This window comes from Clostridium psychrophilum, assembly GCF_018861705.1.
Taxonomy (GTDB): domain Bacteria; phylum Bacillota; class Clostridia; order Clostridiales; family Clostridiaceae; genus Clostridium_AD; species Clostridium_AD psychrophilum.
On the sequence record NZ_JAHLEC010000012.1, the window covers coordinates 1 to 57,671 of the forward strand.

The window sequence follows — 57,671 nt, forward strand, 5'->3', positions numbered from 1 at the left end:
AAGATGTGTTTGCTATACCCCAAAATAGGTTAAAAACGTAATAAAGCACCAGCTATTGCTGGTGCTAATAATTAAAACTTTTTGGGACATTTTCAAATTCAGTTGACAGTAGTTTTACTTAACAGGCAACATTTTTTATAAAACTTAGCAATCAATATTGGAGTTTTAAAATAAAGCTTCTACAAAATCTTTAGAATTAAACACTTGTAAATCGTTGATTCCTTCACCAATGCCTATATATTTAACAGGTATATTAAGTTGTTTTTTTATTGATATTACTACTCCGCCTTTAGCTGTGCCATCTAATTTAGTTAATATTATCCCATCAACCGGGCATGTCTCCATGAATTGTTTAGCCTGTTGCACCCCATTTTGACCTGTTGTAGCATCAATTACTAGTAACGTCTCCATAACTGCCTCACTATACTCACGCTTAATTACTCTACCGATTTTCGCTAACTCATCCATAAGATTTTTTTTATTATGAAGTCTGCCTGCCGTATCACATAGTAGAACGTCAACTTTTCTTGCTTTGGCTGCTTGAACAGCATCGAAGACTACAGCTGCAGGATCAGAACCCTCTTGATGCTTTATTAATGAAACATCAGCTCTTTTACACCAGACCTCCAATTGTTCTATTGCCGCCGCCCTGAATGTATCTGCTGCTGCAATAAGAACTTTATATTTTTCATTTTTTAAATTAAAAGCAATTTTGCCAATAGAAGTAGTTTTACCAACTCCATTAACACCAATAATTAAAATCACCTTCGGAAGTTTAAGAATTTTTTCTCCATTTTCATCATTGTCTAATATATCAATTATAACTTCTTTTAAACAAGGTATTACTTGTGCTGGTTCATTTATTTTATTGTCTTTAATATTTTTCTTAAGTTTTTCAATAATATAAATAGAAGTTTCTACACCAATATCCGCTGTAATTAATATTTCCTCTAGCTCCTCATATAATTCATCATCAATTACAATTGCCAAATTTAGTACTTCGCTAATTCTTTCAGTGATGCTATTTCTAGTCTTTGCTAATCCACCTTTTAATTTATCAAAAAATCCTCCAAACATGTATACTCCTCCTTATTTGCCTTTTATAACATAAACAATTGTTCTGAAGTATCTATTTGTTAAAATCAACAGATACTATTTTTGATACTCCTTTTTCCTCCATGGTAACGCCATATAAAACATCTCCAACTTCCATAGTTCCTTTTCTATGCGTTATTATGATGAACTGAACATTATCAGAAAATCTTTTTAAAAATTCCGCATATCTAACTACATTTGCATCGTCAAGTGCTGCCTCTATTTCATCCAAAATACAAAATGGTGTAGGTTTCATTTTTAATATAGCAAATAATAATGCAATTGCTGATAGAACTTTTTCCCCTCCAGACATTAAATTTATATTTTGGAGTTTCTTCCCTGGTGGTTCAACGTTAATATCAATCTTTGCTGTAAGTTCATCTCCTTCTGTAAGTATTAAATCTGCACTTCCACCTTTAAATAACTCTGTGAATGTATCATTAAAATTTTGTCTTAATATAACAAAACTATCTGCAAATAATTTTTTCATTTTTTCAGTCATTTCATGTATTACGGTTAATAATTCATTTTTAGCAAGTACTAAATCCTCTTTTTGACCATTCATAAAAGTGAATTTATCTTTAACTTCTTTATACTCTTCAATAGCACTTACATTTATCTTACCGAGCATGGATATTTCACTTTTTAGTTTTCCTATTTCATTTTTAAGTTTATCAATATCCTTAATCTCATGTTTAAATTGTAATGCTTCTGCAAAAGTTAGCTCAAAATCCTTATTCAATTTATCGTAGTAAGTTTCCTTCTCCATTTCCACTTTTGCAATAGATAGTTCACAATTATATGAATTTTTCTCGATTTTTTCAAGAGTTAGTGTAACATCTTCTAACTGTTGTCCATTTATTTTAATATGGTCTTTAATTTTAATCCTTTTAACTTCGTTATCTTCAAAACTTTTTTCCATACTTTTTAATCTATCGTTTGTCTCGCTTATTTTATTATGTTTACTTTTAATTGATAATTCACTTATGTTCTTATTTTTCATAGATTCTTTTATTTCATTAGAAAATACAATTATCTTATCATTGTATACAAGCATTTCATCATTTAATCTTTGAATTTCAGATTGTTTATTATTTATTGTTTCATCAATTTTAGCTTTTTTTATTTTAGTATTATTAATTAATTCCTTTATTTCTTCAATTTCTAATAATTTATCTTTTAATTTATAATTAACTTCATTGATACTTTGCTGTATATCATTTTTTGATAATGTATATTTAGCAACAGCTGTATTTTTATCTTCAATTTCTTTATTTTCTTTGTCAATTTTACTATTTTCCAATTTTTTTTCATTTTGTAAATTATTCATGTTGTCTTTTAATCTCTTAATTTCAGTGCCAATTGCTTTTAGTTTAGCTTCCATTTTAACAACTTCAATATTTTTCGAATGAACTTTATTCATTAAATTTACGTTTTCTTCATCTAATTTTATAATTGCCAACTTACTCTTTTTAGTTTTTTCTAAATCGTTAAGTAATTCATTTTTTAATACATCTAAATTCTTAGACAAATCTTTTATTTGTCTTTTTCTTCCAATTATACTTGTAGTTTTTGTATATATACTTCCTCCAGTTAATGAACCACCAACATTAATTATTTCTCCAGATAATGTAACAAGTCTAATATGGAAATTATTAATTTTAGCTATTTTCAATGCTGAGTCCATATCTTTACAAATAATTGTCCTTCCTAGTATAAATGCTATAACTTCACTAAACTTATCATCATAACCTATTAGTTCACTAGCAATTCCAACGTACCCTGAACTATTTTTAGTTCTATTATCCACTATAAGCTTTTTGCCTTTAATAATGTTTAAAGGTAAAAAGGTAGCTCTGCCAAGATTGTTTTTCTTCAAATAACTAATTAATAATTTCGCTACGATTTCATCTTTAGTTATTATATGTGATATATTACCACCCAAAGCAATTTCTACAGCTACCTCTAAGTTCTTTTCAACCTTTATAATTTCTCCAACTACAAAACACTCGTGAATATTGCCTACTCGCCCTTCATTAACATGTTGCATTAAATTTTTTACTGATCTATTATACCCCTCATGTTTCTTTTCTAAATTAGTTAAAATATTAAAATTAGCTTCAGTTTTATTGATTTCATAATTACAACTTTTCATTGAGATTTCATCATCATTTAAGAGATGTTGAAACTTCAAATTTTCATTTCTATTTTCATTAACATTTTTTTGATAATTAACTATCATGGTTTTAATTTCTTCCATCTGATTTTCAAACAATGTTTTTGAAGTTACATTAGTTTTTATTAGACTACAAAAATCTTTAATATCATTTTCCATTGTGTTTACTCTTGTTTTAGTTATATTTATATTATTATTTAGAATTAATAATCTATTTGTAGCTTCAATAGTTAATTTATAATTGTTTTGTCGCTCTTGTTCAAAGTTTGTTGCTTCAGAGCTTTCAATTGACATATTATCTTGAATATTTTTGATTTTTGTTTCCCTATTTTTAATTTTTTCTACTATTTCCATTTGGGTTTTCATTATAATATTTAAAGAGTTTTCTGACTCATCTATTTTATCTTTAAATTTCAACGCATTTTTATGAATAATGTCGCTTTCTTTAGATGTTTTATCAATTTCTTTTTCCAAATTTCCTATTCTTTCATTTAAAATGTCTATTTCAGAATTGTTGTTTTGATAAATTAATTTATTGTCATAATATACTTGCTTTTCTTCCTGATTCTTGGTTTCAAATCTTTCAAATTTGCTGTTCCAATCTAGGGCATCCTTTTTAAGCTGTTTTTTTACCTCAGTACTTTTTATAATTTCATCCTTTAATTTGTCACATTCTATATGTAATCTTTTATTTTTTTCTTCTACTTTATATATAGAATCAATTATTATGCTAACCTCTTTGCCTTTAAGTTCTTCAAAAAAAGCTATAAACTTTTTTGCCTTTTGGCTTTCATTCATTAATGGCTCTAATCTTTCCTCATAAGTACCTAAAATATCTTTTATTCTAATTAGATTTTGATCAGTGCTATCTAACCTCTTTTCTGCTTCCTCTTTTCTCGTCTTAAACTTTACGATTCCAGCAGCCTCTTCAAACAGTTTTCTTCTTTCTTCTGCTTTCCCACTCAAAATAGCATCAATTTTACCTTGACCAATAATTGAATACCCTTCTTTTCCAATACCAGTATCCATAAAAAGTTGTTGAACATCTTTTAACCTACAGCATGTATTATTTATTAAATATTCACTTTCCCCTGAACGATATAATCTTCTTGATATCGTGACATCAGAATAATCTATATCCAACTCACTTTCACTATTATCCAAAGTTAGTGAAACCTGAGCAAGACCCACTGGCTTTCTAAATTGTGTGCCTGCAAATATAACATCTTCCATTTTGTCGCCTCTTAAACTACGTGCACTCTGTTCACCAAGCACCCATCTAACAGCATCAGATATATTGCTTTTGCCACTACCATTAGGCCCCACAACAGCTGTGATTCCCTTTTTAAAGGTTAATTCCGTTTTATCTGCAAAGGATTTAAATCCTCTTATTTCAATAGATTTTAAAAACATTGAAACACTCTCCTATTTTACCTTAAAATAACATTGGTAAAGCAAACCCTATAACAAAAATCACAACTATGCCATAAATTAATACTCGTGTATATATATCTCTTTTTTTTCTATTCATAATTCACCTCATATTATTATTTTTTATACTCTTTTAAATAAATAAAGTATATATTACTTCAATTCGTACTACGTAATATATACTTTGTTTAACTTGTTAAATCTTAATATATTATTTATATAATATATTAACACATTTCTTTATACTTAATGTACACATAATCGTATATAGTCATTCTAATACATTTTTCTTCTATAAATATATTAATACTACCACGATTAATTGTGTCGTCTTGCAATATTTCTATTGAAACTGTTTTTATTTGTTTTTTCATATTATAAAAAAAGCTTTTACCATTTGCATAAAGTTTTGAAATGTCCTTTGGGTTTATTTTAACTAAAACTTTATTAAATGATATAGATTTTTTTAAATTTTCACTTATAACATCATATAATAATTCATTATATATACTGCCTTCAACTAATTCGCCAAATGCAGGATGAAATGGTCCTGCAACCAAATCATGACCTACTGAGATTTCCTCAGTAGGTTGTAACCCTACTCTAATAACATTTATTTGGTTGGCAACCATCATAATATAAATAATTTTACTTATGTTTACCGCTTCACTTAAAGAATATGGTTTGAATTTTCGCTGTTTATACATTTTTTCCATCTGTGTATCTTTTATTACAAGAGTCGGATATATTCGACAAATATCTGGTTTAAGATCAATTACTCTTTTAGATGTCTCAATATCTTTATCTATATTGTCTCCTGGAAGCCCTATCATAATTTGATGTCCTAAAACAAACCCATACTGCTTTATAAGTTTTGATGCTTTCTCCACATCAAGTGCCGTATGCCCTCTACCTGATTTTAGCAGTACCTCTTCATCCATTGATTGCACTCCAAGTTCTATAATATCTACAGAATATTTTTTTAGGTTTTGTAATATATTATCATCTATATAATCCGGTCTTGTAGATAATCTAATAAAATCTATTTTGTTATTATCTTTAAACATCTTGGCAACAGTTAAAAGTTCTATCTGCTTTTCCATTTTTATGGCAGTGAATGTTCCTCCAAAAAAAGATACCTCAATAACAGCATTTTCACTGTTTATTGTCTGTAAATATTCATTTACTGTTTTCTCAACATACATGGCATCAACCTTCATTGATGTACCTGTTATGCTATTTTGATTACAAAATACACACTCATGTGGACAACCTTCATGTGGAACAAAAATAGGAATAATATAATGCAAGTTACTCATGCACTCCCACCTGATTGTCTATAACTTCTTTGGCCGCATTTTGCTCTGCTTCTTTTTTACTAAAGCCTTTTCCTGTTCCTTTTATAACATCATTTATTAACACATTAACAAAAAACTTTCTTTTATGAGGAGGTCCTTCAAATTTTACAAGTTCATAATGTATATTCACTTCTCCATTTTGCTGAAATATCTCTTGAAGTTTAGTCTTATAATCTAAAATCATCTCATTACTAATTGCTTTCTCTATAATTTCTTTAAAATTAGTAAGTATGAATGAATTAGAGTATTCTATTCCTTTGTCTAAATATACTGCAGCAAGAACTGCTTCAACACAATCAGCTAAAATTGAAACTCTATTTCTCCCACCAGTAATTTCTTCACCTTTGCTCATATTCATATACATTCCTAGTTCCCAACCATTTGCAATATCACACAGTGAATTTTCACAAACAATTAAAGATCTAATTTTAGTTAAATATCCTTCAGGCTTTTCAGTAAAACGGCTAAATAAATATTCTGATATCACAAGTTGTAACACAGAATCACCCAAAAACTCAAGTCTCTCATTAAAAACAACCTTTTTTTTCTGATTTGCATATGAGCTATGAGTAATTGCATTTTTTAATAGTTCTTTATTACTAAAATTTAATTTTAATTTTTTTTCAAGGTTCTGTAATTTTATATCATTATTCATAATCTAATCATTACTCCTTTTCGGAAGTTTATTTAAATATATCTCATCATCTATTATATTGTTTTAAATTTTTTTGTAATTATTTGAAATTTTCTTCAAGTTTATTATTCAATTTACTTTTATATTCTATATAAAGTTTATATTTCACATAAAATGATCTGCTTAGTAATTCTTTTATAAAATTTCAAAAAGTAAATTCAAAAAGTAAATTCAAAAATAAGTTTGAAAAATTAAATGCTCAACCCTTTTAAACTACCTGTATTATACCTCTGAACGTGCTTTAACATATTCTACTATATCTCCAACAGTAACAATTTTCTCAACTTCTTCATCAGGAATTTCTATATCATACTTCTCTTCAAGTGCCATAATTAATTCTACAATATCAAGAGAATCTGCTCCTAAATCATTAACAAAAGATGATTCCATTTTTATTTCTTCTTCATCTATACCTAGTTGTGATGCTATACATTCTCTAATTTTTTCAAACATAATACTTCACCTCCTTAATTTCATATGATTAATAAAAACAACTAATTTATGTTCTTTTCCTCAGCAGATAGTTTTTCAATTTCCTTTTTTAATTTATCTATAACCTTATTATCATAAAATATTTTAGCCTGTTTAATTGCATTTTTAAAAGCTTTGGCATCTGAACTTCCATGAGCTTTTATGCAAATACCATTTACTCCTAAAAATGCAGCCCCACCGTATTCTTTATAATCGAAATCCTTTTTAAACTTTCTAAATACTGGTTTTAATAAAATTCCTCCAAGTTTAGTTCTGAAAGATTCCATTATTCTAATTTTTAATAGCTCAAATATATTTGCAACTGCGCCCTCATATAATTTTAAAATTACATTCCCTGTAAATCCGTCACAAACTATAACATTAACGTCTCCTTTTGGTATATCTCTAGCTTCCACGTTCCCTACAAAATTTAAATTTGCTTCTTTTAGTAATTTATGAGTAGATTTTGAAAGTTCATTGCCCTTTTCTTCTTCAGCTCCTATATTTACAAGCCCTACAGATGGATTAGCAATTTTTAAAATATTTTCAAAATATATTTTTCCCATAATTCCAAATTGAAGTAAATAATGAGGTTTACATTCTGCATTTGCCCCACAATCAATTATCATAAAAGGATTTTTTTTACCTGGAACTACAGGTGCTAATGCAGGTCTATCAATTCCTTTTATTCTTCCTACTATAAGTGTACATCCAGCTAAAAAAGCGCCAGTGCTTCCAGCAGAAATTATAGCATCAGCCTCCCCATTTTTCACAAGGTTTAAAGCTTTTACTAAACTAGAATCCTTTTTTCGTTTAATAGCAATTACTGGATGTTCATTTGTAGAAATAACTTCTTTTGCGTCTACAATTTTTATTTTATTAGACTCATAATTATATTTTTTTAGTTCTTGTCTAATTAAATTCTCAGGTCCAGTTATTAATATGCTTATATCATATTCTTTTATAGCTGCAACACAACCTTCAACAACAGCACTTGGAGAAAAATCTCCACCCATTCCATCTACAACAACTACCATCTTAAGCCCTCACTTTGTATGTGCCTTATTTATTTGTTCATTTATATTATATACCATATTGTTTAAATCTCTAGTATTAATAATGGAAGAATACAAATATAATTATATCTTTACGATATAATTGCATTTAGAAATAAAAAAAAGAAAGTCTTTCGACTTTCCTTTTTATTTTTGTTCCATTGAAACAACTTCTCTATTTTTGTAATATCCACAACTTTTACATACTCTGTGAGCAAGTTTCATTTCGTGGCATTGAGGACACTCAACTATTCCTGGTAAACCAAGTTGAAAAGTTTGTGCTCTTCTTCTATCTCTTCTACCTTTAGAAAATTTTCTGGCAGGATTTCCCATTGTAACACCTCCTTAATCAGTTGAAAACAAATTTTTTAATTGTGCCAACCTTGGATCAACATCATCAACCTTACAATTACATGTATTTTGATTTAAATTGATTCCACACTGATGGCATAAGCCTTTACAATCTTTATTACAAAGTTTTTTTATAGGCAAAATAGAAATGATATTATTTTCCACAATTTCATTTAAATCTAATCTATCATTTTCAATAAAAATGGTATCCTCATCTTCACTCTTAAGAGTTTTAGACAATTTTTCATTTAAATTAACATTTATTGAATAAGAAAAGGTCTCAAGACACCTAGAACAAGTAAGTAATAGTTCTGTATCAATATTTCCAGTTAACTCAATATCATTCCCAATATGGTTAAAAATCAAATGCAATTTAACTGGTTTAGAAAATTGTATTAATTCATTGTCATAGCAAAACTTAGCTTTTTCTAAATTTAAATCAATTTCTTTTCTTGCTTTTTTATTAAACATCTCTGAAACATCTATTATCATACCATCCACTCTGAAAAACCAAATGTTATTTAGTTTTATCTCATATAAAGAAAATCTTTATATCTTGTATAAATAAATTATACAGCTCGAGCAAAGCCTCTGCGTCCCTCCCAACTAAATTGTTTTTTACTAACATCAAACACAGTTTATTATATAAATAATTCAGTAAAAAGTCAAGATTTATTTATCATAAAAATTAGCAATAATTTTTATTTATAAGTTTTATGGTGTCTCTTGCTATTACTAATTCTTCATTTGTTTGTATAACTAATATTTTAATTCTTGAATTATCTGTACTTATTTCTGCGTCTTTTCCTGTAACATTATTTTTAATATTATCTATAAAAGCCCCCAGAAATCCTAATCCATTGCATATCTTAGCTCTTGTTCGTGGAGAATTTTCACCAAGACCTGCCGTAAATATAATTCCATCTACTCCACCCATAGCCGCGCTATAAGCACCTATAAACGTTTTAACTTTATAGCAGAATATATCAATTGCAAGTTGAGCTCTTTTATTTTTATCTTTCATTGCAGCTACTTCTACATCTCTAAAATCACTGCTTACACCTGAAACTCCTAGAATACCTGATTTTCTATTCATTATATCACTTGCCTGCTCAATTGTTAAATTTAATTCTTTCATTATATAAGTTAATATCGCTGGATCTATACTTCCGCATCTAGTTCCCATAGCTACTCCTTCAAGTGGAGTAAAACCCATACTTGTTTCTACTGATTCACCATTTTTTATAGCACAAATACTTGCTCCATTTCCTAAATGACAAGTAATTAACTTTAATTTTTTTATGTCTTTGCCCATAATTTCCGCTGCTCTAGCTGACACAAATTCATGAGACATCCCATGAAATCCATATTTTCTAATTCCAAGTTCTGTGTAAAGTTTATATGGGAGTGGGTATATATACGCAAATTCTGGCATTGTTTGATGAAAAGCGGTATCAAATACAGCAGCCATTGTCGTATCTGGCATTAGTATGCTACAAGCATTAATTCCATCCATATTGGCAGGGTTATGAAGTGGTGCTAGTTTTACACATTCTTCTAACCCTTTCATTACTTCTTCATTAATTATAACTGATTTTGCATATTTTTCTCCACCATGAACTACTCTATGTCCCACTGCACTTATTTCTGATAAATCTTTAATAATACCATACTTCACATCTAAAAGTGCTTCAATTATTAATCTTATAGCATCTTTATGATCTTTTATTAACTCCTTGATAATATATTGTTTACCATTGACACTTTGAGTTAAGCTTGATCCATCTAATGCTATTCTTTCCACTAACCCTTGTGCTAACGATTCATCATTATCCATGTTTATTAACCTATACTTAAGTGATGAGCTCCCACAATTTATAACTAATACCTTCATTACATCCCTCCAAATCTATATATTTTTATTGTTTTTTGTTTTTTATTAAATATATATGCTTTTATTAGTTAACTCTATATTATATAATATATATAATATATGGTTAATTGGCACGTTTTAAAAAATTTATTAAACCATATTAATATAATCCTACACGAGGTGATTAAATGAATATAACTGGCATTATTGTTGAGTATAATCCACTACATAACGGTCATGTATATCATATTAATAAAACAAAAGAACTTACTAACTGTGATGTCTTAGTTGGTGTTATGAGTGGTAATTTTGCTCAAAGGGGAATTCCATCTAGTATAGACAAATGGACGAAAACTAAAATGGCACTAGACAATGGGGTAGATTTAGTAATTGAGTTACCCACTGTTTACAGTGTATCCTCTGCAGAATTTTTTTCATATGGTGCTGTGAGTCTTCTTAATAGCCTAGGAATAATTGATAATATATGTTTTGGTAGTGAACATGGAAATATCGATAACATATATAACATTGCTAATATATTACTTAAAGAACCAATTGATTTTAAAACAAAATTAAAGAACTATTTATCTCTTGGCATTGTTTACCCATTAGCAAGAGATAAAGCACTTAATGATTATATAAAAAATTCAAACATAAACATATCAGACCTTCCGTTAAGTGATTTTTTAAATTCCTCTAATAATATACTAGGTATAGAGTATTGTAAAAGTTTAATTAAATTAAATAGTTCTATTATGCCCTATACATTAAAAAGAAAAGGTGATTCTTATAACAATAATCTTTTAAATAATGAATTTTCAAGTTCTACAGCTATAAGAAAATTTATGAAAGAAAATGGTTCTTTAACTAAACTTACTGATTATATCCCCATATCAGTATTAACTAATATCCAAAGCTTATATTCGAAAAATTGTAAATTTACAACTGAGGATGGTATGTTTCCATACATCAAATATAAATCTGCTACCTCCAAAAACACTTTAGTAAATTTACCAGATGCATCTGAAGGGCTGGATAATAGGATCATTAAATGTTTACAAAACAATTTAAACTACAAAAACGCTTTAGATGATATAAAGAGCAAACGGTATACTTATACCCGAATCAGTAGAATATTATGTCAATATTTTATAGGCTTTGATAATTTTAACACTGAAAAATTAAGATCATTGCCTTGTCCTTATGCAAGAGTTCTAGGCTTTAACTCAAATGGTAAGTCTATTCTAAAATCAATAAAATCAAACAGTAACATTCCGCTTTATACTAAACTCCCCAAAGAATGCACCGAGACTCTACAATTAGATTTGCAGTCTACAAAGGCTTACAGCATAATAAATAGCAATACCTCTTATAATAGCGATTATTTAATTTCTCCTATAATCATAGATTAAAAATAAATGCTACTATCATTTTATGATAGTAGCATTTATTTATTTATTTATTTATTTATTTATTTATTTTATTGTTTCGAATACATAAGTTTATGAAAATTAAAATATATTTAATATAGTAATACTTTTTAAGGGGGATAACATTGAAATTGTTATTAACAATATCATTAATTTTTATAATATTATTATTGTTTAAACTATTTAAAACATTAAAAATCAATCTATCTATAACATTAATTTGTTCTCTTATTATCATTCAAATAATATTAACACCAAATGTGTGCATCAAATACACTATTTCAGGTACTAAATTATTTTCCAATGCAATATTCCCTTCACTTTTTCCGTTTTTAGTTATCATAAACATTATAATAAGCTATAATGGCATTCATATTTATTCTAAATTACTTGGGAATATAATTTGTAAGCCTTTAAAACTTACAAAAGAATGTAATTTTGCACTATTAGTTAGTGTCCTATGTGGTTATCCTTTAGGTGCACGCTACTCTTGTGATTTATATGAAAAAAACATAATTGATGTAAATACATGTGAAAGATTACTAAATATCGCATCTAATGCAAGCCCTTTATTTATTATAGGTTCAGTCGGCACATCCATGATGTTTAATAGCACAATTGGTTATATTCTATTACTATCTAATATTTTATCTTGTATAATTATGGGCTTTATTATTCCGTCAAAAAAATCTTCCTTTAAAATGAATTATAGAAGCAATAATATTGTTGATAAGAAACAAACAAATACAAACATCGGTAAAGTCTTAAAAATAAGCATTGAAGATGCAATAAAGAATTCCTTAAATATAGGTGGTTTTATCATTGTATTCTCTGTTATAACAGGAATGATTAAAGACAATGTCATATTTCACATTGTCCTTAGTAAATTAGCTTTAATTATAGGATGTTCTAGTAATTTTATAGAAGGTATATTACTCGGAATGCTTGAGATGACTAATGGATGTTATTTAATATCCTCTAGTAATTCTGATCTTTATGTAACACTTCCAGTTTTAAGTTTTCTAATTGCATTTAGCGGTTTATCTATTATTTCACAAGTTTATAGCTATACTTATAAATATAATTTTTCTTTAAAAAAATATATTGCCCGAAAGTTTATTCAAGCCATAATTTCTTCAATTATAACCATAATTTTATATTTTGTTTTTTTACATACCTCATCTGTTTTTGCTTTTAATAATATTAGTATATATAAAAGCAGTAATTTATACTTAATAATATTAATAATATTATTTATTCCATTTATTCCATTAATTTTAACAAATATAATTAAATTATTTCATACCTCTTAGTTCCTTAACATTTTCTCTAATTGAAGTTGTAGTATCCGTAACTTCCCCTTGCAAAGATATTAGGAAATCTTGTACATCGCCTTTAATTTTATGAATCATTTTTTGACCTTTTAGTTCAATTTCTTTATCTAATTGGGACAATATTTCATCTGCATAGTCTTTTGCCCCAAGTCTCATTATTTTAGCATCTCTTTGAGCTGAAGCAACGATTTCTTCAGAACGTGTTTGTGCCTCTTTAACTAAGTCTTGCTTTTCAACTCTTCTTCTTATTTTATCTATGGTTTCTTCTTCAAAATTTTTAGCTTGTCTTTTTGCGTCAACTAAAATTCTCTCTTTTTCATCGCAAATCCACTGTGCTTTCTTGAACTCATCTGGCAAGTGATTCATAATTTGATCAATTACATCTAATATTTCTTTTTTATTTATAACTATCTTGCCTGTAACAGGTATTTTAGATGAGCTCTCAACAATCCCTTGAAGGTATTCTAAAAGCTTTATAACATCCATATTTCACACCCCTATTTTGAATTAATTTTTCTAATAATATCTGGTATAATTTGTTCAGGTACCAATCCTTTAATACATCCGCCAAGCATTGCTACTTGTTTAACCGAAGAAGAACTTAGATAACAATATTTTGCCTTTGTCATCATAAATACAGTTTCCTTACTTGGATCCAACTTGTTATTTAGTGATGCCATTTGAAATTCATATTCAAAATCTGAAATACTTCTAAGTCCTTTTAAAATTACCCCCGCACCCTCTTTATTCATTAATTCAATAAGTAAGCCACTAAATTTTTTTACGCGTACATTGGGTAAATTTTTAACCACATTCTTTATTTGTTCTACTCTTTCATCTACAGTAAATAGAGATACCTTTTCTGGATTAACAAGTACTCCTACGATTAATTCCTCAAAAACTTTAGAGGTCCTCTTTATTATATCTAAATGTCCATTTGTTATTGGATCAAAACTTCCAGGGAAAATTGCCTTTTTCATGTTATTCCTCCATGTTTTTCTGTGGGGTAAATAACAACTATAATTGCTATTTACCATGTATTTTATTTGGTGTAGCTAATAATGTTTAATTATTAGCTACACCAAATTCATAAAACAATACAGTTGTATTACCATATTTCCTTGAATCTGAAAGATGAATAATACTATTTCCTTTATATATTTCTTCACTAGAATCTATTTTGCAAACAATAATTCCATCTTTGCTTAAAAGATTATTGCTGGCAATAATTTCAATAGCAGGTGGAATCATATCTTTAGCATATGGTGGGTCTATAAAAATTATATCAAACACAATTCCTTCATTCGCAAACTGCTCCATATATTTGTATGTATCACCTTTTAAGCATTTACATTTTTTATTAAATTTTAGATTATCTACATTTTTTTGTAGCATTTCAAAAGTAGTATCACCCATATCAATTAAATAGCACATAGAAGCACCCCTGCTTGCTGCCTCAAGGCCTAAGCTTCCAGTACCTGAGAACATATCTACTACTACTGCATTACGTGTTCTATTCTGAATTATATTAAATATTGATTCTTTAATTCTATCCAATGTAGGTCTTGTTCCCATACCTACAGGTGACAATATCTTTCTACCTCTTGCATTTCCTGCAATAATTCTCATATGTATATTCCTCCATTTAAGCAAGTTTCGATAATATTTTAACATAAATATATAATTTATACAAAGAAATTTTGCTCTTAATTAAAACAAATATAGCTAGAACTTTTCTCTATTTTTTCTATTATTTCATCCTTTAGTCTCATGTCTTCTATATTATCACTTTGTATTAATTGTTTTGCTTCTTTATTTGCAAGTTTTAAAATATCAATATCTTCAATTACATCTGCTAAAATTAGACCTGATTCACCATGCTGTTTTATGCCAAATAATTCTCCTGCACCTCTTGTTTTTAAATCTTCTTCAGCAATGTAAAACCCATCATTACTTTTTATAAGTACTTCTAATCTTCTTCTAACTATTTTATTTTTAATATTAGCTAGCAATATACAATAGGACTTATACTGTCCTCTTCCTACTCTTCCCCTAAGCTGATGTAGTTGCGCAAGTCCAAACCTTTCTGAGTTTTCTATTATCATAACAGTTGCATTTGGTACATTTACTCCAACTTCAATTACTGTAGTTGATATTAATGCTTTAATCTCACCAGATTTAAACTTATCCATAATTTCATTTTTAAGTTTGCTAGGCATCTTACCATATATCATTCCTATTTCAATAAATTTAAATTGTCCTTTTTTTAACTTCTCATAAAGCATCTCTACAGAACTTAACTTCATTTCTTCATTTTCAACAACAAGTGGACAAACAATGTATACCTGTCGTCCCTTCATAATTTCTTTTATTGCAAACTCATAAACCTTTGAGCTAGAACCCATGCTTTCGTATGATGTGTCAATTTTTTGCCTACCTGGTGGTAATTCATCTATTATAGATACATCTAAATCACCATACAAATATAAAGATAGTGTTCTTGGAATTGGAGTTGCTGTCATTACAAGAATATCAATGTTTTTGCCTTTATTAGAAAATCTATTTCTTTGTGATACTCCAAATCGATGTTGCTCATCAGTAACAATCATTCCTAGGTTATTAAATTCTACATTATCTTCAATAAGCGCATGGGTTCCAACAACAATATCAATAACTCCATTTTTTAACTCCTGTTTGATTAATTGTTTGTTCTTAGGTGTTGTACTCCCACTTAATATTTGTATATTTAATGAAAAATTTTTTAATACATTTTGAATTTCTTCGTAATGCTGCTTTGCTAAAATTTCAGTTGGTGCCATTAGCGCTGCTTGATACCCATTTTTAACAACATTAAACATAGTAATTATAGCGACTATAGTTTTACCGCTTCCAACATCACCTTGAAGCAATCGATTCATAGCTTTGTCTCTCTTTTGATCTATTAAAATTTCCCTTACAACTTTACTTTGTGCCTTTGTAAGCTCAAACGGAAGTTGCTGCTTTAATACTATAAGTTCCGGAGCTATTTTAAATTGGATACCAGCATTATGATCTTTCATAAACTCTTTTAGCATTAATATTTTCAATGAATACGTAAATAGCTCCTGAAATTTAAGTCTTTTTTTTGATTTATTAAGAAGCTCTATATTTTTAGGACTATGTATATTATGTGTAGCATCGCTTAAAGAACAAAAACAATATTTTTTCACAATCCATTCAGGTAAATTGTCTACTATTTCAATATTACAGAGGACATCCGAAATTATTTTATTAAAAAAATTATTTGTAACATTCTTTTTAATAGGGTACTTAGCAATAATTTTGTTAGTGTCCATTGATGTATTCTTTACTATTTTAGGATTCATAATTGTTATTTCGTTCTTAAATATATTAACCTTACCTGTAATAATATATTTACTCGATATTTTAAAACTATTTTTTGCATACATTTGATTAAACCATTTGCCTTTAAATTTATTATCACCTTGGCAAAAAACTATAGTAGAAAGTGTTTTATTATTTTTTAATCTAATATCTCTTAGTATATTTAAAACAGAGCATTCTACAATAACTTTTTCACCGTCCATGCACTCGAGAACGCTTTTGTGAACAGATATATTTTCATAATCTCGAGGAAAGTATAATAGTAAATCTAACACATTAAAAATACCACATTTATTCAAGTTCTCTGCCATTTTAGGCCCAACACCCTTTATATATTTAATATCACTATAAGTATTCACTAATACCACTCCAAGAAAAAAAATTTAACAATATTTATGCTCATTATTAAGATATAAGAAAAAAAGCCCTAAGGCTTTTATTCAACTGAAGCAATAAAATAATATAATGGTTGTTTTCCATTATAATGTTGAATGTCTATATCCGGATACTTCTGTTCTAAAGTAGAAATAAGCTCTTCTACCTTACTTGAAACACAATCTTCACCATAGAAAATTGTAATGAGTTCACTATCTTTTTTTACCATACTCTCAATAATGTTTTCACAAACTCTATAAATGTCTGTTCCAACTTCTTTAATTTCTTGTTCAACTAAACCTAGTATATTCCCCTCTTTTATTGCCTTACCATTAAATTCTGTATCTTTAACAGCAAAAGTAACAGAAGCAGTTGCAACATTCTTAATTGCCTCTGTTAATATATTCTGATTTTTTTCTACACTCACATCAGCATTAAACATTGTTACTGCAGTTATACCTTGTGGAATAGTTTTAGATGGTATAACAATTACATTTTTTTCTGACAACTCAACCGCTTGCTGTGCTGCCATAAGTATATTTTTATTATTAGGTAGTATAAATATGTTTTCAGCATTAATATTATTGATACTATCTAATATGTCTTGTGTACTTGGGTTCATGCTTTGACCACCCTCAATTACAACATCCACACCTAAATCCTCAAAAATATTTTTAATGCCTTCTCCAAGTGCAACAGATATAAATCCATATTTTTTACTTTCAATAATATCTTTTTTTACTGGCTTCTCAGTTTCTTCATCTGTTATACCTAATAAATTTTTATGTTGTTCTTTCATATTTTCGATTTTAACTTTAAACAGTTCACCTAGCGTTATTGCTTTTGAAAGAATTATTCCCGGATCATTTGTGTGTATATGAATTTTCAGGAACTCATCTTGCACAACTACAACCATTGAGTCTCCATACTTTTCTAAATATTTTTTTAATTTATTAATATCAACATTTCTAGCAACAACTAATAGTTCAGTACAATATGCAAATTTTATGTCTACAGGTGTATCTGAAATTGTAGATGATATCACATCTGATTTACTACCTTTATTCTCTGACTTATTAATTATAGCTTCCATGTTATTGTTTAAAGCTTCGTACATTCCCTTAAATAATATTACAAGTCCCATTCCACCGGCATCAACTACTTTAGCTTCTTTTAATGCTGGAAGCATATCAGGAGTCTTACTAAGCATAATTTCACTATACTTACAAACATCCTGCATAAGTTCAACTACATTTATCGCTTCACTTTTTACTGCACTATCACCAGCCACTTTAATAATAGTTAAAATAGTACCTTCAGTAGGTCTCATAACTGCCTTATATGCAAATTTTGCACCTTCTAAAATGCTTTTAGCAAATTCTTCGGATGTAGCTTCTGTTTTGCCTTCTAGTCCCTTTGCAATGCCTCTAAATATTTGTGATAGTATTACGCCCGAATTACCTCTTGCGCCCATTAGCGCGCCTCTAGCTAGTTTTTGTGCTATCTCAGCAATTGATTCTGTTTCCGTATTATCAATTTCTTGTACAGCTGCCTTAAATGTCATTGACATATTAGTTCCTGTATCTCCATCTGGAACAGGAAATACATTTAGTGAATTTACATATTCTTTTTTGTCCTCTAATCTATTTGATGCATTTATTACCATATTACGAAAATGTTTACCATTAATTTTTAAGTATTCCACTGCCTATGCCTCCTTAAACCCTTACCCCTTGGACGTTTACCGTTATTGTCGCAACTTTTAGTCCTGTGTAATTTTCAACATTATACCTTATTTTTTGAATTATATTATTTGCTATTATAGATATCTTTGTTCCATACTCAACAATAATATACAACTCAATATATAATTTATTTTCCTTTGAATTAATTCTAACCCCTTTATTTAATCCATCATTCTTAATTAATTGCCAAAATCCATCCTTAGCATCTTTTAATGCCATGCCCACAACCCCATAACACTCCGTTGTAGAAATGCCAACTATGTTGGCTAGTGCTTCCTCTGAATAATATATTGTACCATTCTCGGTTGTAATCTTACCCTTCATTATAATTCCTCCTTATAATGCTATATAGATTATTTTATATTATATCACTAATTTATTCAACAAAATTTAATATATATATTCAATAAATTTTAATATATAATTACTTTAGTTGCTAATAATCATGCAATTAACTTGCAAGAGTAGTCGTATGTATGTTACAATTATGCGTGTTTCAATTGAGAAGATTTTTTTCTTCATAGTATTAAGGAGGTGTTTTCATTGTCAAGAAAATGCGAAATATGCAATAAAGGTGTTATAGCTGGTAGTCAGTATAGTCACTCTCACCGTGAATCAAAAAGAAAATGGGCTCCAAATATTCAAAAAGTTAAAGCTATAGTTAACGGAACGCCTAAATCTATACATGTATGTACTAGATGTCTTCGTTCAGGTAAAGTACAACGTGCTATATAGTTAAGAAATAAAGATGCAGCTGTAACCAGCTGCATTTTTTATTTAAATCCACCTGTGAAAGCTATATTTTTTTAATATAAATTTCAAAAATGTATATCTTAAATAGTCTTCTTTCCTATATATCTTAATGTTTCTCGAAAGTATTATTACCAATAATAGCTTTTCTATGTTATTTTCTTAGAAAAAATCTAATTATTCGAGACATAAATCTCGGTAATTTAATAGCCATAATTTTCATCTCTCTTACCTCCCAAACAATAAATATTTAAACTTTTAAGTATTATTCCAATATAATCAAATAATTACTACTCTTACCCAACTTGCAAGCGACCTTATTTCAAAATGTTAATAAATTTATCATATCTGTTTCTAATCACTAACAATGATGGTTATGATTCATTATAGTAAACCCAAAATAAACAATACCCCCTCCCACAACAATTATCCACCAATAAAATGGAACTACAAAGACTGCTAAAATTCCTATGCCTAAACATGCAATGATTACTCCAAGTTGTCTTCCAAAAAACTTATAATACCTTTTCATAAGGTATTCTCCTCTCAAAGTATTCCAATATTATTATATGATTTAATATCTATAATGTTTCCAAAATAAAAAACTATTTTATTATTGAATAAATCAATAATAAAATAGTTTTTGAATACACATTAATCTGATGATAATATTATCATCAGAGTTCCAGATTTAAATTTAAGCTCAACGCGAGGGCCTTTAAACTCATTTGAAATAGATATGCTCTGACCAATTTTCAGATTACAATTATCTAGAGGATATTTTGCGCCTTCAATTGTTAATCCAATAATTTCATCACCATAAGATTGTAATGAGAATATATCACCCATTTTCCCCTTTAGAGAAGTTGATGAGTTAGTTAACCTAATATTATTGTTCCCGTCCTTAATTAACGCATTAATACCATTCTCTAAACAAATTTTCAGCATTCCAATATTCCCTAGCAAATGATCAATTCTACTGCCAGTGCACCCTAGTAGTACTATTTCATTTGGTTGCATGCTTATAGCCTTTCTAACTGCAATCTCAGTATCTGTATAATCTTTCTCTTTAGGATATACATCTATACTACAATTATTTGTTTTAAAATAACCTAATACCTTTTCATCGATTGAATCAAAATCTCCAACAAGTAAATTAGGGTTTATATTATATTCATATAAACAATTAGCCCCACTATCTGCCCCAATTAAAAATGTATTCTTTGTAATTTCACTTTTTAGTAACTCCTTTGATGGTGGATTTCCTCCTGATACTATTATTGCTTTCATTTTATAAAGAATCTCTTAAAGCTTTTATATTTTTTCCGATTTCCCCATTCTTAAATACCGATGATCCAGCTACAATTACATTAGCACCACCACTAACAACTTCTCGGATATTTGATTCATCAATACCACCATCTACTTGAATCAAGAGTTCTTTGTTGCATTTATCTGCAAGACCTCTAACTTCTTTAATTTTATCAAGACAATAACCAATATATTTTTGGCCACCAAATCCAGGGTTTACTGTCATAATAAGCACCAAATCTAGATTACTTATCAAGTGTTTTATTAAATCTACAGGAGTGGCAGGATTTAATGCGACTCCTGCCTTTACACCGAAACTTTTAATATAATTAATAGTTCTATCAATATGTCTATCAGCTTCATAATGAATAGTTATAATGTCAGCTCCTGCTTTTACAAAGTCTTCAATATACCTAGATGGTTCTTCTATCATAAGATGTACATCAAATGGCAATTTTGTTAATTTTCTTATACTCTTAATAATCGGTATTCCAAAAGAAATATTAGGTACAAACATACCATCCATTACATCAATATGGATTATATCTGCCCCGCACGCCTCTAACTCTTTAATATGTTCGCCTAGCCTTGAAAAATCTGCTGATAATATAGACGGTGCTATTTTTATCATTTTTTATTCCCCCTAGCAATAATCTCTTCTAATGTTTTTATATAAAACTTGTACCTATCTGCATATATTTCATTAGAATCTACCGCTTCCTTAACTCTACAATTAGGTTCTTTATAATGCATACAATTTGAAAACCTACATTCACTTCCATGTTTTTCAAATTCAGGAAAACAATCTTGTAATTTTTCTTTCTCAATAAAATCTAAACTTAAAGATGAAAATCCTGGAGTGTCTAGTAAAAAACCATCCTCATATTCAATAAGCTCGCTGTGTCTAGTCGTGTGCTTACCTTTCTGTGATTTTTTACTTATGTCTCCCGTTTTCATAGCTTCTCTACCAAGTAAACTATTTAATATAGTTGATTTTCCAACTCCGGAAGGGCCACAAAAAACAGAAATATTATCTTTAACTTTTGCTTTTAACTCAGAAAGTCCCTCTCCCTCTTTTGCTTTTAAGAATACTATATCACAACCAACATTTCTAAGTTCTTGTACAAGATTCTCATCAACTTTATCAACTAAATCTAGTTTATTTAAACAAAGGACTATTTTTAACCTGTAGTGTTCGCAAAGCACTAAAAATTTATTTAGTAAATCCATATTTAAATCAGGTTTTTTTAAGGAGAAAACTACAAAAGCCTGGGTTACATTAGCCACTGCTGGACGTATCATTTCTGTATCTCTTGCATAAATTTTTTCAATTACGCCTTTACTTACATCCGTCTCAAGCATTATTTCCACTTTATCACCAATAACAGGGACAAGCCCGGTATACCTAAACTTTCCTCTTGCCTTACATTCTATAACCTTATCTTCCACTTTTACAAAATACAGCCCGCCTATTCCTTTTGTGATTACTCCTTGCATATATCCTCCTTTAATTGCGCTTGACTTAATATTTATAAACATTTCTCATAACTTACACTCATTAGATTTTCTACTTTGTTGGTGTTGTTACTGTTTTCGGTGTTGTTGCTGTTTTCGGCGTTGCCGTTGTTGTAGTTGTTGACGGTGTTTTACTTGGAGTCTTGGTTGTTGGTGTTGTTCCTTCTGTAGTACTATCAGTACCAGTTCCTGTGCTTGGTGTTACAGGAGCTTTAGATGTTAAATTTACAGTAGTCCCAACATCAGCTTTAGTTCCCGCCACCTTATCTTGTGATTCGATTATATCATCATCACTACCAGAAACTGATATAGTTACACCATTTTGCGTTGCTATTGCTCTAGCTTGTTTGACAGTATTTCCTGTAAAACTAGGTACCGTAAATTGTTCGTTTTGTGGTTCTTTATAGGTATAATAACTAACACCTACCGAACTGCCTTCTTTAAGGTCTGCATTTGCCTCATAACTTTGACTAATTACTTTACCATCTAGTGACTTATCACTAGTTATTATTTCTTTTTGGACACCTAACTTTAAATTTACGGCCTGCAACATTTGCTCCGCCTTACTTAAAGATTGATTATATAAATTTGGAACTTTTGCATATTTAACTTCTACACCTAAACTTATTACTAAACTTACTTTATCACCCTTTTGAACTGAACTACCTTGAACTGGATCTTGGCTTATAACCATACCACTCGCTATAGAGTCACTATACTCTTCTTTAGCACTGCTAAGCACTAATCCATTTTGTTCAATAATAGCTTTAGCCGAAGCTTTATTATTTCTTTCAAGAGATGGCATTGAGAAACTTGCCGGTCCCTTACTAATTCGAACTCTTACTTCTCCATTGGCATTTATTTCTGTTCCCTCGTCTGGAAAACATAATAAAACTTCACCTTTAGGTTTATCACTATTATCTTCGCCAACCACGCTAAAGGTTAGGCCTTCTTTTACAACTAGAGCATTTGCAGCTACCTTATCTAACCCAATAACTTTAGGAACCACTATTTTAGCCACAGTTGTGGCCTGATTATTAGACAGATAATTTTTAGCAGCAAGCCCTAAAACAGCAGCTAAAATAACAAATAAAATTATTACAATAGGAACTATTATATTAGATTTATTTTTTTTAGTATGTTTATTGTTACTTTTCTTATTATGCTCAGGTTTCGGTTTTTCTTCCACCTCTTCTTTTTGATAATCAGCCACATTGACAGGTTCCATAACTCTAGTATAATCATCATCCATAACATTTGTTGCAATAGTATATGAACTATTGTTTTTTATTCTCTCAAGATCTAAGAACATTTCTTTTGCTGTTTGATACCTCTTAATAGGTTCTTTTTCAATAGCTTTTAGTATTAATTTATTTAAATTTTTTGGAACATCTGCTCTTATTTCCTTAGGTGGAACAACTTCTTCTTGTATATGCTTTAAAGCTACAGATACAGGACTTTCTGCATCATAAGGCACTCTCCCAGTTACCATCTCATAAAGCACTATTCCAAAAGAATAAATATCAGTTCTACAATCTACAAAACTAGCTTTGGCCTGTTCTGGCGAAAAATAATGAGCTGATCCCATAACTGTACTAGTATTAGTTATAGTTACAGAACTGGCAGCCTTTGCAATACCGAAATCAGTAACTTTAACAGTCCCATCCTCTGTAACTAAGATATTATGTGGTTTTATATCCCTATGTATAATGTTATTCTTATGAGCACACTCAAGTGCTTTTGCTATTTGCATACCATAATCTATTACCTTATCATATTCCATGCTGCCATGATCAACTATAATTTGTTTTAAAGTTTTACCTTCTATATATTCCATTACAATATAATTAATATCTCCCTCTTTTCCAACATCATAGATATTAACTATATTATTTGATGAAAGACTAGCGACAGATGAAGCTTCTTTTTTAAATTTTTCCATAAATACTATATTGTTTGAGAATTCTTCTTTTAGAATTTTTACAGCAACAAAGCGATTGAGCAAACGACATTTAGCTTTATAAACTATTGCCATTCCGCCCTCTCCAACTTTTTCAAGGAGTTCATACCTATTCCCTAATACGGTTCCTATCATCTCTGCACTCTCCTTCAAACACAATAACTGATATGTTATCACGTCCACCCTTTGACTTGCTTAAATCTACTAACATTTTGCAACTTGATTGGTTGTCATTTTCAATTATAATATCATACATCTCAGAATAAGTCACATCATTAGAAAGGCCATCTGTACATAAAATACATTTAATTGTACTCGTCAAATCGACATCGAATAAATCAACTTCTACTAATTCATTTGTTCCAAGTGCTCTTGTAATAATATTTTTATTGGGATGAGTCCTGGCGTTTTCTTCAGTTATAGATCCATTGTCTAAAAGCTGTTGAACTAAAGAATGATCTCTTGTAACTTTTATTAATTCTCTATTATTATTAATAATAAAACAACTACTATCACCTACATTTGCAACGATCATTTTATTTTGTTTTTTTAAACAAATGGTTAATGTTGTACCCATTCCTTTTAGTTCATCATTTTGACTGGACATATCATAAATTTCTTTATTTGCACATTTTATTCCTTCTGATAACACCTCTTTTAAATCCAATCCCTCATTATTTTTCTTTATATATTCCATTATAACCTTAATAGCTAATTGGCTTGCGACCTCTCCGGCATTATGTCCCCCCATGCCATCTGCTACAGCATAAACATCAAAATCGCTTGATTCAAAACAACCAACAGAGTCTTCATTTGTTTTCCTAACATTTCCAACATCTGATAAAACCCCAAACATTGTTATACCCCCTCATTTAAGTTCCTCACTTTTAATGTAGCTTCTCCTAAGTTGACCACATGCTGCATTAATATCTAATCCCATCTCTCGCCTTATTGTCGTCTGAATATTGTTTGTTTCAAGTACCTTCTTAAATTCAGCAACATCTTCATTCGAAGACCTCTTTAATTCATTCTCTTTAATCTCATTAACTGGGATCAAATTAACATGGCATAACATATCCTTCAATAAAGCACTTAATCTTTCTGCATCTTGAGCACTATCATTAAGACCCTTCACTAAAGCATATTCGAAAGTTATCCGCCTATTAGTTTTGTTTATATAGTACCTAGAAATATCAATAATTTCTGCAATCGAATACTTATTTGCAATTGGCATACTTTTTTTGCGTATCTCATCAGTAGATGCATGCAGAGAAATAGCAAGTGTCGTTTGCAAATTAAGATCAGCAAATTCCTTTATTTTTGGTACTATTCCGCAAGTAGAAATAGTTATATGCCTTTGTCCAATATTTAATCCATTTTTTGAATTTACTAATTCAAGAAACTTTATAACATTACGGTAATTATCAAATGGTTCCCCACTTCCCATTAATACAACATTCGAAATTCGCTCACCAATTAATTGTTGCGATTTAATTATTTGTCCTAGCATTTCCCCAGATGTTAGGTTTCTAATCATTCCACCAATTGTTGATGCACAAAATTTACATCCCATTTTACATCCAACTTGAGTCGATATACATATTGAATTTCCATGTTTATATTTCATAATAACGCATTCAATTAGATTACCATCATTTAACTCAAATAAATATTTTTTTGTATCCTTTTGCTTTGATGAATGCTCTTCAATAGGTTTTGGTATTCCTATGTGAAAATTGTTTTGTAACTTTTCCTGTATACTTTTAGGAATATTGTTCATGTCCTCAAACTTCCAAACATCATTATAAATCCAATCTGATACCTGTTTAGCTCTAAATCCACTTTCACCATTATCTTTCATCCAACATTTTAATTCAACTAAATCTAAATCTAATATATTTATCATTCTATACACCCACTATCATTTTATAAACCACTATAACTTTCTAAATTTACTTATGAAAAACCCATCCATGTATTCATTTGGAAATATAGTTACATACCCTTTATCACTATAATTTATATTATCAAATTTTCCATATGATACTGGTTCAATCTTAAATTCTGGATGTGAATTCATAAACCATTCAATATTAACTTCATTTTCTTCCTTATTAAGGGTACATGTTGAATATACAAGGATACCGCCCTTTTTTACGTATTTAGAAGCATTTTCCATTATTTTTCTTTGTATCTCTATTATACTTTTTATATCTTTTAAGCTTTTACTCCACTTTATCTCAGGTTTTTTCCTTATAATTCCAAGACCAGAACAAGGAACATCTATAAGAACTCTATCCGCATATTCAAATAAATTTGGATCGTAAATCGTAGCATCGTGAACGTCACATGTTGTATTTGTAATTCCTATTCTCTTTAAATTTTCTTCAATGAGTGATAGTTTATTTTCATGTACATCAAATGCTAAAATATGTCCTGTATTCTTCATAAGTTCCGCGATGTGTGTTGTCTTCCCACCCGGCGCACTACAAAGATCTAGGACTTGTAAATTTGGCTTTATTTCCATAGATCTTGCTGTAAGCATAGCACTCTCGTCCTGAGCTGTTATATTTCCCTCATTAAATAAGAGGTTATTCTCTATATTTTTACCTTTAATAATTCGTATTGCTTCAGGACATACATATCCTTCTTCTATATTATACCCATTTTTTATAAGTTTTTCCCATATTTCTTTATAAGTTAGTTTTAGGGTATTAACTCTAACTGTAACATCAGGTTTATAATTTAATCCTTTAAGAATTTTTTCAGCAGTTTCTGTTCCATATTGCTTTATAAAAAGTTTAACTAAGGCCTTAGTAAATGAATATTCAAAACATAATCTTTGCATATTATCTTTTTCATCATAATATTTTGCAGTTTCATCTCTTAAATAGCTCCTAAGTACACCATTAACAAGTTTTGATGCTCCTATATTGCTCTTTTTTTTAGTTAAATTTACAGCCTCATTAACAACCGCAAAACTTGGAACTTTATCTAAATATCTAATTTGATAAACAGATATCCTTAATATATTTAAAACAAAACTTTCTAATTTATCTATACCTTTTTTTATATAATTACACAGTATTTTATCTATAGTATATTTATATTTTAAAGTGCCATAAACTATTTCTGTAACTAGTGCCTTATCTTTATCACTTAATTCAGACTTGTTGAGTTCTATTCCTAATACGATATTTGAATAGGCATTATCATTTAACACTTTTTCAATAACATTAATCGCTACGAGTCTACTATTATTCATGCTATTACCTCAATTTTCATTTGATTTTATCTTTAATATGTTTATACCTATAAGCACATAAGAACGGTTATTTTAGACCGAAATCTATAATGTTTTTCTCATTTTAAAATTGTGCCTACATTTATCTTATTTCCAATTATATAATCCTTCACTTTCAATGGTTTTTTACCTGGAAATTGTATTTCTTCAATAAGTAAAACACCATTACCAGTCGATACCCTAAGTCCCTCTTTTGAGACTTCTATTATGCTTCCACTCTGTTTATCTGATTGTTCATTAATTATTCTCGACTTATATATTTTCATTACTTTATTCTCATAATGAGTATATGCAATTGGTGATGGATTTAAACCTCTTATAAAATTGTGTATATTACTGCTACTATTATTCCAACTTATATTAGCCATTTTCTTTTCTAACTTAGATGCATATGTGCTTAACTTATTTTCTTGTTTAATTGGAGTAATTTTGTTATTAACTATTCCATTTATTGTTTCAACTAAAAGGTCAGCACCACTATCCATGAGAACTTCAGTCAATTCTCCAGCTGTAATGTTGTTAGAAATTTCCACCTCTTCTGATAGCAAAATATCTCCAGTATCAAGACCTTCACCCATAAGCATTGTTGTATTGCCACTTTTAGTTTCACCATCAATTATACACCAATTTATAGGGGCGGCCCCTCTATATTTAGGTAACAATGATGCATGTAAATTTACACATGCATATTTAGGAATATCTAACACTTCCTTTGGAAGTATTTGCCCAAATGCAACTACTACAATAAAATCAGGTTTTAAATCTTTTATTGTTTCTATCATTTCTTCATTATTTCTAAGTTTTAAAGGTTGATATACTGGTATATTATAAGTTGTAGCTAATTGTTTAACAGCAGACATTGCTAAATTTTTGCCCCTCCCTTTTGGTCTATCAGGCTGAGTAAAAACAGCAGATACCTTAAACTCTTTTATAAGTTTCAAAAGCGAAGGTACTGAGAACTCTGGTGTACCCATAAAAATTATATTCATATTATTTCTCCTCATCTTCAATCGCTTTATCAATAAACAATACACCATCTAAATGATCAATTTCATGACAGAGTGCTCTTGCAAGAAGACCTTCACCATCAATTATTATTTTCTCACCAATTTCATTTATTGCTTTGACCTTCACGGTTTCAGGTCTATTTACTGACTTTTGTACTCCTGGGATACTTAAACATCCTTCACTCTCAAGTTGTGATCCTTGCATTTCTACAATTTCTGGATTAATTAATGTTATTAGCCCATCTCCAACATCAATTACCACTATTCTTTTTAGAATTCCAACCTGTGGTGCAGCAAGCCCTATTCCATTAGAATTATACATAGTTTCTTTCATGTCTTCAATTAATATTGAAATTCTTTGATTAATGTCATCCACCACTCTACATTTTTTTCTTAATAAATCATCACCATAAATTCTAATTGTTCTTATAGCCATACTATAACCTCCTTGTGTAAACTCATTATTTTTATGCTATTACATCATATTGCTGGGATTAATATCAATACTAACACGTATACTATTATAAATATTCTTAACAGATTCATATACTAAATTCTTTATTTTCTCAGCAATTATTTCTTCAATACTCCCTTTAATTATAATCTGCCACCTATAAAAATTTTTAATCTTAGATATTCCACAAGGACATGGTCCAAGTAATGTGATTTTATCATTATCTTTAATTTTATATTTCAAATCTTGGCCAACGCTTTGTATACTTTTTATTAATAAATTTTCATTTTCAGAACTCATAGTTATGGATAAGATACTTGTAAACGGTGGATAATCCATAGCTCTTCTCATCATGATTTCATCTTTGTAAAAGCTATCATAATCATTATTAGCTGCATATTGTATAGTTGAATTATCTGCACTATATGTTTGAATAACTACTTTACCTTCCTTACTACCTCTGCCTGCTCTTCCTGAAACTTGGGTGAGCAATTGAAATGTCCGTTCAAAAGCTCTAAAATCAGGTAAATTAAGTGATAAATCTGCAGCTATTACCCCTACTAATGTAACATTTTTAAAATCTAATCCTTTTGCAACCATTTGTGTTCCAATTAAAATATCAGCCTGCTGGTTTTTAAATGTATTATATATATATTCGTAAGAGTTTTTTTTACGAGTCGTATCAAAATCCATTCTCAGAGTTCTTGCTCCAGGAAAAATCTTATTAATTTCTTGCTCTATTTTTTCTGTTCCAACCCCAAAATATTTTACATAACTACTTCCGCAACTTGGGCATACTTTACTTATTTTTTCTTTTTCACCGCAATAATGGCAAGTTAGATAATCAGATGAACTATGATAGGTTAATGAAATATCACATTTTTTACATTTAAAAACATAACCACATTTTCTGCAAGATACGAATGTTGAAAAACCACGTCTATTTAAAAATAATATAACTTGCTCATTTTTTCTGAGAGATTCAGCTATACCCTCATACAATGAATTACTAAATATTGAACGATTATTATTCATAAGCTCTTCTCGCATATCAACAATTTCTACTTTAGGCATAGCTGCACCATCAGCTCTTTCATTAATAGTAATTAATTCTAATTCATTTATAGAAGCTCTATAATAACTTTCAATAGAAGGCGTTGCTGATCCCAAGACCAATTTACAATTTTCTAATTTGCATTTCATATATGCTATTTCGCGAGTATCATATTTGGGATCACTGTCAGACTTATAACTTGATTCATGTTCCTCGTCGATTACAATTAATCCTAAATCTTCAAAAGGTAAAAAAATAGCTGATCTAGCGCCAATGGCAATTTTAACATTTCCAAGTTTTACTCTCATCCATTCATCAAATCGTTCTCCATCTGATAATCTGCTATTAAAAACCGCTATATCACGTCCAAATCTGCCTTTAAACCTTTCAACCATTTGAGGTGTTAAAGATATCTCGGGTATAAGTATTATAGATTGTTTGTTCTCTTTTAACATATAACTAACCAATTTCATGTATATCTCAGTCTTTCCACTACCTGTAACTCCATGTATTAGAAATTTTTTCGACTTAGGATTCATTATAATGTCTACTGCTTTTTGTTGGTTATCATTTAGTGCTTTTTCTTCATACCTAGAATAATTTTTTTCACTATACCTATTAATAATTACCTCTTGTGTAGCTAAAAATCCATATTTGATTAATGTATTAGTTGATGACAGTGACTTACTAAAAATTTTGCTAAACTCATTTTTATTGTACTTCATATCATTTTGTTGTATTAACTCATAAATATTTTTATAAGGTTCCTTTAAAAACTTTCCCTCTAATTGTTTTCTTGTAGTAAGTAATTGAGATGTCTTCTTCTTTATACCTTTAGTTATTCCCCTTGGAATAATAACTTTAATGCACTCTAAGTAAGTGCAGAGATATTTTTTTTTCATAATTTTAATAAGTTCAATATCAGTAATTTTAAGGAGTGGCATATCATCACAAATTTTTGTTATTTCCTTAATATTATTAACATTATTACATTGCTCATACAATTCTAATACAAAAGCATCAAGTGTCTTATTTCCTCTCCCAAATGGCACCTTAACTCTAAATCCTAGAAGAACGCTGCCCATTAAACTAATAGGTATCTTATATGTGAAAACCTTATCCACTTGAACAGAATCGTTATTCACCACAACTCCAGCATACTGATACACTTAATCACCCTTTTAATTTTATAATTTTCATGCCCTTTATAAATAAAAAGCGCATTAGCGCTTTTTATTTATTAAATTAAGCAATTCCCTAGCAACTTGTTTTTTAGACATTTTGTCTAATGCTACTGGATCGTTATCTTTGCTTAAAATAATCACTTTATTCTCTTCAGTTCCAAATCCAACATCTGCTTTTGTTATATCATTTGCTACTATATAATCCAAATTCTTTTTTATTAACTTTCCTTTTGCATTTTGGAGTAAATCATTACTTTCCGCAGCAAATCCTACTAATATTTGATTCTTTTTATGTAATCCCAATTCTTTTAAAATGTCATTATCTTTTACAAACTCTACATTTAAACTATCTTCACTTTTTTTGATTTTATTTTTAGAATATTCTTTAGGTTTATAGTCAGATACTGCCGCGGCCTTTATAACAATGTTACTCTCTTCATAGTTGTTAAGTACTTCAGAGCGCATCTCTTCATTTGTGTTTATTTTTATAACAGTTACTCCAAAAGGTATTTTTTCATTACATGGACCAGATATTAGGGTAACAACTGCCCCTCTATCTCTTGCTTCTTTTGCAATTGCATATCCCATTTTCCCTGTTGATCTATTTGTTATATATCGAACAGGATCTATTGGTGCAATAGTAGGTCCTGCCGTAACTAAAACCTTAGTACCTATCATATCTTTAATTGGATACAACTTACTCATAATTATTTCAAAAATATCTTCCGTTTGAGCAAGTTTACCCTCGCCTATGTCCCCACATGCAAGTCTTCCAATTGCAGGTGCAATAAAATCATACCCAACCTCTTTAAGTTTTTTAATGTTATTTTGTACTATTTTATTATTGTACATATTAACATTCATTGCTGGAGCAAAAATCACTGGTGCCTTTGTTGCCATTATAGTAGTAGTTAACATGTCATCTGAAATACCATTTGCAACTTTACCAATTACATTAGCAGTCGCTGGGACTACAACAAATAAATCTGCTTTTTTAGCAAGAGATATATGTTGTAATTCCCATGCTTTAGGCTCATCAAACATATCTTGAATTACAATATTCTGACTAAGGGTTTGAAAACTAATAGGATTTACAAACTCAATAGCGGCTTTAGTCATGATAACATTGACTTCAACATTTTCTTTTTTTAATCTACTAATAACATCTAAAGCCTTATAAACTGCTATTCCACCTGTCACCCCAATGACTACCATCTTTTTTTCTTCCATATTATTTTATTCCTTCTTGAGTAGTTGTAGCAACTATAGCTCCTTCATATATTTCATGTATAGCTATAGTAACCGGTTTTGTAGAATCCACATGTACAAGTGGGCTTTGACCCTCTATTATTTGTCTTGCTCTTTTTGATGTTGCTACAACCAATGAGTACCTATTATCAACCTTTTTTAATAAATCTACTATTGATGGACATATCATTTCATTATTCATTACTAATTTCCTCCTTTAGAAAATCTCCATTCATTCTATCTGCTCTACATCTTTCTGCAATTATAATGCTTTGAATTTTATCACAAGCATTATCTACAGTATCATTTACAACTGCATAATCATATTTTGATACAAAACTAATTTCTTTATGTGCAGCTTTAAATCTAGTCAGTAGTGACTCTGGTGTTTCACTACCTCTATTTGTAATTCTATTTCTTAATTCTTCCATAGATGGTGGAAGAATAAAAATAAACAAACCACTTGGATATGACATTTTTACGTTAAGAGCACCTTGGATATCTATTTCAAGTATTACATCTCGACCACTATCTAATACTTTTAAGACTTCTGGTTTAGGTGTACCATAATAGTTTCCATAAACCTGTGCATATTCAAGGAAATCTTTTGTTTTTATTTTTTCCAAAAAATCATCTTTTGTTATAAAATAATAGTTAATTCCGTCTATTTCAGCATTTCTCGGACTTCTAGTAGTTGCAGAGACCGAAATCCAAAAATCGTTTTTTTCAAGAAGTGCCTTGATAACAGTCCCTTTACCAGCACCAGAAGGCCCTGAAATAACAATCAGCTGTCCTTTGCTTTTCATTATTCCTCAACCTCGTCTAAACGATCTTCATCTTTAACAGATAATCTATGGGCAACAGTTTCAGGTTGAACAGCTGATAAAATTACATGATCACTATCAGTAATAATAACTGCTCTTGTTCTTCTGCCATAAGTAGCATCAATTAGCATACCTCTGTCTCTTGCCTCCTGAATTATTCTTTTAATAGGAGCTGATTCAGGGCTGACTATAGCTACCAATCTATTTGCTGAAACAATGTTTCCAAAACCTATGTTTATCAACTTTATACTCATCATTTGCCTCCAATTTATTCTATGTTTTGTATTTGTTCTCTAATTTTTTCTATTTCACTCTTCATATTTATAACAGTATTTAAAATTTTAAGATCATTTGCTTTTGATGCAATAGTATTAGTTTCTCTATTCATTTCTTGAATAATAAAATCAAGTTTTCGTCCAATAGGTTCATTTAATACTAAAGTTTCCTTCATTTGCTCTATATGACTATCTAATCTTACAATTTCTTCATCAATTCCAACTTTATCAGCAAAAATTGCAATTTCCATAGCAACTCTGCCTTCATCAAATTCAACTTCTTTATGTAGTATAATTAGCCTTTGGTTTAATTTTGCCTTGTATTCAGTGACAACGAGAGGTGCTCTTTCTTTAACTTTGTCAACTAATTTAGAAATAAGATCACATTTATGCATTACATCTTCTATTAATTTTTTACCTTCTCTTTCTCTCATAAAAATAAGAGCTTCAAGCGCCTTCATTAAGGATAACTCTATTAAATCAAAAGTTTCTGAAACATCTTCTTCCTTTTGCTTAAGAGTTATTACCTCAGGCAACCTAGCAATAGCTCCAACTGATATATCGTCAACTAAATTATATTTATTTTTTAATGTCTGAAAGCAGTTTATATAGCTCTCAACTAATTGTTCATTTAAATATGCTGCAACATCTTCCTTATCATAATTGCCTTGAGTTACAAAAACATCAAGCTTTCCTCTTTTAACTTTTTCACCAATTATTTTTCTGATTTTGTCTTCAAAAGATATTAATACTCTAGGCATTCTTATATTAGTTTCAAAATATCTATGATTAACACTTTTAATTTCAATTGTAAAACTTTTTCCATCCTTTTCAGAGGTTCCTCTCCCAAATCCAGTCATACTCCTAATCATAAAAACGCATCCTTCCAATATCTATTGTAAATTATTGGTAGCCACGAATGGACTACTATATAAGTTTAAAACTAAAACTATAAGTTTTCAAGAATAATGTACAATTATTATGTTCAATAGTTAAATCATCTCCTGGGCCGCTCTGCAGCTCTGAAAAAGATGCATTAACGACTTTGAAATAATGTTATACTTCCACTGGAGTTTTCTCTTTATAGTATATATCCTCCTTGCATGTCTCTAGTGGGATAATAATTAATAATTATTATCCCCCCCTTATAGAAGTATGAGACTTTTCTTTTAAAATGCCGTTAACTTTAATCCAAATAATTAATACTTATAATAAAATATTTCCTATATAGTTTATATTATACCAATAATAATACTAATCGCCACATTTTTTTAAAGATTTTAAAGCTTCTTCAAGAATAAGCTTATCTTTAGTCAATGCTATACGGAAATAATCATATCCAAGTTTTCCAAAAACATTTCCAGGAGTAACCACAATACCATGATTAATTAATAATTCTTCACAAAACTCACTTGTAGTATAGTTTTTAGGTGTTTTGCACCACAAATAAAAAGTAGCCTCAGCGTCAAAAAATTTTATATTTTTTTGCATAAGAATACCTTTAGCAACCTCTCGCCTTTCATCATATGTTTTTCTTAAATTATAAACATAATTACGTTCTAAATTAAGAGCAACAATTGCAGCCTTTTGGATTGGAATAAACTGTCCAGAATCACAATTACTTTTTACTTTTAAAAGAGCATTTATTACTTTAGCATTTCCTACAGCATATCCTATTCTATATCCTGTCATATTGTAAGTTTTAGATAAAGTACCAAACTCAATGCATCGTCTTTTTACATCATATTGCATAAGGCTAATAGTTTTTTTATCCACCTTAATTATTTCATTATATGCCGAATCATTACATAAAACAATATTATTATCATAAGAAAACTTTATAATACGATTATAAAACTCTTTAGTTGCCACAGCACCTGTTGGGTTATTGGGATAATTTATAAACATAAGCTTACATTTGTTAACAATTTTTTCAGGGATATCGTCAAGCTTAGGCATATATCCATTATTTTGCGTTAACGCAATAGTATAAGGAACACAACCCCAAAGCTTTGAACAAATGCTATAAACAGGGTATGCAGGTTCAGGTACTATTACACAATCGCCAATATCACATACAGCAGGAATAACATTGCTTATACCTTCTTTTGACCCTATAAGAATTATTACTTCATCCATATTTAATCCTACAGAATAAACTTGATCATAGTACTTGATAACTGCCCTTTTTAGTTCAATTATTCCATCATACGGAGCATAGTTATTATATCTATCTCCTTTTAATGCTTCTATCAATTCATCTGTTATTTTTGAATTTACTTCTAAGTCTGGATCTCCTATACTTAAATCAATAACTTTTTTTCCTGAAAAGATAGCTTTATTTTTTACGTCATCAATACTTTTAAAATGATATTCATTAATATTAGATAGTCTATTATTTATTTTCACAATATCACCCTTTTTATAACTTTTATACTATGTTATTCAGAAAAGCTAACTTTGTTACACTACATCTAATATTAAAAACAGAGTGCATATAAAATAGGATTTGAAACTTCTATTTTATATGCACTCTGTTATATTCTTATACTATTTCATTATTAAGTAAAGCATCAATAAACTATTTACTTCTTAAGGTAATACTATAAATCTAATAATGAATAATGCTGCTAAAACATATACTATAGGACTTACTTCCTTTTGCCTTCCTGTTGCTATTTTTACTATTGGATAGAAAATAATTCCTGCCGCTATTCCATTTGCTATACTATAACTAAAAGGCATTATTGCTATTGTAAAAAATGCTGGAAGTGCTTCTGTAAAATCTTCAAAATCTATTTTAGTCACTGAGCTCATCATAAGTACCCCCACTATTACAAGTGCTGGAGCTGTTGCCTGCGCAGGGACTATCCCCACAAGTCCACTAAAAAATAATGAACAAAGAAATAGCACACCTACTGTAGCTGATGTAAGCCCTGTTCTTCCACCTTCTGCAACTCCCGCTGTAGATTCAACATATGTAACAACTGTACTTGTTCCCATAATTGCTCCCGCAGTAGTTGCTAATGCATCAGACATCAATGCCTTGTTCATATTTTTGACTTTTCCATTCTCATCAAGCATTTTAGCTTTGGTTGCTGTTCCAACGAGTGTTCCTATAGTGTCGAATAAATCTACTAAACTAAAGGTTATTACAACCATTACTACACTTAGTATTGCAGCAAATACACTTTTCCCAGCATTTGCACCCAAAAGGCCTGGAAAATCGAACTGCATAAATGTCGGTGCAAGAGATGGAGGTGCACTAAACACATGAACTCCTGCAAGTTTAGTAATTCCAAAAGGGATTCCTACTATTGAGCTAATAACAATTCCAATTAGAATAGAACCCTTTACTTTTCTAGCCATAAGTATTGCCGTAACAGTTATACCTATTAAGGTTACTATTGCCCCTGGAGTCGTAAGTGTACCAAATGTTACTAAAGTTTCTTTACTTCCTATAATAATTCCACCACTTTTAAGACCTATAAGTGCTATAAACAGACCAATGCCACCAGAAATAGCAAGTTTTAAATTTTGTGGCAATGCATCCACTATTTTTTCTCTTATTGAAGTAAGTGTTATAATTATAAATAAAATTCCAGAAATAAGAACTGCTGCTAATGCTTGTTGCCACGTATATCCGAGTGTTAAACATACACTATAAGTAAAAAATGCGTTTAAGCCCATTCCCGGTGCCTGTGCAAATGGCAAATTAGCGTAGAACGCCATTACAAATGTACCTACTGCCGCTGCAATACATGTAGCTGCAAAAACAGCTGCTACAACTGGATCATTTAAAGCAGTGAAAGCTGCTGCACCGTCTCCCTTAATCCCCGGTAAATTCATACCCGCAAATTTAAGGATGTTAGGATTTACAAATATAATATATGCCATTGTTATAAATGTAGTTATACCTGCAAGTATTTCTGTTTTAACTGTTGTTTTATTTTCTCTTAATTTAAACATTTTCTCAAAGATTGAATCTTTTTCAGTGTTTTGTGTTGATTTCATATTTACCCCCAATTATGTATTTATTATAGCTTAAAACATATAGTAATTATTTTTTTTAATACAAACATAATATCAAAAATAGGATTATGCGTCAATACCATTACGAATATTTAAGACAAATTAGCTTATGAAATTCGGGTTTTATATCGTCCGCATTCGAATATATATTTAATTTTTTCCATGTTTCTTGTACTCGCAAGTACTAACATAAGTTTAATTCTAGCCTTTTGACCTGGCAAACTATCTCCAAATATAACGCCAGCATTTCTAAGTTCTTTCCCACCACCTGGGTAACCATAAGAATTTAGTACCCTTCCTCTAAAGCATCTGGATACCATAACTACTGCAACACCATGATTTATAGCAGCTTTTACTCCCTTTACCATTTCAGGTGGAATATTGCCTCTTCCCATAGCTTCAATAACAAGCCCTCTAGCACCTTCCTTAACGCAAAAGTCAATTAATTTTGAATTCATACCAGCGCAAGCTTTTATTAAATCTACTCTAGTTTCTATACTATCTGTTATTATATGACCCCTTTTTAAATTGTCCCTATAAAATATTGCTTCATTATTGTCAATAATCCCAATAGGACCGAACTCTGGGCTCTGAAAAGTATTTAAGTGCATTGAATGTGATTTAGTAACCTCACCAGCACAATTAAGCTCATCGTTAAAACACACAAGTACACCCCTATTGCATGCTTCTTCTGAAATAGCAGTACAAATAGAAGCTGATAGATTTGCTGGACCGTCATAACCAAGTTCTGAACTGTTTCTCATTGACCCTGTAACAATAACTGGCTTTGGATTATCAATAGTTAGATCTAGTAAATATGCAGTTTCTTCAAGTGAATCCGTACCATGAGTTACTACAACGCCACATATATCATCGCGTAGTAAAATGTTTTGTACATATTTAGATAAATCCATCATTAGTTCAGGTGTCACATGAGGTCCCGGAAGATTTGAAAATGTATATGACTCTATTTCCGCATAATTTTCAATACCTGTAACCATTGACATTATTTCTTCTCCACTTAGTGTTGGAACAGCGGCCCTCATTCTTGGATCAACTGTCATAGAAATTGTACCTCCATTAAAAATGACTGCAACTTTTTTCACTCTTATATCCTCCTAAAACTTAGCATTAAGGCTAAATAATCTCTTGTACCTGTTTTTTAAAGTTAAATAATTTCACTTTAAAATATATGTAAGCGAAACCATAATACATTAGTTTCTAATATACAAACAAATTACATTTTAACATATAATTTTAACAATTATATATATTAATAAAATTTTAAACATGGCAATAAATGAAGAATAATGCATACTCATTTTTATAAGTATACATTATTCCCATTATTGTTAATAATAATATTTATTATTCTAATATACCATATCTAATTCAGCATTATAGAACTATGCTTGTAATATTATTTGCTTTTTAAATACTCAAACAAATTTTTTTCTATTTCATCTGCAGCATTATCATCTAAATTTATATACTGTCTTTGGCCATCTAATGCCTTTACTTCTATTTTTCCTATTTCCTGACCAGTAACTTTATCAATATCACGTTCAAACTTCATTATCTTATAACCTTCTTTTATAAAATACTCACCTTGATTTACCATCAAATCGCCTCCTTTTCTATTAATAGAAGTATATTTAGAATTTGTTTTATCTTTTTCTTTTTTTTACATCTTTTTGCTTATCGCTAGGATTTGTTCTTTTGGTCCCAATATTAATTTCTTGACTATTAACTTCACTTTTTTTACCCTTTTGCATATTATTGCTCCTTCTTTGAATAGTGATTTCATGGACTTCATTTGCTTTTGACTTTATCGCAGAAACTGAATTTATTGTTTAATCAAGAGTTTCTCCGTTAAAGTTTTCATATAATGGTTGTGATTTCTTATCCCCTTCACTTTTTTTAGGTTTACTTTTATTGTCACGTTTAACATTAATATTGCTATTTTTACTACCTCCGAGATGTTGATGATCAGGCATCTTTAAAACTCCCTTCAAATTTTATTATTTAAATATACAATGTTATTTTCTCTACATGTACTTAGTATTATACATATCATTTTAATTTATAATTTATTTATAAGTGGAATATTAATTTACATATAAATAATATATATAATAATAACTAATAATAATAAATAATAAGTAATTAATGAGGTGAATTAAATGAATGATGAGTTAAAAAAAATAATACATTCTGAAATAAATGAACCACTTAATAAGATTGTTGATATTTTTACTCCAAAACGAAAAAAAGCCAATTATAAACTAATGGCTTTCTGGATTATAATTGGAATACTGGCTATGTTACTTCTTTACTACACTTATAAAATGTTATGCCAATACTATTAACTTATTTTTTGTATAATAATAAAAATATAACTACGATAAAAGAAATAAATGCTTGACATTTTTTTGTATCCATGATAAGTTATATTTTAATTAGGTTGTTTAAAATTTAGTTGTGTTCAACTTGATTTTAGTTATAAAAACAATATCTACTAAAAAAACTAGAGGAGGCTTATTAAATTATGAATATTTACGATTTTAAATTTAAAACTATCGATGGAGAAGACGCATCCCTTAATCAATTCAGAGACAAGGTGGTATTAATTGTTAATACTGCAAGTAAATGTGGCTTTACACCTCAATATAAAGATTTGCAAAAACTATATGAAAAATATAATACTAAAGGATTCGAAATAGTTGGTTTTCCATCTAATCAATTTGCAGAACAAGAACCTGCAAATAACGAAGACGTTAAAAACTTTTGTGAAATTAATTTTGGTGTAACATTTCCGCTTTCTGAAAAAGTTGACGTTAGAGGTAATGATGCAGATCCCTTATTTAAATACCTAACAAATCAGTCATCATTTAAGGGCTTTGATATAAATAACCCAAGTGGTAAAATGTTATCTGCGTTTATACAAGAAAAATTTCCAGAATATTTATTAGGTAATTCTATTAAATGGAATTTCACTAAATTCTTGATAGACAAAGAAGGAAATGTTGTAAATAGATATGAATCACCAATAGAACCAATGGAGATTGAAGAAGCCATCAAGAATCTACTTTAAAATTAAAGGAAGTGCTTAGGAGTGAATGATGAAAGTCTTAAATTAGAAAACCAGTTGTGTTTTGCTCTATATGCTTGTTCCCGTGAAATAACAAAATTGTATAAACCATTTTTAAATAAATTGGGCATAACCTATACTCAATATATTTCTCTATTGGTTTTATGGGAAAAGGATAATATTACAGTAAAGGAAATGGGTATAAAATTACACCTTGATTCTGGAACCTTAACTCCTTTACTAAAAAAATTAGAATGTATTAATCTTGTAAAAAGAATTAGGGATACTGTTGATGAACGCAATGTTTATGTTAAATTAACACCGCAGGGCTTTAAATTAAAAAATATGGCTATTGAAATACCAAGTAAAATTCTTTGTTCTACAGGACTTTCGCTTCAAAGTGCGAAGATATTAAAAACTAGTATTGATTCCCTATTATTAAACATATCACCTGAGTATAAACTCAAATAAAACTTGGTGTAGTAATATTACTACGCCAAGCTTTTTATAATATCCAACCTAACTTAATCTACATTTTTTTAAAACTATTCTCAATTTTCACTATAACATCATGTATTTTTTCAAACATAATCCCATAAGCAATCCATACTGGTGCATAATTCAATGTAATTATGCCACATATTGAGAATGCATTATTAGCATAATTCCAAGGACACTCACCTATTACCAACCTAAGCAGTAGTCCGCAAATTAATTCTACTGCAAATATAAGAACCATATATATGCCTCCCCTCACTATAAGCGGAAGATGTTTTATCATATCATGCACAGGCTCGAGAAATATCGCAAGCCCATATATGGGAAACATCCAAATACAGGTAGTACCCCTAAGTAATACATCCCCCCGAAGCATTGCTCCAAAACCATTCCACAAGACCTCTGCTAAGAGGCCAACAAGTCCATATATAATATATCTTTTCCACATAAGAGTATTGTGTGTATTATATTGTAAATATATACTGCTAATTTTATTACTTTATATAAGTTTTTCATTAAATATATCAGTTAAATTTAATTTCGCAACTTTTTTCTTAATCTCATCTATATTTAATGTATAAAGTCCAAGTTTCTGCATTCTCTTAAAATATTCTGCGCCTGCAAATGTATATCTATTTCTTCTTCCTTCTTTAGATTGCATTTTTTCATTTGCATAAGCTATTATATCTCCAGCAGCTAAAGCTCGCGGTAATATCAAAAGAGGCATTCCTAGATAGCTTCTTATTGCATTGTGTCCAGCTAAAGCACCTGTTATCATAGCCTCTGTATGCCCTACAAATAATCCAGATTTTTCTCCTGCACAAAACAAGTTATCAAGTCCTATAACCTTCATGCTATTTGTTCTTGGAGCTACAGAAAGATACCTTATAGAGTTTCCCTTTCCCCCTGCTATTGGATCTATATATTTTGCGTTTTCTAAACCTTTAATTTTTCTTAACTTATCCAAAGGATAATATGAAGTCATAAGTTTTGCATCACCTGTATCTAGCAAAATCATATTTTCAGCATACTCTTTTAGTGCGTATTGTTGGCATACCTTTACTTTAAGCTTATCCAAATTTACATCTTCCTCTGGGACTTTTAAAACAACCACCCCCATCTCATCCAATTGCTTTATAATACTTGCACCTAAAGATTCTTTTGCTATTTTACAAGAACCACTAAATGCCCCATATACATCTTCCTCCCTCTCTCCTTTTAAGTCTTCAACCCCAGCTCTGTAACTTATGCTTACTCTCGGCCCAAAAGCTGGGCATCTCAATACACACATAGAACAACCATTGCCATATTTTAAACAGTTACCCATTGGTCCTGTTGAACCTGTCGTTTCTATAAATATATCTGCTTCTACATACTTGCCATCTGACAAATATATTCCTTTGATTTTATTACCTTCTTTTTCAACATCTACTATTCTTGTTATCATTCTCAATTCTATATCCATGCTCTTCAAGCATTTTACAACTGCTGGTTCAATTTTGTTTACATCATAGAACCAGGCATGTTTATGCGCAGGGAAATCAACATTTTTATGCCTACTATTTGCATCAGTCACATGTATTAAATCACCTGCCCCTAGTGCAATCAATTCTTCTGCTGCAGTGTACCTTCCATTGTTTCGCATTATTCCGCCTGCATTGCCGAGTCCTAAAAGCATATCTGTTTTTTCGTATACTACAACCTCAGCTCCTGCCTTTTTTGCAGTAATTGCTGCCATGCAACCAGACCATCCACCGCCAATTATGATAACCTTCAAAATATTCTCCTCCCTTCCAATACATATTTAGGTTCAGTCTGCATCTTGCAGAGTCTCCTTAATTTAAGATCGTTATTTATTCTTGTACAACATCCACATACCCCTTCTCCACAACACATTTTGGCATTATTACAACAAGAATAATTAATGTTTTTGTCTATTTTTTCTACTGCCTTCATTAATTCATAATTTAAAACATCAGCAGCATCACAATGAACTAAATCAATATCACTATTACTAGTTAAATCATTTATAATAGCATTAAATTCAGATGTTATTCTTCCATCCTCAATAGTATTGCATTGTATAACCTTTGCTGCATATTTCTTTAGATATTCATTAATAAAACTGCTTTTATAAGGTGAATTATCAAGCACAACTATAATCTCATTATTATTTGAATGTAAATGCTTAATTACTGGTATCATTGGTGCCTGACCTATACCCCTTGCTACAATCAAACATTTACTATTTATAAGTTTATATATGTTTTTAAGTCCTAATGTTCCGTTCCAAAATGGCCCTTTTACAAGCAATTCGTCACCTACTTTTAACACATCTAATGCTTTGGTTTTGGCCCCTTTTAATTCTATAGCAATAGTTAATGTATTATTTTTCGTATCTGTATCCATTATTGATATTGGCGTATCAAACCTTGTTTCTGTATCTGGTCTTCGCACAAAAATATAGCTACCTACATGTACCAATTCACTTACTAATTTATCACTTGCGCCAACAACTAGTGTAATTACATTTTGCTCAATTTTGTTCTTTTCTAATATCTTGCAATTGTAATATTTTCTGCTTTCTTTAGCTTTGTAATTATTAGAAGCGTATTCTTGATATATGCATACCCCATTAAAATTACAGCAATCGCAAAAATCTTTACCTGCAAGTTGTGAACATAATATGCAATCTCCTGTTTCTGCCAGATGGCAAGGACATGGTTGAGACACTAATATGCGATTTTGAGCATGCAAATATACAATATGTATAGATGTTGTTAAATATTTATATTAATTACACAATAATCAATAGATTATTTTAAAAAAACATTGTATCTATTGTGATTTTCCGTTAAAATAGTTCTTAAGAAAGGACTGATGACATGAAAAAGCTTTTTAGAAATCTATTGCCTCTAGTTCTTATTGGTTGTATTCCTTTTTCCAATTTATTTTATTGGAAGCTAAATAACACTCAGAGAGGCATTTATAATATTAGTACTAGTTTAGACAGATTTTTACCACTTATAAAGATATTTATAATTCCTTATATGTCTTTATGGTTTTTCTTAGCCTTTTGTTTTGTTTACCTATGCTTCAAAAACAAAAAGGTTTACTACGAAACTATGATCACTCTTTGCCTTTGTTACGTTGTTGCTTTTATTACTTATTACTTTTTTCAAACCACGGTTCCAAGACCTATGGTTACAGGAAATGATGTATTTACAAAGTTAATTTTATTTACTTACCATTCTGACGAACCATTTAATTGTTTCCCGAGTATACATGTAATAACTTCATACCTAGCAGTAAAAGGTATAAATTCAACTACTGCGAGGAAAACAGTTAAAATTCCAGTTAATGTTATAGGATTTTTAATTATTATATCGACAGAGTTTGTAAAACAACACGTAATAATGGATATTTTGTTTGCACTGCTTATATGTAATGTTATTTATTATACTGTTATTTTCGTTGAACAGCAGTATGTTGTTTATAGCCTAAAAAAGACTTATGCTGTTAATAAACAAAACATAGAAGAATAATATAAAGTACAAAAGCTACTGAATAATCTTCAGTAGCTTTTGTACTTTTTCATACTATAACTATTTTATTATTTTTTAATTTTATAGATATATCTGATCCTTCCTTAAATTCATTTTGAAGATAGTGTTCTGCAATTTCATCTTCAATATATTTTTGAATAGTTCGTCTAAGTGGCCTTGCTCCATATTTATCATCATATCCCTTTTCTAATATAAAGTCAGCTACAGCTTTAGAAACATGCAATGTAATTTTCTTTTCTTTTACCTCTTCCACTACTTCCATAATCATTAAATCTACTATTTTTCGTAGTTCTTCTTTTTCTAGAGGTGTGAATACAATAATTTCATCTACTCTATTTATAAATTCAGGTTTAAATGTTTCTTTTAGTGCATCCTTTACATGTGCCTCTAATACATCATAATCACCTTGTACAAAACCAATACCACTTGCTTTAAACTTAGTCCCTGCATTAGATGTCATGATAATTACAGTATTATCAAAGAAAACAGTTCTACCTTGACTATCAGTTAATATTCCATCTTCAAGAATTTGAAGTAACATGTTAAATACATCTGGATGAGCCTTCTCTATTTCATCCAGCAGAATTACCGAATATGGCTTTCTTCTTACTTTTTCAGTTAATTGGCCTCCTTGATCATATCCTACATAACCTGGAGGTGCCCCAATTAATTTTGAAACTGTATGCTTTTCCATGTACTCAGACATATCTATACGAATTAGTGCTTCTTCTCTTCCAAAAAGCTCACAAGAAAGTGCTTTGACAAGCTCTGTTTTTCCAACTCCAGTTGGCCCAACAAAAATAAAAGAAGATGGTTTTTTCTTTTTTCTAAATCCTGAACGATTCCGCCTTATTGCTCTAGACAAACTCTTAATAGCCTCATCTTGACCTATAACTCGTTTATGCAATCTACTTTCCAAATTCAATAACTTCTTTGCTTCTTTTTCTGTAATTTTCTGAATTGGAATTTTAGTCCATGCCTCAATTACGTAAGCAATATCCTCTACAGTAATTTCAACCTCACTACATTTTTTTTGTGTCTTAATGATATCTTCTTTAACTTTGCATAACTTAGTCCTATATTCAGCAGCTTTCTCAAAATTTCCAGTTTCTTCAGCTTCATCCTTTTCATTTTGAATTCTTGCTGACTCTTCTTTTAAACCTACAAGTTCCACTAACCCTTTATTTTTTAAATTAGCTCTAGATCCAGCTTCATCAATTACATCTATTGCTTTATCTGGCAAAAATCTGTCTGTTATATATCTTTCAGATAAATTTACAACTTCCTCAATTACCTCATCAGATATCTTAACTTTATGATAATCCTCATAATAACCTCGTATTCCTTTTAAAATTTCTATTGTCTCTGCTATACTGGGCTCTTCAACTAAAACTGGCTGAAATCTCCTCTCAAGGGCAGCATCTTTTTCTATATATTTTCTATACTCATCAAGCGTTGTTACACCAATAACTTGTATTTCCCCTTTAGCCAAAGCAGGTTTTAAAATATTGGCAGCATTCATAGCTCCACCCTGAACTTCACCAGCTCCCATAATATTGTGTACCTCATCAATAACTAATATTATATTTCCGCTTTCCTTAGCCTCTTCAATAATTGACTTCATACGACTTTCAAATTGCCCTCTAAATTGAGTACCCGCAACCACAGCAGTTAAATCAAGTAGATAAACTTCAGCATTAAATAATTTTTCTGGTACTTGCTTTTCTACAATTCTTACAGCAAGACCTTCTGCAATAGCTGTTTTACCAACACCAGCCTCTCCTATTAGTATTGGGTTATTTTTACCTCGTCTATTTAATATCTGTACAACACGATCAATTTCTTTATATCTTCCAATAACTTTGTCAACGCCATTTCGGCTTGCTTTATCTGTTAAATTTATCCCATATGTATCTAAGTGCTTTCTCTTCTTTTTAAACCAGTTCTTTTTTGACTTATCCTCAGGGGTTTCTTTTATCTTTGAAAATATTTCAGCATCCTTCTCAGGCAAATCGTTATCTTTATCATCAGTTGAAAATAACCCATTAAAAATATTACCAATAATATTTTTTCCATCACTATTTTCTGTATTTGTATCTTTATCTTTATCTGAACCTGTTATATTTAATTCCTCAAGATTCATATCTTCTAAATTCATATCTTCTAAATTCATGCCTTTAAACATATTACCCATTTGTTCATTTAGGCTTTCAATATCTTCTGATGATAGTCCAGCTTGCTGCATTAATTGATCCATAACTGGAATTCCCCTCTTTTTAGCACACTCTATACATAATCCTATAGTTTCAGTTTTCCCATTTTCAATTTTTGATGTTAATATCATAGCTATATTTTTTTTGCATATTTCGCATAACTTCATATAAATCATCTCCATATTTTGTGTTGTATTGAATATTATAATAGTATATCATTTTTTAATAAGATTTGTTCCAATATATTCAGATTGTTTATTATTCATTATTGAAATATATTTTCTTATTATCTTTAAACTTTCTCTTTTCTATTTTATTCTATTCTAGTACATTTATTCCTTTTATATAATAGTACTACTTTTGTAACATTTAAAAAACTTTAGTTAACCATTAATTTTTCAATTAATTGGTTTATTTCCTGTAATGTAAGCTTTGATGCTATTATTCTTGCAACCTTCCTTGAATATTCTTCATTCAAAAGTTCTGCTTCTTTTTCATTTAAATTTGAAAGAATTATGGTATTAACCTTCATTTGCGCTCCTCCAAATCAGCTATTATCTTATAGTATGTAGTTCTAACCTTACTGTTACAAAAAATATATATAACCAAATATATTTGCTTTATACATTTTCGTAATATTACTTTTTTTAAATACATATGTTTATTTTGTAGAGATATTATAGTCTATCTATAGTTTTATTATATCTCTCAACAATTAATAAGGAGTAGATAAATTGAAAACTGCTGCTGTATACTCCAGAAAATCAAAATTCACTGGAAAAGGTGAATCGATAATTAATCAGATTGAATTATGTAAACGTGAAGGCAGTCATTTAGGCATTGAAACTTTTATAATATATGAAGACGAAGGTTTTTCTGGTAAAAACATTAAGAGACCTCAATTTCAAAAAATGCTACTTGATGCAAGTGTAAAAAAGTTTGACGTACTAATCTGTTACAGATTAGATAGAATTAGTAGAAATATTTCTGATTTCACCACGTTAATTAACGAATTAGATAGTTTACACATAAGTTTCATAAGTGTAAATGAACAGTTTGATACATCCACACCAATGGGTCGCGCGATGATGTATATTGCTTCGGTTTTTGCTCAACTTGAGCGAGAAACTATTGGTGAACGAGTTCGTGACAATATGTTAGAACTTGCAAAAAGTGGGAGATGGCTAGGGGGACAAACACCACTTGGTTATGAAAGTAAAAAGCTGCCCTATTTAGATGCACAGTTCAAAGAAAAAACCATGTTCACATTATCACAGGTAAAAAAAGAACTAGATGTGGTAAAAATTATCTACAACAAATATTTAAAATTTAAATCTATCAATCAGGTTTTTATTTTTATTTTTCAAAAAAATATTAAAACAAAGAATGGGGTCGATTTCAATAAGAAAAGGATTCAACTCATATTAAGAAATCCTTTATATGTTAGAGCAAATGAGGCTGTTATGAATCATCTTAAAACTATTGGCATGAATGTATGTGGAACACCTGATGATAAACATGGCATATTAACTTATAATAAAAGTAAAGGAGCTAGAATTAGACGTAATATAACAGAATGGATTGCTGCAGTCTCAACCCATGAAGGGATTATAGATGCATCCTCTTGGCTTAAGGTTCAAAAAATACTGAACATTAATAAAACTAAAGCTCCAAGGCTTGGTACCTCGGCAGCAGCATTACTTACTGGAACTCTAAAATGCTCTAAATGTGGTAAAAGTATGATTGTTAAACATGGTCATATTAGTGCAAAAACCAATAAGAAAATTCAATACTATGTTTGTAGTACCAAAGATTATTCTAAAGGTTTGCGATGTAATAATCCTAACATACGAGTAGATGAACTTGAAAAAAAAGTTATAGACAATTTAAAAAATATTACTATAAACAAAAATATCTTATTACAAGAATTAATAAAAATCAAATGTGAAACAAATAAAAATAGCTTAATGTTATCTGAAATAAACGATTTGCCAGAACAAATTATTGTAAAGCAATCCCAAATAGATGTTTTAGTAACTCAGTTATCTTTAGACAACGAAATATCAAAATATATAACACCTCAAATTTTCAAGTTGGGAACTGAACTAGAAAACCTAAATATTAAATATGAAACATTAAAAACAACTTTATGCGAATATAAAGTTAGTAATTCAAACATAGATAAGTTTTTATATTCCTTTAATAATTTTTCATCAATAGTAGATCTTTTAGATTTTAATGACAAACGTTTGTTAATTAATAGCATTGTAGACAATATATACTGGGATGGTATAAAAGGCATAATAAAAATAAATTTATTATCATTAAAATAAAACACTAAACTGCATATCGCAGTTTAGTGTACCTAGGACAAAATTCACTTCCGACATCAATACAATCGTATGGTTCATAACTCATCAACCTAACCTCCTAAAGTACTATACTATTAAAATATTTTAAAATATAAATATTGTTACAATAAAACTATAATACTTTTCAATTTTTTTGATTTTTAGCTGTTTTAAACACAAGAAAAATATATTTAACTAAACAAATAACAATACTCTTTCTCTAGTATTTAACAATCAAGTTTTTAATTTTTTCAAAATTTATCTTAAAATTATTTTTCTTATACACAGCTTGTTTAGACACAAGAGCTTCTGTAAATAAGAGTTTATTATCTGCATATATGTCTGCCCTTCCTATATTTTCTCCGCATCGTACGGGAGCTGAAGCCTCATATAAAGGTTTTTTAATTTTGACTTCGATTTTTTGATTGTTTTTTACTGGAACTATTATATCTCTTTTACTTATCATTTCAACTTTACTAACTCCGTTTTTTATATTAAAACTTCCTAATACATTACCTTTGCCTATTATCTTATTATATTTATAATTTTTATCAACATAGTTATTGATTTTTTCAGTTTCCTTCCACCTAGGGGTACAGTTTAACGTAACTATAATAACGTCTCTACCATGTATTTTAACAGAAGTCACTAAACATTTACCTGCCTTTCCAGTGAATCCTGTTTTCACGCCTGTAGAATTTGGTAGAAGATATAAGATTTTATTTATGTTATGATAACTTCTACTAAAGTTATTTTCAGTAGCACTAATATCTTTAGAACCTACTATATCATTGAAAAATTTAATTTCTTTTGCTTTTGCAGTAATTAAGGCTAAATCATATGCTGTAGAATAGTGTTTGCTACTATCTAATCCATGAGGCGATTCAAAATGGCTATTTAGCAATCCAACCTCTAGTGCATATTCATTCATAAGCTTTAAAAACTCATCAACACTTCCACTTATACCTTCTGCAATTGCAATTGCAGCATCATTCCCAGACCTTAACAAAAGTCCATATAATAACTCTCTTAAAGTTATCACTTCTCCCTCTTTTAATCCTATTTCTGATCCACGTATAGTTGCAGCTTTTTTTGAAATAGTTATCTTTTTATTTAGATCTCCGCTTTTAATTGCCACAAGTGCCGTAATTATTTTTGTAGTACTCGCAATCTCAATTGGGGTATATGCATTTTTTTGGTATAATACAAGTTTTGTATCGCAATCTAATGCTATAGCACTAACTGCATTAACATATAAATCATCAGCATACACATTTTGTACGAAAGATGTAAATAACAAAACCATACTTAGAAATAATGATAAATACACTTTAAATTTTTTTGTCATGATTTCACCTCTTTAAAATTTTATTGTTTTTTGATTTAACCCTCTTATCATCTTAAAATAACAAATATTATATATACTTGTTGATATTTTTATAAATACTTGGGTATACTACCAAATATTAGATAGATTTGGAGGTTAAGATGTTTAAATATATAATCATGTTTCTTTTAGCTTTAATAATTTTATTATTTCCAATCCCTATAAAAATAACTCTCAAATACTTAAACAAAGTTTTGGAAATTTACTTATATAATAAAAAGTTAAAGTTAAAAAAGGTTTCAAAAATTGATTCAAAAAAAAATTCAGAATCTAATCCTCCCAAAAAAATTCTACAATCTTTAAATTTTTATGATATAAAATTAATCATTTATAAAATTAAGAATTTAAAATTTAAACCGACAATCTTTTTAAATACTAAAGTAGAATATGGATTTGATGATGCTGCATTTGTAGCAATTTTATTCGGCTTAATCCATTCAATTTATGGTCTCTTATATGATCTATTAATAAAATTTGTAAAAGTTAAAAATATAGATTTTAAAGTTATTCCACATTTTAAAGAGAATAATCTTAATATGGAAATTTCATGTATAATTTATATAAATTTAGCAAAAGTTGTTAATATATCATTTGTAATTTTTCTTTGCCTTATAAAAATAAAGCATAACAAAGTCAATATTAAAAAGTATAAAGGAGGAAGTATACATGGATAATCATCCAATAGAAAATTTAATGAAAAGCACTATGGAAAGCATAAAAGATATGATAGATGTTAATACCATTGTAGGTGATCCTGTAAAATCAATAGATGGTACTACAATTATTCCTATTTCAAAAGTATGTTTTGGTTTCGCATCCGGTGGTAGTGAATTTAATAGTGTAACCCCTTCTGACTCAAATAATAACTATCCCTTTGGTGGTGGTTCTGGGGCTGGAGTTACTGTAAAACCTGTTGCATTTTTAGTTGTAAAAAATGATTCAATAAGAGTATTATCTGTAGATTCGCAAAACTCATATGATAGAATTATTGATACTGTTCCACAAATTTTTGATATTGTTAAAGGGATGTTTAAAGATAAATGTGATAAAGATGCACCACCTAATAATGATGAAAAATGTGATGACTAGTTTTTATAAAAAGCTTCTTGTAAATAAACAGTAATACATTAAACCCACCATAATTTTTTATGGTGGGTTTAATGTATTATAGAATATATGAGTTATCTTTAAAATTGCTTAATTAGTTTGCTTAACATCTACATCCGATTTAAATTTATTTTTATTAAAATCTTCAAAAGAAGGCATTTCATTTAAATTTTGAAAATCAAAATGTTTAAGAAATTCACTCGTAGTTACATAAATAATTGGCCTTCCTGGAACACTTTTTCGCCCATTTTCTTCGATTAAACTTTTTTCAGATAAAGTATATATTGCCCTATCACTTTTAACACCTCTTATTTCTTCTACTTCCACTCGTGTTATTGGTTGTTTATATGCTATTATAGCTAATGTTTCAAGTGAAGCTTGAGACAACGATCTCCTAGTATTTGTCTTCAATAGTTGTTGAACAAATTCACTATTACAAGGTTTTGTAACAAATTGGTATTCATCATTTGTTACAATAATTCTAATTCCCCTACTCTCTTCCTCATATATTTCTTGTAATTCGCCTATTACTTTTTTTGTAAATGCAATGTTGCACTGCAAAATGCTTGCAATTTCAGTTAGTTTTAATGATTCGCCAGCAACAAACAACAAGGATTCAATAATAGAAAAATATCTTTCTTTTGTTGAAACTGGTTCAATTTGTAATTGCTTACTATTAATTTCATTCATATCAGTTTACCCTTTCTAAATATATATCTTTAAAATTGCTTTCTTGAATTACTCTTACACCTCTTATTTTAATTAGTTCAAGTATTGCTAAAAAAGTTACAATTATTTCTATTTTTGATGTATATCCTTTAATTAATTTTGTAAAATGAACTTTACCAAAAGAATCCAACCTTTGTTTTAATTCAAACATTTTATCTTCTATCTTAAATTCATCTAATAATATTTTTTTATCAATAACATTATTAATATTCATTTTATTTATGTACTCTTGTCTTAAATTGTTAAATATATTATATAAATCATTTATTGTAATGTTACTAAGAAAATCTATTTCTTCTATATTCTCATCATCTTTTTCAATTATTTCAGGTTTTTTGCTGATCATTATACCTGCATCCTGCTCTAATTCCTTTAAATTTTCAGCTATGGCTTTATATTTTCTATATTCTATTAACTTATTAAGTAATTCCTTTTCTACATCATTTTCTTCATCCTCGCTTTTTTCCTCTTTTGGTTTAGGCAACAAATATTTAGATTTAATTTCAATTAAAGTAGCAGCTATAACTATAAATTCCGATGTTACCTCTAAATCCATTTCTTTCATGTTTTTAAGATATTCTAAATACTGATCTGTGATTTCTACAATATTAATATCATAAATATTCATTTCATTTTTTTTTATAAGATGTAATAATAAATCAAATGGTCCCTCAAAATTAGTTACTTTTATACTTAATGACATGTACAATCTCCTCTAAACAATTAATTATCAAGATTTCTTTATATATCTTATTTTAAGTATAATGCATCTTGAAAAAAATAACTAGTAACTATTTAGGCTACCTTATAATATACAGAATATTTGAAATACATGTCCAATTACTATAAAAAAATAGCCTCTAAGCAAATAATTTTTGCAAAGAAGCTATAGCTTTAAGATATTATACCGCTTTATCAAATAATTCTAAAAAGTTATCTTTAAAATTATCCCATACCCTAGATTTTTTTATATTTCTATCACTATAAACATTAATTTTACCACATAATTTATTATCATTATATATTTCACAAAATCCAATAACTTGATCTTTTTTATATTCTTTTAAATTTTGCTTGATAACAAATTTTTTAGTTATATTATTTTTCTTTCCTCTTTCAATAGTTATAAGAAAATCCTTTTGTGCTTTAGCTATAAGATATTTGTCCCCATTTTTATTTAAGCCAATTTTTTCTAATTCTTGATCTTTTAATACTACTTTTTTAGTTTCAAATTTAGAAAATCCATAATTCATTAACATGCTAGCATCATTATTTCTTATTTTATAAGTTGGCGAACCCATAACTATTGCGAGCATCCTTACATTGTTTTGTTTTGCAGTAGCTGATATACAATATTTTGCTTCATTTGTAAACCCAGTTTTAAGTCCATCACAGCCTTTAAAAAATCTAACAAGTTTATTATGATTTACAAGCCCAATTGGAGCCTTTCTCCCCTCTGAAATAGTTTCCATATATGTTGATGAATATTTTAATATTTTAGAATGTTTCAATAATTCTCTTGACATAATTGAGATATCATATGCTGATGAATAATGTCCCTCAGCAGGTAGCCCTGTACAATTTTTAAAATTAGTATCCTTCATATTAAGACTTTTCGCTTTTTGATTCATCATATTTACAAAACCACTTTCGCTGCCTCCTAAATATTCTGCCATTGCTACTGCAGCATCATTTCCTGATGCAATTGCAATTCCTTTTAGAATTTCTTCAACTGTTCTAACTTCACCAGTATCAAGTATCATACTGCTTCCACCCATCTTTTTAGAATTTTCACTCACGGTTATTTTGTCTTGCAATTTTATTTTGCCTGAATCTATGTCCTCCATTGCTAATAACATAGTCATTATTTTAGTTACCGATGCAGGTGAAAATCTTTCATGAGCATTTTTTTCATATATTATTTTGCCACTAGATGGTTCCATTAGTAGTGCTGATTTTGCATCAACTACAATTCCTTTATTATCTTTAGTCTCTACTTCAGCTTTAGCTGTCACCCCAAGAAGTTGTGTGGTAAAAATTAATGATAAAATCAAACATAATACATTTTTAAAATTTATTTTCATATAAATCCTCCTCGTTTTCCTTTCAACTAGATAACATTACGTTATTGTCATCTGCTTTATATCAAATTTCTAACATTATTTTTACCAATATACATTGATATTATCACTATTTTTTTATATTAAATAAAAAAATTTAACTATTGATAAATTGCAAATAAAAACCCACTTTCATTAATAATGAAAGTGGGTTTTATTTTTTTAAATATTAAACATGTTTAACATGCTTTTACACTTTTATCTTTTGATAAAGATAAAGCTATATCGAATCTCTCTTTGTTTCCAAGAATTAAGCTCTAGGATGAGTATTCTTATAGATTTCTGATATTTTGCTTTTTTTAACTATAGAAGAATAAATCTGAGTGGTAGACATACTATTGTGACCTAATAATTGTTGTACTGAAGACATTCCAGCACCGTTTTGCAATAAATGTACAGCAAAAGAATGTCTTATTGTATAGGAATTTATTGTTTTTTGTATATTAGTCATTTTAGCATATTCTTTGATAATTTTCCAAAATCCCTGCCTTGTCATCTTAGCACTTTTTATATTTAAAAAAAGCAAACTTAAATTATTTACATTTATATTTGATCTAATTTTTAAGTATAGCGATAAACATCTAACTGCATGAGATCCTATAGGAATCACTCTTTCATTCTTTTTACCATTATTACATCTTATGTATAACATTTCTAAATTTATATCATAAATTGTTAAATTTAAAAGTTCTGATATCTTTATCCCAGTGGCATACATTAATTCAAGCATTGCTTTATCTCTACAGCCTTTATCAGTTGACTCATCAGGTTCATTTAGTAACTTGTCTATCTCTTCTATTGATAGAATCTGAGGTATATTACGTTTGATTTTTGGTATTGAGAAATAAGCCGTAGGGTCATTTTGCACAAAATCATTTTTAATAAGGTATTTATAATAATTTCTAACAGAAACTATACTCCTTGCCACTGAACTATTTGCGCACCCATCTTTTTTAAGCTGCTCTACGTAAGCCCTAATTGTTATAGAATCAATAAGCTCTAAACTTTCATTTCTAGATTTCGTGAATTTAATAAATCTTTTTACATCTCTTGTGTATGCATCGATAGTATTTTTAGTTAGCTTATTACTAGATAAATTTCTTATATATTTTGTTAATAATTCATTCATGATTTTTCTCCCACATTATAGGAAATATTAATATTTATAGATACGTTATATTTTAAAGAACAAATAAAATACAAGGATGTAATTGTAAAACAATTTATAGTTATTATCAACTAAATTGTAAACTAGAATACTGTTCTTGTAAATTCTTGTATTGCTAATTAAATTTTGCAATAAATAATCTACAGCTTTTGGCATTAAAATACCAATCACCAGTAAAATAATAAAACATTTTATTGTAACAATTACAAAATTCCATAAATCCTTGTGCTTCATTTGGTTACGCTTCCCATACTATTAATAAGATTTTTAACAAAATATGGTGCGATATACGATTCTATTATAATCCCTATAAACAATAAAACTATTATTATAATAAATAATACACTATAATTCACTATTCTACCAGATATACTACTTGTCCATTGCTTACTAAACTTGTTTTTAAGCAACATTATAGAAAATTCCATTGAAGCTACAGATGCAAAAACAATACATGGTATATATATTATATTTTGTGGAAGTACGCCTAATATTGCAATACCAATACCACTTTTTCCTAACCCACTTATCATAAAGCTAAATGTAAATCCAACAGTAAATCCTTTTAGTAAATCTACAATTATAACTATCGGCATACCAATTATTGTTAAACCTAAAAACCAAAGAAAAACAATCACAGGTAAATTATTCTTAACAGACTGTAAAAATATAGCTTTATAACTTATACCCTTTGTATTTGAAGGATCAACAAAATTTGCCAAGTAATTTAGCAAATCATTTCTCTCTGACTGACCCATGTATTTAACACTATAAATTCCTAAAATTATACCTGTAAGTACACAAAGAATGCTTATAATATATAGCCAAAAGTTCTCTTGTATATGCTTGTTTATATTGCTTATTAACGTATTAGATGACATAACTCTTTCCCCCTTTGTTTATCACTTTATTTCTTATTAACTACTCATAATTTGTTATACAAATCACTTGCAATATATATACTAAGTTTTACATTATATAAAGATGTTATAACTTAATTTATACTTATGATAACAAAGAAGATTATATGCATATTTGCTTTATCATTAATACCCATATAGCTTTTCATAAACCACAATTACCTTTAAAAACAATATGACCCATATCATCAAAAAATAACATAATTGCTCTTTTCTTTATATTGTAAATTAATAATCTTTACAGCAATACACATTCTTTTGTATAAAGATTTTCACATAATAATAGACCCCTCTATTATTGGCTTACTATATCCAATAATGGAAAGGTCTATTGTTTGAGAATTAAATGCATCAATTTCTGGGTATTTTTATCTTTTATCTTTGGCACCTATCTTTTTGGTGTCCTCTATCTTTTTGGTGTTCTCTATCTTTTTGGTATTTTCTAGTTTTTTGTCTTGTTTATGTTCTTCCATTATCTCTAAAGAAGATATATGCATAGAACCTATTATTGTATTATTATCAAACTGTATAAACTTATTAGTAAAAGTTTTAATTGTATTTCCAACAGGCAATTTTGTATCTGAATAACATTTCTCTAATATTTCTTCTGGACTTTCTTCTACCATATATTCTTTTCCACTATCCATTATAATTTTTGTCTCCATATCTAATCACCCCATAAGGTATACATTCTACATTCAATAGGTAAATCCCTTTAAATATTACATGTTTTGTGTTATAATGTAATTGAGGTGATTTAATATCATAGCAAAAGCAACAGACAAAATATCAACTGCAAAATTAACTAATAAGCTTAAAGTTTCTTCAAAT

Annotated in this window: 58 protein-coding genes; 10 read left to right on the forward strand and 48 right to left on the reverse strand. The window is 29.1% G+C overall.

All coding sequences use genetic code 11. The annotated features are described in order from the left end of the window. Positions 1–165 precede the first annotated feature (165 nt). From ftsY to KPL38_RS04435, 9 genes are all read right to left on the reverse strand, one after another. The gene (gene ftsY, locus KPL38_RS04395; protein ID WP_216287542.1) at positions 166–1,077 is read right to left on the reverse strand and encodes a signal recognition particle-docking protein FtsY; all 912 of its coding nucleotides are present in this window, start codon (positions 1,075–1,077) and stop codon (positions 166–168) included. 52 nt (positions 1,078–1,129) lie between these two features. After that, a complete protein-coding gene (gene smc, locus KPL38_RS04400) occupies positions 1,130–4,684 on the reverse strand; it encodes a chromosome segregation protein SMC (protein WP_216287545.1) in 3,555 nt (1,184 codons plus the stop codon). A 245-nt stretch (positions 4,685–4,929) separates the two neighbouring features. After that, entirely contained in the window at positions 4,930–6,021 is a 1,092-nt protein-coding gene (locus KPL38_RS04405) for an elongator complex protein 3 (RefSeq protein ID WP_216287550.1), read from the reverse strand. Further along, positions 6,014–6,718, reverse strand: coding sequence for a ribonuclease III (gene rnc / locus KPL38_RS04410; RefSeq protein WP_376769015.1), 705 nt, complete (start codon positions 6,716–6,718; stop codon positions 6,014–6,016). Before rnc ends, KPL38_RS04405 begins: the two co-directional genes overlap by 8 nt. Before the next feature lie 258 nt (positions 6,719–6,976). Further along, positions 6,977–7,210 carry an acyl carrier protein gene (acpP, locus tag KPL38_RS04415; protein ID WP_216287666.1) on the reverse strand — a complete coding sequence of 78 codons (234 nt, stop codon included), beginning with the start codon at positions 7,208–7,210 and terminating at the stop codon, positions 6,977–6,979. Between the two features lie 38 nt (positions 7,211–7,248). Continuing rightward, a complete protein-coding gene (plsX, locus tag KPL38_RS04420; RefSeq protein ID WP_216287563.1) occupies positions 7,249–8,262 on the reverse strand; it encodes a phosphate acyltransferase PlsX in 1,014 nt (337 codons plus the stop codon). 165 nt (positions 8,263–8,427) lie between these two features. Next, positions 8,428–8,613, reverse strand: a complete 186-nt coding sequence (gene rpmF, locus KPL38_RS04425) for a 50S ribosomal protein L32 (RefSeq protein WP_216287565.1) — start codon at positions 8,611–8,613, stop codon at positions 8,428–8,430. Positions 8,614–8,625: 12 nt separating this feature from the next. Next, on the reverse strand, positions 8,626–9,123 hold the full coding sequence (locus KPL38_RS04430; protein ID WP_216287566.1) for a YceD family protein: 498 nt from the start codon (positions 9,121–9,123) through the stop codon (positions 8,626–8,628). A gap of 196 nt (positions 9,124–9,319) precedes the next feature. Then, positions 9,320–10,525, reverse strand: coding sequence for an acetate kinase (locus KPL38_RS04435; protein ID WP_216287567.1), 1,206 nt, complete (start codon positions 10,523–10,525; stop codon positions 9,320–9,322). Positions 10,526–10,692: 167 nt separating this feature from the next. Here KPL38_RS04435 and KPL38_RS04440 point away from each other — a divergent pair, with 167 nt between their 5' ends. Beyond that, on the forward strand, positions 10,693–11,916 hold the full coding sequence (locus KPL38_RS04440) for a nucleotidyltransferase (RefSeq protein ID WP_216287568.1): 1,224 nt from the start codon (positions 10,693–10,695) through the stop codon (positions 11,914–11,916). Positions 11,917–12,059: 143 nt separating this feature from the next. Then, entirely contained in the window at positions 12,060–13,247 is a 1,188-nt protein-coding gene (spoVV, locus tag KPL38_RS04445; RefSeq protein ID WP_246577807.1) for a dipicolinic acid transporter SpoVV, read from the forward strand. Here spoVV and KPL38_RS04450 read toward each other — a convergent pair. The 6 genes from KPL38_RS04450 to KPL38_RS04475 form a co-directional block, all read right to left on the reverse strand. Further along, entirely contained in the window at positions 13,230–13,754 is a 525-nt protein-coding gene (locus KPL38_RS04450) for an ATPase (RefSeq protein WP_216287569.1), read from the reverse strand. The two genes, spoVV and KPL38_RS04450, sit on opposite strands and share 18 nt — an antisense overlap. Before the next feature lie 11 nt (positions 13,755–13,765). After that, complete coding sequence (coaD, locus tag KPL38_RS04455; protein ID WP_216287574.1) at positions 13,766–14,248, reverse strand: pantetheine-phosphate adenylyltransferase; 483 nt, start codon at positions 14,246–14,248, stop codon at positions 13,766–13,768. Between the two features lie 85 nt (positions 14,249–14,333). Next, positions 14,334–14,897 carry a 16S rRNA (guanine(966)-N(2))-methyltransferase RsmD gene (gene rsmD / locus KPL38_RS04460; RefSeq protein WP_216287576.1) on the reverse strand — a complete coding sequence of 188 codons (564 nt, stop codon included), beginning with the start codon at positions 14,895–14,897 and terminating at the stop codon, positions 14,334–14,336. Positions 14,898–14,974: 77 nt separating this feature from the next. Beyond that, positions 14,975–17,011, reverse strand: coding sequence for an ATP-dependent DNA helicase RecG (recG, locus tag KPL38_RS04465; RefSeq protein WP_216287578.1), 2,037 nt, complete (start codon positions 17,009–17,011; stop codon positions 14,975–14,977). A 77-nt stretch (positions 17,012–17,088) separates the two neighbouring features. Continuing rightward, positions 17,089–18,732 (reverse strand): fatty acid kinase ATP-binding subunit FakA, encoded by a 1,644-nt coding sequence (locus KPL38_RS04470; protein WP_216287580.1) that lies wholly within the window; start codon positions 18,730–18,732, stop codon positions 17,089–17,091. Positions 18,733–18,745: 13 nt separating this feature from the next. Next, positions 18,746–19,096 carry an Asp23/Gls24 family envelope stress response protein gene (locus tag KPL38_RS04475; protein ID WP_216287582.1) on the reverse strand — a complete coding sequence of 117 codons (351 nt, stop codon included), beginning with the start codon at positions 19,094–19,096 and terminating at the stop codon, positions 18,746–18,748. A gap of 219 nt (positions 19,097–19,315) precedes the next feature. Between KPL38_RS04475 and rpmB the strand changes: the two genes are divergently transcribed. After that, complete coding sequence (rpmB, locus tag KPL38_RS04480) at positions 19,316–19,507, forward strand: 50S ribosomal protein L28 (protein ID WP_216287584.1); 192 nt, start codon at positions 19,316–19,318, stop codon at positions 19,505–19,507. 376 nt (positions 19,508–19,883) lie between these two features. On the opposite strand, the gene KPL38_RS04485 is transcribed toward rpmB, so the two are convergent. The 21 genes from KPL38_RS04485 to KPL38_RS04585 form a co-directional block, all read right to left on the reverse strand. After that, entirely contained in the window at positions 19,884–20,054 is a 171-nt protein-coding gene (locus KPL38_RS04485; protein WP_216287586.1) for a hypothetical protein, read from the reverse strand. A gap of 122 nt (positions 20,055–20,176) precedes the next feature. Further along, positions 20,177–20,812 (reverse strand): thiamine diphosphokinase, encoded by a 636-nt coding sequence (locus tag KPL38_RS04490; RefSeq protein WP_216287587.1) that lies wholly within the window; start codon positions 20,810–20,812, stop codon positions 20,177–20,179. 1 nt (position 20,813) lies between these two features. Beyond that, positions 20,814–21,464, reverse strand: coding sequence for a ribulose-phosphate 3-epimerase (gene rpe / locus KPL38_RS04495; RefSeq protein WP_216287589.1), 651 nt, complete (start codon positions 21,462–21,464; stop codon positions 20,814–20,816). After that, positions 21,461–22,330: a ribosome small subunit-dependent GTPase A gene (rsgA, locus tag KPL38_RS04500; RefSeq protein ID WP_216287591.1), complete on the reverse strand. Its 870-nt coding sequence runs from the start codon at positions 22,328–22,330 to the stop codon at positions 21,461–21,463. Before rsgA ends, rpe begins: the two co-directional genes overlap by 4 nt. A 70-nt stretch (positions 22,331–22,400) precedes the next feature. Then, positions 22,401–24,443 (reverse strand): Stk1 family PASTA domain-containing Ser/Thr kinase, encoded by a 2,043-nt coding sequence (pknB, locus tag KPL38_RS04505; RefSeq protein WP_216287592.1) that lies wholly within the window; start codon positions 24,441–24,443, stop codon positions 22,401–22,403. Then, the gene (locus KPL38_RS04510; RefSeq protein ID WP_216287594.1) at positions 24,418–25,164 is read right to left on the reverse strand and encodes a Stp1/IreP family PP2C-type Ser/Thr phosphatase; all 747 of its coding nucleotides are present in this window, start codon (positions 25,162–25,164) and stop codon (positions 24,418–24,420) included. The genes pknB and KPL38_RS04510 overlap by 26 nt, the downstream gene beginning before the upstream one ends. A gap of 12 nt (positions 25,165–25,176) precedes the next feature. After that, positions 25,177–26,214, reverse strand: coding sequence for a dual-specificity RNA methyltransferase RlmN (rlmN, locus tag KPL38_RS04515; protein ID WP_216287597.1), 1,038 nt, complete (start codon positions 26,212–26,214; stop codon positions 25,177–25,179). Positions 26,215–26,244: 30 nt separating this feature from the next. Beyond that, entirely contained in the window at positions 26,245–27,573 is a 1,329-nt protein-coding gene (gene rsmB, locus KPL38_RS04520) for a 16S rRNA (cytosine(967)-C(5))-methyltransferase RsmB (protein WP_216287600.1), read from the reverse strand. A 98-nt stretch (positions 27,574–27,671) separates the two neighbouring features. After that, positions 27,672–28,601 carry a methionyl-tRNA formyltransferase gene (gene fmt / locus KPL38_RS04525; RefSeq protein ID WP_216287601.1) on the reverse strand — a complete coding sequence of 310 codons (930 nt, stop codon included), beginning with the start codon at positions 28,599–28,601 and terminating at the stop codon, positions 27,672–27,674. Position 28,602: 1 nt separating this feature from the next. Further along, a complete protein-coding gene (gene def / locus KPL38_RS04530) occupies positions 28,603–29,055 on the reverse strand; it encodes a peptide deformylase (RefSeq protein ID WP_216287603.1) in 453 nt (150 codons plus the stop codon). Positions 29,056–29,094: 39 nt separating this feature from the next. Continuing rightward, positions 29,095–31,296, reverse strand: a complete 2,202-nt coding sequence (gene priA / locus KPL38_RS04535; protein WP_216287605.1) for a primosomal protein N' — start codon at positions 31,294–31,296, stop codon at positions 29,095–29,097. 54 nt (positions 31,297–31,350) lie between these two features. Continuing rightward, positions 31,351–32,541 carry a bifunctional phosphopantothenoylcysteine decarboxylase/phosphopantothenate--cysteine ligase CoaBC gene (coaBC, locus tag KPL38_RS04540; protein WP_216287607.1) on the reverse strand — a complete coding sequence of 397 codons (1,191 nt, stop codon included), beginning with the start codon at positions 32,539–32,541 and terminating at the stop codon, positions 31,351–31,353. 1 nt (position 32,542) lies between these two features. Next, positions 32,543–32,761 carry a DNA-directed RNA polymerase subunit omega gene (gene rpoZ, locus KPL38_RS04545; RefSeq protein WP_216287609.1) on the reverse strand — a complete coding sequence of 73 codons (219 nt, stop codon included), beginning with the start codon at positions 32,759–32,761 and terminating at the stop codon, positions 32,543–32,545. Next, on the reverse strand, positions 32,754–33,365 hold the full coding sequence (gmk, locus tag KPL38_RS04550; RefSeq protein WP_216287611.1) for a guanylate kinase: 612 nt from the start codon (positions 33,363–33,365) through the stop codon (positions 32,754–32,756). Before gmk ends, rpoZ begins: the two co-directional genes overlap by 8 nt. After that, positions 33,365–33,637: an extracellular matrix/biofilm regulator RemA gene (gene remA, locus KPL38_RS04555; protein ID WP_216287617.1), complete on the reverse strand. Its 273-nt coding sequence runs from the start codon at positions 33,635–33,637 to the stop codon at positions 33,365–33,367. Before remA ends, gmk begins: the two co-directional genes overlap by 1 nt. Positions 33,638–33,651: 14 nt before the next feature. After that, positions 33,652–34,530, reverse strand: coding sequence for a YicC/YloC family endoribonuclease (locus KPL38_RS04560; protein WP_216287618.1), 879 nt, complete (start codon positions 34,528–34,530; stop codon positions 33,652–33,654). Between the two features lie 382 nt (positions 34,531–34,912). Continuing rightward, positions 34,913–36,067, reverse strand: a complete 1,155-nt coding sequence (locus KPL38_RS04565; RefSeq protein ID WP_216287619.1) for an aminotransferase class I/II-fold pyridoxal phosphate-dependent enzyme — start codon at positions 36,065–36,067, stop codon at positions 34,913–34,915. A 183-nt stretch (positions 36,068–36,250) separates the two neighbouring features. Next, positions 36,251–37,672: an NCS2 family permease gene (locus KPL38_RS04570; RefSeq protein WP_216287625.1), complete on the reverse strand. Its 1,422-nt coding sequence runs from the start codon at positions 37,670–37,672 to the stop codon at positions 36,251–36,253. 125 nt (positions 37,673–37,797) lie between these two features. Then, positions 37,798–38,796 (reverse strand): asparaginase, encoded by a 999-nt coding sequence (locus tag KPL38_RS04575; RefSeq protein WP_216287627.1) that lies wholly within the window; start codon positions 38,794–38,796, stop codon positions 37,798–37,800. A gap of 314 nt (positions 38,797–39,110) precedes the next feature. Then, positions 39,111–39,311 (reverse strand): hypothetical protein, encoded by a 201-nt coding sequence (locus KPL38_RS04580; RefSeq protein WP_216287629.1) that lies wholly within the window; start codon positions 39,309–39,311, stop codon positions 39,111–39,113. Between the two features lie 232 nt (positions 39,312–39,543). Then, on the reverse strand, positions 39,544–39,687 hold the full coding sequence (locus tag KPL38_RS04585; RefSeq protein WP_216287631.1) for a hypothetical protein: 144 nt from the start codon (positions 39,685–39,687) through the stop codon (positions 39,544–39,546). A gap of 186 nt (positions 39,688–39,873) precedes the next feature. On the opposite strand from KPL38_RS04585, the gene KPL38_RS04590 reads away from it, so the two are divergent. From KPL38_RS04590 to KPL38_RS04600, 3 genes are all read left to right on the forward strand, one after another. Then, the gene (locus KPL38_RS04590) at positions 39,874–40,059 is read left to right on the forward strand and encodes a hypothetical protein (protein WP_216287634.1); all 186 of its coding nucleotides are present in this window, start codon (positions 39,874–39,876) and stop codon (positions 40,057–40,059) included. A 179-nt stretch (positions 40,060–40,238) separates the two neighbouring features. Continuing rightward, positions 40,239–40,784: a glutathione peroxidase gene (locus KPL38_RS04595; protein WP_216287636.1), complete on the forward strand. Its 546-nt coding sequence runs from the start codon at positions 40,239–40,241 to the stop codon at positions 40,782–40,784. Positions 40,785–40,805: 21 nt separating this feature from the next. Next, positions 40,806–41,252: a MarR family winged helix-turn-helix transcriptional regulator gene (locus KPL38_RS04600; RefSeq protein ID WP_216287638.1), complete on the forward strand. Its 447-nt coding sequence runs from the start codon at positions 40,806–40,808 to the stop codon at positions 41,250–41,252. A gap of 58 nt (positions 41,253–41,310) precedes the next feature. Here KPL38_RS04600 and KPL38_RS04605 read toward each other — a convergent pair whose 3' ends face one another. From KPL38_RS04605 to KPL38_RS04615, 3 genes are read right to left on the reverse strand one after another with little or no spacing between them, the layout of a single operon-like run. Beyond that, positions 41,311–41,727 (reverse strand): putative ABC transporter permease, encoded by a 417-nt coding sequence (locus KPL38_RS04605; RefSeq protein WP_216287646.1) that lies wholly within the window; start codon positions 41,725–41,727, stop codon positions 41,311–41,313. Between the two features lie 51 nt (positions 41,728–41,778). Next, positions 41,779–43,056 carry an FAD-dependent oxidoreductase gene (locus KPL38_RS04610; protein ID WP_216287648.1) on the reverse strand — a complete coding sequence of 426 codons (1,278 nt, stop codon included), beginning with the start codon at positions 43,054–43,056 and terminating at the stop codon, positions 41,779–41,781. Further along, entirely contained in the window at positions 43,053–44,012 is a 960-nt protein-coding gene (locus tag KPL38_RS04615; protein WP_312884148.1) for a sulfide/dihydroorotate dehydrogenase-like FAD/NAD-binding protein, read from the reverse strand. The genes KPL38_RS04610 and KPL38_RS04615 overlap by 4 nt, the downstream gene beginning before the upstream one ends. Before the next feature lie 152 nt (positions 44,013–44,164). Between KPL38_RS04615 and KPL38_RS04620 the strand changes: the two genes are divergently transcribed. Then, complete coding sequence (locus KPL38_RS04620; RefSeq protein ID WP_216287650.1) at positions 44,165–44,824, forward strand: phosphatase PAP2 family protein; 660 nt, start codon at positions 44,165–44,167, stop codon at positions 44,822–44,824. A gap of 49 nt (positions 44,825–44,873) precedes the next feature. Here KPL38_RS04620 and KPL38_RS04625 read toward each other — a convergent pair whose 3' ends face one another. After that, on the reverse strand, positions 44,874–47,225 hold the full coding sequence (locus KPL38_RS04625; RefSeq protein ID WP_216287651.1) for an ATP-dependent Clp protease ATP-binding subunit: 2,352 nt from the start codon (positions 47,223–47,225) through the stop codon (positions 44,874–44,876). A gap of 212 nt (positions 47,226–47,437) precedes the next feature. Beyond that, on the reverse strand, positions 47,438–47,590 hold the full coding sequence (locus tag KPL38_RS04630; protein WP_216287652.1) for a hypothetical protein: 153 nt from the start codon (positions 47,588–47,590) through the stop codon (positions 47,438–47,440). Positions 47,591–47,792: 202 nt separating this feature from the next. Here KPL38_RS04630 and KPL38_RS04635 point away from each other — a divergent pair, with 202 nt between their 5' ends. Continuing rightward, positions 47,793–49,391 (forward strand): recombinase family protein, encoded by a 1,599-nt coding sequence (locus KPL38_RS04635; RefSeq protein ID WP_216287653.1) that lies wholly within the window; start codon positions 47,793–47,795, stop codon positions 49,389–49,391. 238 nt (positions 49,392–49,629) lie between these two features. Here the strand turns inward: KPL38_RS04635 and KPL38_RS04640 are convergent, their stop codons facing one another. Beyond that, the gene (locus KPL38_RS04640; RefSeq protein WP_216287654.1) at positions 49,630–50,757 is read right to left on the reverse strand and encodes a D-alanyl-D-alanine carboxypeptidase family protein; all 1,128 of its coding nucleotides are present in this window, start codon (positions 50,755–50,757) and stop codon (positions 49,630–49,632) included. 140 nt (positions 50,758–50,897) lie between these two features. On the opposite strand from KPL38_RS04640, the gene KPL38_RS04645 reads away from it, so the two are divergent. Both KPL38_RS04645 and ytfJ read left to right on the forward strand, forming a co-directional pair. Beyond that, a complete protein-coding gene (locus KPL38_RS04645; protein WP_216287655.1) occupies positions 50,898–51,470 on the forward strand; it encodes a DUF2953 domain-containing protein in 573 nt (190 codons plus the stop codon). Further along, positions 51,463–51,885: a GerW family sporulation protein gene (ytfJ, locus tag KPL38_RS04650; protein WP_216287657.1), complete on the forward strand. Its 423-nt coding sequence runs from the start codon at positions 51,463–51,465 to the stop codon at positions 51,883–51,885. Before KPL38_RS04645 ends, ytfJ begins: the two co-directional genes overlap by 8 nt. Positions 51,886–51,993: 108 nt before the next feature. Here ytfJ and scpB read toward each other — a convergent pair whose 3' ends face one another. From scpB to KPL38_RS04680, 6 genes are all read right to left on the reverse strand, one after another. Then, entirely contained in the window at positions 51,994–52,593 is a 600-nt protein-coding gene (scpB, locus tag KPL38_RS04655; RefSeq protein WP_216287659.1) for an SMC-Scp complex subunit ScpB, read from the reverse strand. A 1-nt stretch (position 52,594) separates the two neighbouring features. Next, the gene (locus KPL38_RS04660; RefSeq protein WP_216287660.1) at positions 52,595–53,335 is read right to left on the reverse strand and encodes a segregation/condensation protein A; all 741 of its coding nucleotides are present in this window, start codon (positions 53,333–53,335) and stop codon (positions 52,595–52,597) included. 199 nt (positions 53,336–53,534) lie between these two features. After that, positions 53,535–54,716 carry a D-alanyl-D-alanine carboxypeptidase family protein gene (locus KPL38_RS04665; RefSeq protein ID WP_216287662.1) on the reverse strand — a complete coding sequence of 394 codons (1,182 nt, stop codon included), beginning with the start codon at positions 54,714–54,716 and terminating at the stop codon, positions 53,535–53,537. A 286-nt stretch (positions 54,717–55,002) separates the two neighbouring features. Then, a complete protein-coding gene (locus KPL38_RS04670) occupies positions 55,003–55,881 on the reverse strand; it encodes a tyrosine recombinase (RefSeq protein ID WP_216287663.1) in 879 nt (292 codons plus the stop codon). A gap of 269 nt (positions 55,882–56,150) precedes the next feature. Further along, positions 56,151–56,801, reverse strand: a complete 651-nt coding sequence (spoIIM, locus tag KPL38_RS04675) for a stage II sporulation protein M (protein WP_216287664.1) — start codon at positions 56,799–56,801, stop codon at positions 56,151–56,153. A 407-nt stretch (positions 56,802–57,208) separates the two neighbouring features. Then, entirely contained in the window at positions 57,209–57,505 is a 297-nt protein-coding gene (locus KPL38_RS04680) for a hypothetical protein (protein WP_216287665.1), read from the reverse strand. Positions 57,506–57,671 lie beyond the last annotated feature (166 nt).

Excerpts from the sequence above, each read along its gene's own strand:
- ftsY (WP_216287542.1), bottom strand. The coding sequence starts at position 1,077 with ATGTTTGGAGGATTTTTTGATAAATTAAAAGGTGGATTAGCAAAGACT.
- smc (WP_216287545.1), bottom strand. The coding sequence starts at position 4,684 with ATGTTTTTAAAATCTATTGAAATAAGAGGATTTAAATCCTTTGCAGAT.
- KPL38_RS04405 (WP_216287550.1), bottom strand. The coding sequence starts at position 6,021 with ATGAGTAACTTGCATTATATTATTCCTATTTTTGTTCCACATGAAGGT.
- plsX (WP_216287563.1), bottom strand. The coding sequence starts at position 8,262 with ATGGTAGTTGTTGTAGATGGAATGGGTGGAGATTTTTCTCCAAGTGCT.
- rpmF (WP_216287565.1), bottom strand. The coding sequence starts at position 8,613 with ATGGGAAATCCTGCCAGAAAATTTTCTAAAGGTAGAAGAGATAGAAGA.
- KPL38_RS04430 (WP_216287566.1), bottom strand. The coding sequence starts at position 9,123 with ATGATAATAGATGTTTCAGAGATGTTTAATAAAAAAGCAAGAAAAGAA.
- KPL38_RS04435 (WP_216287567.1), bottom strand. The coding sequence starts at position 10,525 with ATGAAGGTATTAGTTATAAATTGTGGGAGCTCATCACTTAAGTATAGG.
- KPL38_RS04440 (WP_216287568.1), top strand. The coding sequence starts at position 10,693 with ATGAATATAACTGGCATTATTGTTGAGTATAATCCACTACATAACGGT.
- KPL38_RS04450 (WP_216287569.1), bottom strand. The coding sequence starts at position 13,754 with ATGGATGTTATAAAGCTTTTAGAATACCTTCAAGGGATTGTTGAGAGC.
- coaD (WP_216287574.1), bottom strand. The coding sequence starts at position 14,248 with ATGAAAAAGGCAATTTTCCCTGGAAGTTTTGATCCAATAACAAATGGA.
- rsmD (WP_216287576.1), bottom strand. The coding sequence starts at position 14,897 with ATGAGAATTATTGCAGGAAATGCAAGAGGTAGAAAGATATTGTCACCT.
- KPL38_RS04475 (WP_216287582.1), bottom strand. The coding sequence starts at position 19,096 with ATGAAGGGTAAGATTACAACCGAGAATGGTACAATATATTATTCAGAG.
- KPL38_RS04485 (WP_216287586.1), bottom strand. The coding sequence starts at position 20,054 with ATGAAAAGGTATTATAAGTTTTTTGGAAGACAACTTGGAGTAATCATT.
- KPL38_RS04490 (WP_216287587.1), bottom strand. The coding sequence starts at position 20,812 with ATGAAAGCAATAATAGTATCAGGAGGAAATCCACCATCAAAGGAGTTA.
- rpe (WP_216287589.1), bottom strand. The coding sequence starts at position 21,464 with ATGATAAAAATAGCACCGTCTATATTATCAGCAGATTTTTCAAGGCTA.
- rsgA (WP_216287591.1), bottom strand. The coding sequence starts at position 22,330 with ATGCAAGGAGTAATCACAAAAGGAATAGGCGGGCTGTATTTTGTAAAA.
- pknB (WP_216287592.1), bottom strand. The coding sequence starts at position 24,443 with ATGATAGGAACCGTATTAGGGAATAGGTATGAACTCCTTGAAAAAGTT.
- KPL38_RS04510 (WP_216287594.1), bottom strand. The coding sequence starts at position 25,164 with ATGTTTGGGGTTTTATCAGATGTTGGAAATGTTAGGAAAACAAATGAA.
- rlmN (WP_216287597.1), bottom strand. The coding sequence starts at position 26,214 with ATGATAAATATATTAGATTTAGATTTAGTTGAATTAAAATGTTGGATG.
- rsmB (WP_216287600.1), bottom strand. The coding sequence starts at position 27,573 with ATGAATAATAGTAGACTCGTAGCGATTAATGTTATTGAAAAAGTGTTA.
- fmt (WP_216287601.1), bottom strand. The coding sequence starts at position 28,601 with ATGAATATAATTTTTATGGGTACACCAGAGTTCTCAGTACCTTCGCTT.
- def (WP_216287603.1), bottom strand. The coding sequence starts at position 29,055 with ATGGCTATAAGAACAATTAGAATTTATGGTGATGATTTATTAAGAAAA.
- coaBC (WP_216287607.1), bottom strand. The coding sequence starts at position 32,541 with ATGGAAGAAAAAAAGATGGTAGTCATTGGGGTGACAGGTGGAATAGCA.
- rpoZ (WP_216287609.1), bottom strand. The coding sequence starts at position 32,761 with ATGAATAATGAAATGATATGTCCATCAATAGTAGATTTATTAAAAAAG.
- gmk (WP_216287611.1), bottom strand. The coding sequence starts at position 33,365 with ATGAAAAGCAAAGGACAGCTGATTGTTATTTCAGGGCCTTCTGGTGCT.
- remA (WP_216287617.1), bottom strand. The coding sequence starts at position 33,637 with ATGAGTATAAAGTTGATAAACATAGGTTTTGGAAACATTGTTTCAGCA.
- KPL38_RS04560 (WP_216287618.1), bottom strand. The coding sequence starts at position 34,530 with ATGATTAGGAGTATGACTGGATTTGGGAGAGGAACCTCTGAAAAGGAT.
- KPL38_RS04570 (WP_216287625.1), bottom strand. The coding sequence starts at position 37,672 with ATGAAATCAACACAAAACACTGAAAAAGATTCAATCTTTGAGAAAATG.
- KPL38_RS04580 (WP_216287629.1), bottom strand. The coding sequence starts at position 39,311 with ATGGTAAATCAAGGTGAGTATTTTATAAAAGAAGGTTATAAGATAATG.
- KPL38_RS04585 (WP_216287631.1), bottom strand. The coding sequence starts at position 39,687 with ATGCCTGATCATCAACATCTCGGAGGTAGTAAAAATAGCAATATTAAT.
- KPL38_RS04590 (WP_216287634.1), top strand. The coding sequence starts at position 39,874 with ATGAATGATGAGTTAAAAAAAATAATACATTCTGAAATAAATGAACCA.
- KPL38_RS04595 (WP_216287636.1), top strand. The coding sequence starts at position 40,239 with ATGAATATTTACGATTTTAAATTTAAAACTATCGATGGAGAAGACGCA.
- KPL38_RS04605 (WP_216287646.1), bottom strand. The coding sequence starts at position 41,727 with ATGTGGAAAAGATATATTATATATGGACTTGTTGGCCTCTTAGCAGAG.
- KPL38_RS04620 (WP_216287650.1), top strand. The coding sequence starts at position 44,165 with ATGAAAAAGCTTTTTAGAAATCTATTGCCTCTAGTTCTTATTGGTTGT.
- KPL38_RS04625 (WP_216287651.1), bottom strand. The coding sequence starts at position 47,225 with ATGAAGTTATGCGAAATATGCAAAAAAAATATAGCTATGATATTAACA.
- KPL38_RS04630 (WP_216287652.1), bottom strand. The coding sequence starts at position 47,590 with ATGAAGGTTAATACCATAATTCTTTCAAATTTAAATGAAAAAGAAGCA.
- KPL38_RS04640 (WP_216287654.1), bottom strand. The coding sequence starts at position 50,757 with ATGACAAAAAAATTTAAAGTGTATTTATCATTATTTCTAAGTATGGTT.
- KPL38_RS04645 (WP_216287655.1), top strand. The coding sequence starts at position 50,898 with ATGTTTAAATATATAATCATGTTTCTTTTAGCTTTAATAATTTTATTA.
- ytfJ (WP_216287657.1), top strand. The coding sequence starts at position 51,463 with ATGGATAATCATCCAATAGAAAATTTAATGAAAAGCACTATGGAAAGC.
- scpB (WP_216287659.1), bottom strand. The coding sequence starts at position 52,593 with ATGAATGAAATTAATAGTAAGCAATTACAAATTGAACCAGTTTCAACA.
- KPL38_RS04660 (WP_216287660.1), bottom strand. The coding sequence starts at position 53,335 with ATGTCATTAAGTATAAAAGTAACTAATTTTGAGGGACCATTTGATTTA.
- KPL38_RS04665 (WP_216287662.1), bottom strand. The coding sequence starts at position 54,716 with ATGAAAATAAATTTTAAAAATGTATTATGTTTGATTTTATCATTAATT.
- KPL38_RS04670 (WP_216287663.1), bottom strand. The coding sequence starts at position 55,881 with ATGAATGAATTATTAACAAAATATATAAGAAATTTATCTAGTAATAAG.
- spoIIM (WP_216287664.1), bottom strand. The coding sequence starts at position 56,801 with ATGTCATCTAATACGTTAATAAGCAATATAAACAAGCATATACAAGAG.
- KPL38_RS04680 (WP_216287665.1), bottom strand. The coding sequence starts at position 57,505 with ATGGAGACAAAAATTATAATGGATAGTGGAAAAGAATATATGGTAGAA.